General features: G+C 63.0%; 43 protein-coding genes (2 of these 43 running past the window's edge). 18 read left to right on the top strand and 25 right to left on the bottom strand.

Translation table 11 applies throughout. The features are described from left to right. The 5 genes in view from OJ996_RS02960 to OJ996_RS02940 are tightly spaced (at most 21 nt apart) and all read right to left on the bottom strand, a layout consistent with a single transcriptional unit that may run on beyond the window. Positions 1-909: the 5' portion of a hypothetical protein gene (locus OJ996_RS02960; protein WP_264510976.1), read on the bottom strand. 2,505 nt of this gene lie to the left of the window's left edge; 909 of the gene's 3,414 nt are visible here — the first part of the coding sequence; the start codon lies at positions 907-909; the stop codon falls past the left edge of the window. A gap of 21 nt (positions 910-930) precedes the next feature. Continuing rightward, positions 931-3,342, bottom strand: a complete 2,412-nt coding sequence (locus OJ996_RS02955) for a hypothetical protein (protein WP_264510974.1) — start codon at positions 3,340-3,342, stop codon at positions 931-933. Beyond that, on the bottom strand, positions 3,339-6,167 hold the full coding sequence (locus tag OJ996_RS02950) for a PA14 domain-containing protein (protein ID WP_264510972.1): 2,829 nt from the start codon (positions 6,165-6,167) through the stop codon (positions 3,339-3,341). The genes OJ996_RS02955 and OJ996_RS02950 overlap by 4 nt, the downstream gene beginning before the upstream one ends. Further along, positions 6,168-7,100 carry a DUF58 domain-containing protein gene (locus tag OJ996_RS02945; protein WP_264510970.1) on the bottom strand — a complete coding sequence of 311 codons (933 nt, stop codon included), beginning with the start codon at positions 7,098-7,100 and terminating at the stop codon, positions 6,168-6,170. A gap of 15 nt (positions 7,101-7,115) precedes the next feature. Beyond that, a complete protein-coding gene (locus OJ996_RS02940) occupies positions 7,116-8,162 on the bottom strand; it encodes an AAA family ATPase (RefSeq protein WP_425605538.1) in 1,047 nt (348 codons plus the stop codon). A 76-nt stretch (positions 8,163-8,238) separates the two neighbouring features. On the opposite strand from OJ996_RS02940, the gene OJ996_RS02935 reads away from it, so the two are divergent. Continuing rightward, positions 8,239-9,036, top strand: coding sequence for an MlaE family ABC transporter permease (locus tag OJ996_RS02935; RefSeq protein ID WP_264510966.1), 798 nt, complete (start codon positions 8,239-8,241; stop codon positions 9,034-9,036). A gap of 159 nt (positions 9,037-9,195) precedes the next feature. Next, complete coding sequence (locus OJ996_RS02930; protein WP_264510964.1) at positions 9,196-9,471, top strand: hypothetical protein; 276 nt, start codon at positions 9,196-9,198, stop codon at positions 9,469-9,471. A gap of 220 nt (positions 9,472-9,691) precedes the next feature. Here the strand turns inward: OJ996_RS02930 and OJ996_RS02925 are convergent, their stop codons facing one another. Beyond that, positions 9,692-10,303: an HNH endonuclease gene (locus OJ996_RS02925; RefSeq protein WP_498049450.1), complete on the bottom strand. Its 612-nt coding sequence runs from the start codon at positions 10,301-10,303 to the stop codon at positions 9,692-9,694. Positions 10,304-10,503: 200 nt separating this feature from the next. Between OJ996_RS02925 and OJ996_RS02915 the strand changes: the two genes are divergently transcribed. Then, positions 10,504-11,178 carry a 3-keto-disaccharide hydrolase gene (locus tag OJ996_RS02915; protein ID WP_264510958.1) on the top strand — a complete coding sequence of 225 codons (675 nt, stop codon included), beginning with the start codon at positions 10,504-10,506 and terminating at the stop codon, positions 11,176-11,178. Here the strand turns inward: OJ996_RS02915 and OJ996_RS02910 are convergent. Further along, complete coding sequence (locus tag OJ996_RS02910) at positions 11,165-13,063, bottom strand: HAD-IA family hydrolase (protein ID WP_264510956.1); 1,899 nt, start codon at positions 13,061-13,063, stop codon at positions 11,165-11,167. The genes OJ996_RS02915 and OJ996_RS02910 overlap by 14 nt on opposite strands. 177 nt (positions 13,064-13,240) lie before the next feature. On the opposite strand from OJ996_RS02910, the gene OJ996_RS02905 reads away from it, so the two are divergent. Next, complete coding sequence (locus tag OJ996_RS02905; RefSeq protein ID WP_264510954.1) at positions 13,241-15,742, top strand: LamG domain-containing protein; 2,502 nt, start codon at positions 13,241-13,243, stop codon at positions 15,740-15,742. Between the two features lie 147 nt (positions 15,743-15,889). Next, on the top strand, positions 15,890-18,622 hold the full coding sequence (locus OJ996_RS02900) for a purple acid phosphatase family protein (RefSeq protein ID WP_264510952.1): 2,733 nt from the start codon (positions 15,890-15,892) through the stop codon (positions 18,620-18,622). A gap of 44 nt (positions 18,623-18,666) precedes the next feature. Here the strand turns inward: OJ996_RS02900 and OJ996_RS02895 are convergent, their stop codons facing one another. The 3 genes from OJ996_RS02895 to OJ996_RS02885 form a co-directional block, all read right to left on the bottom strand. Further along, positions 18,667-20,211, bottom strand: a complete 1,545-nt coding sequence (locus OJ996_RS02895) for a hypothetical protein (protein WP_264510950.1) — start codon at positions 20,209-20,211, stop codon at positions 18,667-18,669. A gap of 54 nt (positions 20,212-20,265) precedes the next feature. Continuing rightward, a complete protein-coding gene (locus OJ996_RS02890) occupies positions 20,266-22,746 on the bottom strand; it encodes an Amuc_1098 family type IV pilus outer membrane protein (RefSeq protein WP_264510948.1) in 2,481 nt (826 codons plus the stop codon). Between the two features lie 62 nt (positions 22,747-22,808). Further along, complete coding sequence (locus OJ996_RS02885) at positions 22,809-23,747, bottom strand: bifunctional riboflavin kinase/FAD synthetase (protein ID WP_264510946.1); 939 nt, start codon at positions 23,745-23,747, stop codon at positions 22,809-22,811. Between the two features lie 112 nt (positions 23,748-23,859). Here OJ996_RS02885 and OJ996_RS02880 point away from each other — a divergent pair, with 112 nt between their 5' ends. Next, on the top strand, positions 23,860-25,197 hold the full coding sequence (locus tag OJ996_RS02880) for a tetratricopeptide repeat protein (RefSeq protein ID WP_264510944.1): 1,338 nt from the start codon (positions 23,860-23,862) through the stop codon (positions 25,195-25,197). 75 nt (positions 25,198-25,272) lie between these two features. Here the strand turns inward: OJ996_RS02880 and OJ996_RS02875 are convergent, their stop codons facing one another. The 4 genes from OJ996_RS02875 to OJ996_RS02860 all read right to left on the bottom strand — a co-directional run bounded on the left by OJ996_RS02875 (position 25,273) and on the right by OJ996_RS02860 (position 29,617). Then, positions 25,273-26,094, bottom strand: coding sequence for a DUF4198 domain-containing protein (locus OJ996_RS02875; RefSeq protein ID WP_264510942.1), 822 nt, complete (start codon positions 26,092-26,094; stop codon positions 25,273-25,275). 10 nt (positions 26,095-26,104) lie between these two features. Beyond that, complete coding sequence (locus OJ996_RS02870; RefSeq protein WP_264510940.1) at positions 26,105-26,620, bottom strand: DUF2271 domain-containing protein; 516 nt, start codon at positions 26,618-26,620, stop codon at positions 26,105-26,107. Between the two features lie 11 nt (positions 26,621-26,631). Then, positions 26,632-27,297, bottom strand: coding sequence for a PepSY-associated TM helix domain-containing protein (locus OJ996_RS02865; RefSeq protein ID WP_264510938.1), 666 nt, complete (start codon positions 27,295-27,297; stop codon positions 26,632-26,634). Between the two features lie 79 nt (positions 27,298-27,376). Next, a complete protein-coding gene (locus OJ996_RS02860; protein ID WP_264510937.1) occupies positions 27,377-29,617 on the bottom strand; it encodes a TonB-dependent receptor in 2,241 nt (746 codons plus the stop codon). Positions 29,618-29,823: 206 nt separating this feature from the next. On the opposite strand from OJ996_RS02860, the gene OJ996_RS02855 reads away from it, so the two are divergent. Beyond that, positions 29,824-30,516, top strand: coding sequence for a Fe2+-dependent dioxygenase (locus OJ996_RS02855; RefSeq protein WP_264510935.1), 693 nt, complete (start codon positions 29,824-29,826; stop codon positions 30,514-30,516). A gap of 9 nt (positions 30,517-30,525) precedes the next feature. Here the strand turns inward: OJ996_RS02855 and OJ996_RS02850 are convergent, their stop codons facing one another. Further along, on the bottom strand, positions 30,526-31,611 hold the full coding sequence (locus OJ996_RS02850) for an alpha-hydroxy acid oxidase (RefSeq protein WP_264510933.1): 1,086 nt from the start codon (positions 31,609-31,611) through the stop codon (positions 30,526-30,528). A gap of 138 nt (positions 31,612-31,749) precedes the next feature. On the opposite strand from OJ996_RS02850, the gene OJ996_RS02845 reads away from it, so the two are divergent. The 4 genes from OJ996_RS02845 (at position 31,750) to OJ996_RS02830 (ending at position 40,532) form a co-directional block, all read left to right on the top strand. Continuing rightward, on the top strand, positions 31,750-34,035 hold the full coding sequence (locus OJ996_RS02845; protein WP_264510931.1) for a DUF1592 domain-containing protein: 2,286 nt from the start codon (positions 31,750-31,752) through the stop codon (positions 34,033-34,035). Positions 34,036-34,053: 18 nt separating this feature from the next. Further along, positions 34,054-35,361 carry a DUF1552 domain-containing protein gene (locus tag OJ996_RS02840; RefSeq protein ID WP_264510929.1) on the top strand — a complete coding sequence of 436 codons (1,308 nt, stop codon included), beginning with the start codon at positions 34,054-34,056 and terminating at the stop codon, positions 35,359-35,361. 335 nt (positions 35,362-35,696) lie between these two features. After that, on the top strand, positions 35,697-38,891 hold the full coding sequence (locus OJ996_RS02835) for an efflux RND transporter permease subunit (protein ID WP_264510927.1): 3,195 nt from the start codon (positions 35,697-35,699) through the stop codon (positions 38,889-38,891). 90 nt (positions 38,892-38,981) lie between these two features. After that, positions 38,982-40,532, top strand: coding sequence for an NAD(P)/FAD-dependent oxidoreductase (locus OJ996_RS02830; RefSeq protein WP_264510926.1), 1,551 nt, complete (start codon positions 38,982-38,984; stop codon positions 40,530-40,532). Here OJ996_RS02830 and OJ996_RS02825 read toward each other — a convergent pair. The 3 genes from OJ996_RS02825 to OJ996_RS02815 are packed head-to-tail and all read right to left on the bottom strand — an operon-like array spanning position 40,527 to position 43,597. Then, positions 40,527-40,886 carry a DUF5615 family PIN-like protein gene (locus OJ996_RS02825; RefSeq protein WP_264510924.1) on the bottom strand — a complete coding sequence of 120 codons (360 nt, stop codon included), beginning with the start codon at positions 40,884-40,886 and terminating at the stop codon, positions 40,527-40,529. The genes OJ996_RS02830 and OJ996_RS02825 overlap by 6 nt on opposite strands. Beyond that, positions 40,879-41,151 (bottom strand): DUF433 domain-containing protein, encoded by a 273-nt coding sequence (locus OJ996_RS02820; RefSeq protein ID WP_264510922.1) that lies wholly within the window; start codon positions 41,149-41,151, stop codon positions 40,879-40,881. The genes OJ996_RS02825 and OJ996_RS02820 overlap by 8 nt, the downstream gene beginning before the upstream one ends. Before the next feature lie 10 nt (positions 41,152-41,161). Then, a complete protein-coding gene (locus OJ996_RS02815; RefSeq protein ID WP_264510920.1) occupies positions 41,162-43,597 on the bottom strand; it encodes an MMPL family transporter in 2,436 nt (811 codons plus the stop codon). 71 nt (positions 43,598-43,668) lie between these two features. On the opposite strand from OJ996_RS02815, the gene OJ996_RS02810 reads away from it, so the two are divergent. The 5 genes from OJ996_RS02810 (at position 43,669) to OJ996_RS02790 (ending at position 48,319) form a co-directional block, all read left to right on the top strand. Further along, positions 43,669-44,298 (top strand): LolA family protein, encoded by a 630-nt coding sequence (locus OJ996_RS02810; protein WP_264510918.1) that lies wholly within the window; start codon positions 43,669-43,671, stop codon positions 44,296-44,298. 108 nt (positions 44,299-44,406) lie between these two features. Next, a complete protein-coding gene (locus tag OJ996_RS02805; RefSeq protein ID WP_264510916.1) occupies positions 44,407-45,468 on the top strand; it encodes a type IV pilus twitching motility protein PilT in 1,062 nt (353 codons plus the stop codon). Between the two features lie 20 nt (positions 45,469-45,488). After that, positions 45,489-46,586 carry a type IV pilus twitching motility protein PilT gene (locus OJ996_RS02800; RefSeq protein WP_264510914.1) on the top strand — a complete coding sequence of 366 codons (1,098 nt, stop codon included), beginning with the start codon at positions 45,489-45,491 and terminating at the stop codon, positions 46,584-46,586. Continuing rightward, positions 46,586-47,266: a hypothetical protein gene (locus OJ996_RS02795; protein ID WP_264510912.1), complete on the top strand. Its 681-nt coding sequence runs from the start codon at positions 46,586-46,588 to the stop codon at positions 47,264-47,266. The genes OJ996_RS02800 and OJ996_RS02795 overlap by 1 nt, the downstream gene beginning before the upstream one ends. Positions 47,267-47,422: 156 nt before the next feature. Further along, a complete protein-coding gene (locus OJ996_RS02790; RefSeq protein WP_264510910.1) occupies positions 47,423-48,319 on the top strand; it encodes a DUF7452 domain-containing protein in 897 nt (298 codons plus the stop codon). A gap of 73 nt (positions 48,320-48,392) precedes the next feature. Here the strand turns inward: OJ996_RS02790 and OJ996_RS02785 are convergent, their stop codons facing one another. Continuing rightward, positions 48,393-49,313, bottom strand: a complete 921-nt coding sequence (locus OJ996_RS02785) for a Gfo/Idh/MocA family protein (RefSeq protein ID WP_264510908.1) — start codon at positions 49,311-49,313, stop codon at positions 48,393-48,395. A 106-nt stretch (positions 49,314-49,419) separates the two neighbouring features. Here OJ996_RS02785 and OJ996_RS02780 point away from each other — a divergent pair, with 106 nt between their 5' ends. Next, complete coding sequence (locus OJ996_RS02780; RefSeq protein WP_264510906.1) at positions 49,420-50,112, top strand: carboxylesterase family protein; 693 nt, start codon at positions 49,420-49,422, stop codon at positions 50,110-50,112. A gap of 129 nt (positions 50,113-50,241) precedes the next feature. After that, the gene (locus OJ996_RS02775; protein WP_264510904.1) at positions 50,242-52,461 is read left to right on the top strand and encodes a hypothetical protein; all 2,220 of its coding nucleotides are present in this window, start codon (positions 50,242-50,244) and stop codon (positions 52,459-52,461) included. A 68-nt stretch (positions 52,462-52,529) separates the two neighbouring features. Here OJ996_RS02775 and OJ996_RS02770 read toward each other — a convergent pair whose 3' ends face one another. From OJ996_RS02770 to thrS, 6 genes are all read right to left on the bottom strand, one after another. Beyond that, positions 52,530-53,210, bottom strand: coding sequence for a response regulator transcription factor (locus OJ996_RS02770; protein ID WP_264510903.1), 681 nt, complete (start codon positions 53,208-53,210; stop codon positions 52,530-52,532). Beyond that, entirely contained in the window at positions 53,207-54,754 is a 1,548-nt protein-coding gene (locus tag OJ996_RS02765; RefSeq protein ID WP_264510901.1) for a sensor histidine kinase, read from the bottom strand. Before OJ996_RS02765 ends, OJ996_RS02770 begins: the two co-directional genes overlap by 4 nt. Before the next feature lie 29 nt (positions 54,755-54,783). Then, positions 54,784-55,629, bottom strand: a complete 846-nt coding sequence (locus OJ996_RS02760) for a hypothetical protein (RefSeq protein ID WP_264510899.1) — start codon at positions 55,627-55,629, stop codon at positions 54,784-54,786. A 70-nt stretch (positions 55,630-55,699) separates the two neighbouring features. After that, a complete protein-coding gene (locus tag OJ996_RS02755; protein ID WP_264510897.1) occupies positions 55,700-56,398 on the bottom strand; it encodes an HAD family hydrolase in 699 nt (232 codons plus the stop codon). Beyond that, positions 56,395-57,063, bottom strand: a complete 669-nt coding sequence (gene infC / locus OJ996_RS02750) for a translation initiation factor IF-3 (protein WP_264510895.1) — start codon at positions 57,061-57,063, stop codon at positions 56,395-56,397. Before infC ends, OJ996_RS02755 begins: the two co-directional genes overlap by 4 nt. Before the next feature lie 467 nt (positions 57,064-57,530). After that, a protein-coding gene (gene thrS / locus OJ996_RS02745; protein WP_264510894.1) for a threonine--tRNA ligase crosses the window boundary here: on the bottom strand, positions 57,531-57,671 show its end. Its footprint extends 1,734 nt past the window's final position; the window shows 141 of its 1,875 coding nt (coding positions 1,735-1,875); the start codon falls outside the window, past its right edge — the gene reads right to left on this strand; the stop codon is at positions 57,531-57,533.

Genomic DNA, 57,671 nt, shown 5'->3' with positions numbered 1-57,671 from the left:
AGGGAGATCTTCCGGCAAGAGAGCGGAATATTCCGGGAAGCCGAGGCGGACACGCGGCTCCAGCATCATCGGGGAGGGCCAGACGGTCACGGTGAAGCGATCGCTCTCGCCGCGACCAGCGCGCGCACGATAGCGGAAGCCCTCGCGGACCGGGTCCATGCGATAACTCCAGCGTTCGCCGGAGGGCTGCATCGGTTGGGCTATCTCCGAGCCGTTCTGCATCTCCATCACGAGGTCGAGGCTCTTCGCCTGGCCTTCGTAGCTGACATCGATCTGCAGGGCATCGCCTTCGAGCATCTCGATATCGCCGGGATCAACCTTGAACTTCACGGCTGCGGCATTGCCTAGGGTGCTGAAGGGAGCGACGGCGCGGACCATCAGGCGGGCGGCTTCCTTCGGCCAGAGGACGAAGAGCATGAGCAGCATGATGCCGAGCACGGCGGCCGGCCTCACCCAGCGGCGACCGGCACCCACGAGCTTGAGCTCGGCGCGGGGATCGACCTTGCCGACATCATCGCCAGCGGCGCGGGCGAGTTCGGCCATCAGGCCTGCGGAGGCATTGGCATCGCCGCCGGAAAGTTCGAGCACCGTGCTCATGCGTTCTTCGATCTCGGGGTGGCGGCCTTCGATCCAGCGAGCGACCTGCACCAAGCCGATCTTCCGCATGAGGGGGCGGGCAGCGACCGCAACGGCCGAGAGGACCGCGACCAGCCAAAGGCCGAAGAGCACCCAGCGGGCGGGCATGGGGAGGGGGGAGAGGAAATGATCCGCCGCCATGATTGCCAGCAGACCGCCGATCGTGATGGTGGCGACGAGGAGTGCGGCGCGCTGCAATTGGGCGCGGCGGATGCTTGCCCGAACCATGGCGAGCCGCTTCTCGATATCCTGCCTGGCTTGCTCTGTGCTCATGAGATTCTTGCTGACTGAGATTTACGGGAGGCCGCCACCCCTTCTGATAACCCACTCGGAGGCGAGAAGGCAGGCAAAAAGGGCGAGGACGAGACCGCTATCCCAGAGGGAGGTTTCGCGCACTTCCTTACGGGCGTTGGTTTCCTTGATGAAGAGCGGGGCGAGGTCGCCCACGTTCTCGGGCTTCACCACGCGACCACCGGAGAGGTCCGCGACGGTGGTGAGAAGCGGCATGTTCAGGGTGGTTTCCGCAAGCTCGATGGGGCCGCGCGAGCCCACGACGCGGAAGCCGGCGCTCACGGCATTGCCGCCATCCTCGGCGATCAGGCGGTCGGCCTCCTGGCCGCGCAAGCGGACTTCGTAGCGGCCCGAGTGAGGAAGCGCGGGGAGGTCGACTTCGTGCAAGCCGTTCGAGCCCTCGACCGTTGTCATCGGCGTGCTGGAGATCATCTGGCCATCCCGGAAGAGTTCGGCTTTCAGGTCGCTGTCGGCGACGGGGCTGAGGTTCGCATCGCGGAGGCGGGCGGTAACCTTGATCCGGTCGTCCGCCGTGTAGGTGAGTTGATCGGTGCCGAGGCGGACGCGGGAAGCACCGGCGCGGAGCGTGGGCCCTGCGCCCCAGCGGACGAGGTTGCCCCAGAAGCGGTGGTGATAGAGATCGCCCGCGCCCTCGCGAAGACGCCAGGTGCGGTCGGTGAGAAGAAGCGCGACCTTGCCCTTGCCGGTCTGGCGGGTGACGAGGAGGGCCGAGGCGGCCTCGCGTTCGCGGCGCTTGGTCAGGGCGTCGAGGGCGGCATTCAGGTCCTCGCCACCGCCGACGCTGTCTCCGGAGTCCGGACCGGCGGCGGTGAGCAACACCTCCGCGCCGTCTTTTAACGAGCGCACGGGTTGACGCCAGGGGATCTCGGGGAAGCCAGCCCAGATGATGTCGTTCGCGGTCTCGCCGGTGGCCTGTTGGGTTACCGGGTGATTGCGACCTTCCGCGGTGAGGGCGAAGCGGAAAGGTTCTTCCTTCGCGGTGTAGAAATTACGATTCGCCTCGTAGGTCTCGACGGGGACGAGCTCGCGCCCCGCCTGGGCGGTGATGCAGTGGGGCATGGCGCGGGGTCCGGCGATCATCACTAGCAAGGCAGCGCGATCCCTCACGCAGCCGGAGATGATCTGCCACTGCGAATCGCTGATCGAAGAGGGATCGACATCGCCGAGGATGATCACGTCGAACTTCCGCCACTCCTCCTCGGTCGCCGGGAGGCGGGTGGCCTGGGCATCGCCGAAGGGACGGGTGGCGGAGGCAGGAATCAACTCGTCTTCCTGATCCGCGATGCGGTCCGGATGCACGAGCACATACTGCATGTGCACCGACTTGTCGCGGCCGTAGAAGAGATTCCGGAGGTAGCGGAACTCCCAGCGCGGGGTGCTATCGACGATGAGCACGTTGGTACGGGCATCGGTGATGGAGGTCTCGAACTCCCAGGCATTATTTTCCGGAAAGCGCTCGCCATCGAGACCCGCGATTTCGATGCGGTATCCCCCTACCCCGCCTTCTTCCGGGATGGTGGTGAAGCGGACATCCTCGCGGTGGTGATCCTGAGGGATCGGGATCCCGCGTTCCTCGACGATGTCCTCGCCGCGCATGAGGCGGACCTTGGCCTCCTTGCCCTTGTAGCCGTCGAACTTCAAGGCGGCGGTGACGCGCATGCGATCGCCGAGATGGATCGCCTCCGGAGCATTCACCTGCAGGACCGAGGCATCGCGCGGAGGCTCAGCACTGCCCGTGGCGACCAAGCCGACCGGAGCATCCAGGATGCCGAAGCGGCGGGCCACATCCTCGACGCGGCCGGGACGGTTGTGACGACCGTCGCTCACCATGATCACGCCAGCCAAGTCATCCGGCGGCACCTGTTCAAGGACGGTGGAGAGCGCGGAAGCGATGTCGGTGGCATCGCCCCAGCCTTCCGCCTTGTCCTCGCCCTCGAGCTTCATGCTGCGGGCGGCACGGACGGTGCGGATCTTCATGCCCTCGCCGAGCTTTTCGAGAATGCCCGACTGTTGCAGGGCCTGCTCGCCGATGGCGAGGCGGGTGGCGGAAGCGCCGTCATCCTGCAGATGCATCGAGGCGGAATCATCGAGCACCACCACCACCTCGCGGTTGCGCTCGCGCTCGACCTCGCGGATCCAGGTCGGCTCGACGAGGATCCAGATCAAGACCGCAAGCGCGGCCAGACGGAGAGAGATCATCCAGCGGGCGCGGCGCGGCGTGACTGCCTGCGACTCGTAGCGATAGAGAAAGAGGATCAGCTCAACCACGAATGCGCCGAGGAGCGCAACGGACCAAACCGGCCATTCCGGTGAGAGCCTTACGACCTTCCCCAAGGCATGAAGAAGCCCCCAGAGAATGAGGAAGAGGACCGGGAGACGGAGGAAAGTTTTCATTTGAGCCCCCTTCCCCATACGGCTTCATCGCCAAAACTTACGCGCACATCCTCGGCCATGCGGCGGGAGCGAGATACCCAGCGTGCAAACACACTCTCCAAGAGGAAGAGGATGAAGGCCGCGATGGCCAAGAGCTTCCAGATCTCACGACCGAAGCCCTTCCCCTGCAGGACACCGAGGATGTCTTCCACCGAAGCTGGCAAGAGCAGGTCGGCGTGTTTACGGATCAAACTCAGGTCGTCCTGATTGCGTGGCTCGAAATGGCTTTCGGCGGAATCGCGGAGAACCGCGACAGGCAGCTTGCTTCCTTCCGGGAAGCCCAAGGCATCATTCAGATCCTCATCCGCACTGACCTGATAGACACCGGGAACGGAGGGTCCACCGATGGCCAATTCACGGCCGCGGCGGGATGGCTTGAGGCGGGCCTCCCGGACAAGTCCCTGCGGATCGAGGACACGCATCGGCTCGCCTGCTTCCTCGCGCTCCGGGCGGAAGACGAAGCCCGGGATGATCTGTTTCTCACCGCCCGGAGGATTCCAGAAAAGGCGGATCTTCGCCTCGCCGCCATCCTCGCGGTATTTGGCATGGAAGGGCACGGCGGCATTTCCTTCCAAAGTCATACGTCCGAGTTCCTCGGTGCCGTAGTCCGCTTTCAGCGGGGCGTGGTCGCCGAGGCGGATCTCGATCTCGTCATCCACATCGGCAGAGAAGACATACTCTCCGCTCATGGGAGGCACGAGCTGGCCGCGCCACTCGACCGAGAAGCGATCGTTGGGCAGGCGGGCCATGGGCTTGTCATTGCCCCAACGGAAGTCGATGCCGGGATCGACCCTCACCACGGTCGGGCTGCCGCGCCATTCCTGATTCCGGTAGTAAGAGGCGGTGAGACCGCCGCTGGCGCCATGGATGGCCACGGAAGGACTCCATGACGGATCGACATTCAGCTCGACCCCGGTGCCTGCGGTCCAGGTGACCAATTCATGAAGCAAGGGAACAAAGGCGCGGAGGGCGGGGAGATTCCCCGAGCGGGCATCGAAGGCGCAGGTGGCGAGCATGGTACGACCATTGCCGTAGTTCTTCGCCGCGAGGAAGGGATCGCCATTCAGATAGGCGGCAGCCTGCACCCCGCCTGCAGCCTCGCCGGTCTTGCGCCACTGCTTGACCTTGGCGGACGACAGATCGGAGTTTTTCTCATCCTTGAAGAGAGCAACCGATTCATGAAGGAAGGTCGCGGGCGAGGGCGAGATGCCCGCGGGATCCACGGCGACATGGCCGATCGGGAGAGGAAGCAATGGACCGTCGGCGGCTTTCCAATTATTGAAGAAGGCGGCCTCCGAACGCGGGCCCGCGATGACGAGCAGGCCGGTGCCATCCGCGACCTGACCCGCAAGCAAGCTGGCCAGCCGCTCCGGGAGGCGAGGAACATCCGCGAGCACCACGACGGCGCGGCCGTCCAGATCCTCATCGGTCAGCTCCGGGGCGGGAACCACTTCGGGATCCATGAGATAGGAATCACCGGCACCTTTTCCCTTCCGGAGATCCGGAGACGGAGCAAGTGCAAGGGCGGAATAACCGGAGGCGCGCTCAAAAAAGGAACCGGCGGGATTTCCATCCACCAGAAGAATCGGGAGCTTGCCGCGGACATTCACCACGCGCTCCGCCTTGTCGTCGGCGGCAAGGTCATCGCGAGCCTCCATCCGGGCTGCCACGATGCGCGGTCCTTCCTTCGCGAAGCGGTGACGAAACTCCACGGTTTCCTTCTGACCGGCGACGAGCAGACCGACAGGCTTCTCACCGACCTTGTTGCCATCAATCTCGATGACGACCGGGCCGGGGGTGACCGGTGCGGTGCCGGTATTCTCCACCGTGGCCTTCAGAGTCACCTCGCGATCGGTGCCGACGACCGAGCGGGAAGTCTCCAGCGAGGCCAGCGCGACATTGCGCAGACCGGCGGGTGAGCCGAAATCACGGAGGACGAGCTTCGGCTTCGCAGGCATGGCCTGCCATGCCTCGCCGAGGCCATCCCATGCGTTCGGACTATCAAAGCGCCAGCCGCCGCGCTGGGCATCGGTGAAGACGATGATCTCCTTCGAGGCATTCGAGCCCTCGGCCAGACCGAGAGTGGCCATGCCGAGCGCCTCATGGGCCCGGAAGGTCCCGCCGACGGGACGGAGGGAATCAAGCACCCCGAGCACATCGGCGCGGTGGGTGAGCGGGGCGGCCGTCTTCGCCTCCGGTGCCGGACCACCGAGCACGACGAGGAAGGCGGTGCCGCGCGGAGCTTCCTTCACGAGCTGCTTGGCCTCCTCTACCGCCTTCGAGAAGACCGTGCGGCCATCAAGCGAAAGCTCCATCGAAGCCGAGGCATCGATCACCAGAGCCACATCACGGCGACCACTGGCCTCGAAACGTTTGAGATTGAGAGAACGCTCCAGGAAGACCAGGCCCGCGGCGAGGAGGAGCAAGGCGACCGCGACGAACTTCAGAATCCAGCGGATCTTCCCCGCGAGAACGAACGACGCGCCGAGCAGGGCCACGCCGACCAAGGCGGCCGGCAGCACGAAGAGCCAAGGCACCGAGGAATCCGGCGGGACAAAGGGGCGGGCCAAGGCCAACGCGATCAGCGCCAGCAAGAGGCAGCGCGCGGCCATCAGCAGGAGATCTTCCCACTCCATCTTGCGCCGACGCATGGCGACGGTATCGAAGAGGAAGCGCATGGCGCCCCACTCGATCGGCTTCGCGGCCTGACGACGGACCAGATGGATGATGATCGGGATGCCCACTCCCGCCAATCCCGCGAGCAACCATGGATTGAGGAAGAGCATCTACTTCCGGCCTCCCAGGTAGCGCAGCAGGGTATCCCGCAGCGGGGTTTTCGTGTTCACCGCCACGTAGTCCGCACGCAGCTTGCCGCAGGCAGCATCGATGCGCTTCACGAAGTCGCGCACCTTCTCCAGATAGGCGGCGCGGACGGCCTGCGGATCGATGCGGAGCATCTTCTCGATACCCTCCAGATCCTTGAAGCGCTGGAAGCTCTTGAAGGGAAAGGTGAGTTCCTCCTCCGCCATGAGATGGAAGATCACCAACTCATGCTGGCGGAAATCGAAGTGGTGGAGAGCCTCGATGATCTTGGCCGGATCATCGAAGAGATCACTGATGAGGATGACGAGGCCGCGTTTCGGGATGCGCTCGGCGACGCCGTGGAGGACCTTGCCCACGTCGGTGTCCGCACCGGCTTCGGTGGCGTGCAGCTCTTCAAGAATGCGCCGGACTTGGCTCGGGCGGCTGCCGGAGCGGACGAAGCCCCGGACTTCCTTGTCGAAAGTCACCAGCCCGGCGGCATCGCCCTGCTTCACGAAGAGATAGGAGAGGGCCGCAGCGAGATGCTTGGCATACTCCAGCTTCGAGAGAGGAACATCCCCCACCGTGGCGGCGGAATCACCGGTGTAGCTCATGGAGCCGGAGACATCGATGGCCAGGGTGGCGCGGAGGTTCGTCTCCTCGATGTACTGGCGAATGACGTTGCGATCGCTCTTCGCGATCACGCGCCAGTCGAGATCCTTGGGATCATCCCCCGGGACGTATTCGCGGTGCTCGGCGAACTCGACCGAGAAGCCCTTGTCCGGCGAGCTGTGGCGCCCGGTGAGCGTGCCCTGCATGCGGCGGCGCGCGTACCACTCCAGGCGCTTCATCACGCCCATGGTCTCCGCGGGCAGGAGACGCATGCACTCGGGAAGCTTGAGGGAATCCGAAGACATCAGAAAGGCTTCCCGTTAGACGACCAGTTCCTCACGCGGGGCGAGAGTCTTGATGAGGCGTTTGATGACATCGTCACTGGTCACGCCCGCGGCCTCGGCATTGAAGGTGGTGATGACGCGGTGTCGCAGCACCGGGGTGGCCACGGCGGCGACATCGCCGGTGGTGGCATGGAAGCGCCCTCGCAGAACCGCATGGGCCTTGGCCGCGGAGATCAAGCTGATGCCGGCACGCGGACCGGCACCCCAGCCGACCATCTCCTTCACGAAGTCCGGGGCAGAGGAATCCTTGGGACGGGTGCCACGGGCCAGCTTCGCCGCGAAGTCGATGACGTGATCGCCGACCGGAACACGCTTCACCACCTGCTGGAGATGGATGATCTCCTCCGCATTCATCAGCGGGGTGATGGTGGTATCGGAAGGACTGGTGACGCGGCGGATGATCTCGCGTTCTTCCTCCTCGGTGGGGTAGTCCACGAGGATATTGAAAAGGAAGCGGTCAAGCTGGGCTTCCGGTAGCGGGTAGGTGCCCTCCTGCTCGATGGGATTCTGGGTGGCCAGCACGAAGAAGGGCTCGGGGAGACGCAAGGTGTGCTCGCCCACCGTCACGTGATGTTCCTGCATGGCCTCCAGCAGGGCTGCCTGGGTCTTGGGCGGGGTGCGGTTGATCTCATCCGCGAGCACGAGGTTCGAGAAGATGGGCCCGTGCACGAAGCGGAAGCCGCGGCGGCCGGTCTCCGGGTCCACCTCCAACACATCGGTGCCGGTGATATCCGCAGGCATGAGGTCGGGCGTGAACTGGATGCGCTTGAAGCCGAGATGGAGCGCGCGGGAGAGCGTGGAGACGAGCAGGGTTTTAGCCAAGCCTGGCACACCGACGAGCAGCGCGTGGCCACGGCAGAAGATGGCCATGAGGGCCTGTTCGACGACGGCGTCCTGGCCGACGATCACGCGCCCCAGCTCATCCTTCATCCGCCCATAGGTGGCATGAAGCTTCTCCACTGCCGCTTTGTCGTCGTTGCTCATGATCCCGGCTCTACGCAGGGGGTGTACGGCAAATTGCATTCGATTGAAACTCGTTTCGACTTTTTGCGGCAGCCGCCGCTAGCCAAGCGCTGAGGCAATCCCTAGGCTCCGCCGCGTGGGACTTTTCCGGCTGCTCGGAGGCATGGTCACCGGCTTCCTCGAATACCTCGGGGAGGTCGCGATGCTGATTGCCGAGATCGCGGTTTCGCTGGTGCGCGGGAAGATCCGCTGGTGGATGGTGATGCAGCAGATCGCGGAGATCGGCTACCGCTCGCAACCGGTGGTGATGATCACCGGAGCCTTCACTGGAGCGGTGCTGGCGGCGCAATCCCTCTTCCAATTCAGCACGCTGGGGATGGAGACCGGAGCGGGGGCTCTGGTGAGCGTGGCGATGCTGCGGGAGTTGGGGCCGACGATCACGGCGCTGATGCTGGCGGGCCGGGTGGGCGCGGCGATGGCGGCGGAGATCGGCACGATGCGGGTGACGGAGCAGGTGGATGCGCTGCGCTCGATGGGCGTGCACCCGGTCGATTACCTGGTGAGCCCGCGCTTGATCGCGATGCTCTTCGCAATGCCGCTGCTGATCGGGGAATCTGCCGCGCTGGGGATCCTAGCCTCGGTGGCGGTGGGCACGGGCCCCTTCAATGTGAACGCCGCCTACTGGATGAACCAGATGGGCAAGTATACCGACCTGAGCGATGTGGGGATCTCCCTGATCAAGGGTTTGGTCTTCGGCATCCTGATCGTGTGCATCTCCTGCCACCAGGGGATGAGCGCGAGCGGCGGGGCGGTGGGCGTGGGGCGGAGCACGACGCGAGCGATGGTCTACTCCGCGCTGGCGATCCTGATCTTCAATTTCTTCCTGACCCTGCTGCTAAACGTGATCTTCCCGGCAGGGCTGAGCGCGAAGTAGCGTGAGCCAGCTTGGCATCGATAATCCCGATGCATTCATCGGGAATTGCGATTCGTCCCATTGAGGGTGAAACCGCAAAACTCCAGCATGCCTCACTGGAGAAAAGCCCTTTTAGCTTGGGTCGCCGCAATCCTACCGGTTCCTTGCCTTTCGTCCTGCATGACCGCGGCCATCTTCACGCTTCCGGAGCCGAAGACGCGGGCGGAGGAGATCCAGAATGATCTGGCCACCGCCGCCCTGCCGGTGGCGGTGACTTACGATCTGGTCACGCTGCCGGCTTGGCTGGCGGTCGGCCTAGCGGGCCGGGGTATCGCGGATCTGGGGTGCGAGCTTGGGCCCAATGCCGTTAAGGACCGGGGAGCCTCCGGTGCTTCCGGACCTGTCTCCGGGGTGACGCCTACATCGGCGAAGCCTCCATCTAGGAAGTCCAAGTAGAGACGACACCGGAGCTGCTTCATCCGGTGGGCAAAGCGTGCGAGCGGTATGGGATGAACGTGGACGCTGGGTCATCGGCTCCGTGTCGTCCCTGCCGGGACTCGGTTGCCGCCCCCCGGGATACCGGTGGCTCACGCCACCGGCTAATCTATGTCGCCCCTACCGGGGCTTAAGAGCATATGGATTGCTCTCCGAGAACGTGCCCTTAACGGCATCAAGCCTAGGCCGACAGTCTCACCCCCGCCGGATCCGGATCAATGAAGTGGGTCCAACTCTCGTCCGAGTGCGCGTTTTCCCGGAGCCCGAACATAGGGCGCCAGCGCGGGGCGGCGGGCTTGCGCAGCGGATGCATGTTCGCCTCGTGCGGAAGCTTGTTCGCCTTGCGCGTATTGCAGCGGATGCAGGAGGTGACAATGTTTTCCCACGTGGTGCGCCCGCCTTTGTCGCGCGGCATCACGTGATCGAGATTGAGTTCCGCCTCGGTGAAGATTTTGGCACAGTACTGGCAGGTGTGCTTGTCGCGCAGGAAGACATTCCGGCGGGTGAAGCGAACCTCCATGCGGGGCAGCTTTTCGTAGAGGCCGAGGACGATGATCTTCGGCACACGCAGCGCGAGGCGCACGGTATGGATCATTTCCGCCATGATTTCTCGCGACGAATGCTCTACCCACGAACCAAGGTCGTGAGTTCTGAAACGATCCTCGCCTTCAGTCTGCACCACCTGGGCGTGCCCCAAGAACAAAAGCTTGAGCGCGCGTCTGACGGAGCAGGTATGCACCGGTTGCCAAAACCGGTTGAGGACGAGGACTGGATGGTCAAGATGCCCTACCATACCTTTTCCCAGTAATTGCCGCGGAAGCTAGCAGGTACGCCGCATGCCGCAAGGAAAAGGTAGGTGGCGAAGAACTTACGGGCATTCACGCAATCCGGGAATCCGTATGAGGCCGGATGAAAGTTACCAGTGAAGCCGCGCGTCTGGGATTTCAGGCTTGCGCGGTGGCGTCGGCATGAAAAAAGTTGTCTGACAAATTTATGAAGTTCAAAACCCTGATTTGCACCCTGCTTTTCGCGACTCCCCTCGCCCATGCGGTCGAGGCGGGTTTCACCGAACTTTTCAACGGCAAGGACCTGAGCGGTTGGAAGCGGGTGAACGGCAACGGCGAATATAAGATCGAGGATGGCGCGATCGTCGGCTTCGGCGAGAACGTGAAGTCGAACACCTTCCTGCGGACGGAGAAGACGTACAAAGATTTCGACTTCCGCTTCGAAATGAAGTTCGACGACCTGAGCGGCAACTCCGGGATGATGTTCCGCGGGCTGCAGAAGGAGGGCAATGACGGCCGGGTGTACGGCTACCAGTGCGAACACGACAACGGCAAGGGCCGGGCCTGGACGGCGGGCCTCTACGATGAAGCGCGCCGCGGCTGGCTGGAGCCGAAGAAGGGCGACAAGGACACCGAGGAGGACAAGAAGGCGCAGGCCGACTTTACCAAGCAGGGGCAGGATCTGACGAAGTGGGACGACTGGAACGAGGTGCGCATCGTCTGCAAGGGCAAGCACATCCAGATCTGGCTGAACGGCAAGGAACGCGTGGACTACACCGACGAGGCAAAGGAGTTCACCCCGGAAGGGTTTTTCGCTCTGCAGGTGCACTCGGGCAAGTCCTGCAAGGTGCGCTGGCGGAACATCCGGATCAAAGAACTCTGAGATCCATCGTACTTCCCAAGAGTTTTTTCCAATCACCCTCGCCGAGACCGGCGAGGGTTTTTACTTTCCGCACCCGGGATTCGGGAGCGTCTGGCAATCCGGTAACCCATACGACATCCATGCCGGCGGCGAGGGCGGCGGCCTTGCCATGGCGGCTGTCCTCGATGGCGATGCAGGTGGCGGGCTCGACGCCGAGGCGCTGGCAAGCGAGTAGATAGACGTCGGGGGCGGGCTTGCCGGCTTTCACTTCGTCGCCGCCCGCCTTGATCGGGAAGTAGCTACCGAGGCCGGCGGCTTCGAGACTGAGCTCGATATCCTCGCGGTCGCTGGAGCTGGCGAGACCGATGCGGACGCCTTGCTCGACGAGCATTTCGAGAAGCTCCTTCACGCCGGGGAGGACTTCGAGACGCTCGGCAGCGAGGATGGACTTCCATTCGCGGCGCCATTCCCTGGAGAAGCGGGCAGCATCGAAGCTGCCGGTGGCTTTGGCCGCGAGGTAGGTCTCGATGCTGAGGTTTGAACGGCCCATGAGTTCGCGGAAGTACTCCTCGCGGTCGAGGGTGCCGCCCTGTTTCGCGAAGGCGGCGCGGAAGGCTTCGCAGTAGAGCGGCTCGGTATCGAAGAGGGTGCCGTCCATGTCAAAGATGACGGTCTTGGTCCCGGTGCGCGGTGAGGAAAGCGTGAGCTTCTCGCGATAGTCGCTGGGGCGCTGGCCGGTCTCGGTGAGAAAGAAGCGGCTGAGCTCATGGGCGGAGCCGAACTTCATGCGGCGGGCGATCTCGGCGAGGCTGAGCGAGGAATCCGCGAGCAGACGCTGGAGATGGCGGAGGCGCACGCGCTGGATCTCTTGCTTGGGGCCGTGGCCGAGGAGGCTAGAGAAGCGCGACTTGATGGTGGTCATCGAGAGCGTGCTGAGTTCGGCGAGCTCGGAGACTTGAAGGGCATCGTGCGGGGCGCGGAGGCGGATCAGGCGCACGAGTTCGCGGATGTCAGGATCGGCGATGGCGAGCGTGTCGCTGGACTCGCGCAGAATCGTGTCCTGCAGCGGGATCTCGGTGCGGCCTGAAGTGACGGACTCCCCCTTCATCTGCCGCCAGAGCAGCTCGGCGGCGATGCGACCGACCTCGCGGCCGGGATAGGGAATGCTGCTGAGCGCGGGGAAGGTGGAGAAGCAGTAGGCGGGGTCGTCTCCGAAGCCGATGACGGCGAGTTCGGCCGGGACGAGGAGGCCGAGGCGATCCGCCGCGCGCAAGGCAACGGCGCCGAGCGAATCATCCGCGACGAAGAGGCCGCAGGGCTTGGGCAGGAGATCGAGGAAGGCCATCACCTCCGTCTCCACCTCGCGCCATGTCTGCTCCTTCCAAAGCGGGCGGCCCTTCAGGTAATGCACCGAGGGTTCCAAGGCATACTCCGCGAGCCGGGCGCGATAGCCGGCCAAGCGCTCGCGGGCGTAGCGGCGCAGGCCGGGGGCAAACTCCGCTTCGCGGTAGAAGGTCTCGCCGCGGGCGAGGAAGGCGAAGTGCGGCACGGAGCACTCGATCAAGTGCTCCGCAGCCATGCGACCGATCATCGCATTGTCCGGAATGACGCGGGGGAAACCGAGGTCGGGACCTTCCGTGCTGGTGAGCACGACGGCTTGCCCGCGTTGGCGGTAGGCGGCGAGTTCTTCCTCGCTGGCGCGGAAAAGGATCAGCCCGTCGCCATGCCAGCCACGGTCGATCTCAACCGCTTCCATCTCGCCATAAGAGCGGTTCCCGGTGACGAGGCGCCACATTTCATGGCCGCGCATGAAGTCCACCACCCCGGCCGTGACCAAGGGGCCAAAGGAGGACCATACCGGATGGCGGATGGCGACGCTGCGGCGTACGATGGCGGGCTCGGTCACGTGTTCTCCGCATGGAATGACAAGCCGCGGCGGCGGTGGCAAGCAGGCATCCCCTGCCCGAGGGTGGCGAATCTTACAAATTGTTCACTCGCATCTTTGGGGGACAGGCTAAACGAAGTGATGGCTTGACCCGTAAGAAAGAGATACCCCGTATCGTTTTGTTTCAACTCAAGCCCTATGAATCCAAGCCCTGCCCTCCTGGCCGGCCTCCTCGGCTGCGCCCCCCTCTGCGTCTACGCGCAGAGCTACTCCTCCGCCGTTCTCGCGGACGGTCCGCTCGCTTTTCATGGTCTCGGTGAAGCCGTGCCCACCGATGTGGCGATCAACCAAGGCACTGCGGGTGCCGCACTGAACGGCGTGCACCGCTTCGTGCAGCACCATGTGACAGGAGCCATCAGTGCGGGCGGCAACCCGGCCTCCTTCTTCCAAGGCAGCACGGTGAGCAACACGCTGTCCTCGATCACCACGGTCCCGAACAACGCGGCGCTGAACCCGGCGGCGAACCAACCCTTCACGATCGAAGCATGGCTGCGCCCGACGGTGGAAGAGAACATTGCGGTGGGCCAAGCACCGCTCTCCAACCGCAAGACCGACGGCAACCGCCAAGGCTGGGTCTTCTTCCAGCGCGCTTCGACCAACGACACGAGCCGCCAGCAAGGCTGGAACTTCCGGATGTATAGCGGATCGGGAAGCGGTGTTTCCATCGATGTGACGGGAGGCACCTATACCACGGGCGATTGGTCGCACGTGGTGCTGGTGTGGAACGGCAGCACGGCCACGCTGTATGTCGATGGCAACGGGACCACCTCCTCCGCGGGGACCTACATGCCGAACAACTCCACCCCGATGGGATTCGGAGCCTACTCCGACCCGGTCGGCGGAAACCCCTTCACCGGCGATATCGACGAAGTCGCCTACTATCCGTCCGCGCTCACCGCAACGCAGGTACAGGAACACTATCAAGCTGGCTTGGATGCGATCCCGGCGGAGTCGTATGACTCCCTGGTACGGGGTGACGGTGCGATTATGCAGCACCGGATGGACGAATACGATGCGGGCCGGGCGGTAGCTCTGAACCAAGGGACGATCGCGCCGCGCGGTCATGGCATTCACTTCCCGGGGGTGACCCATTCGGTGCCGGGCGCGCTGGCAGCGGGCGGCGATACCGCGATGCGCTACGACAGCATCGATAAGACCTCGAACGACGGCGGTTATCCGACCGTGCTGCCTGCCAAGGCGGAATACAACACCGCGAACTTCACCTGGGAAGGTTGGGTCAAGCCGAGCGCGGAGGGACGCGCCAACGCGCAATGCTTGTTGAAGAACCACAACCCGGGAGGAACCCGGACCGGCTGGGTGCTCTGGCAGCGCGGCTCATCCACGGCGCCCGCCGGTCATCCCGGTGGCTACGGCTGGAACCTGCGTCTCTACACGGGAGTCGGCAACAATGCGACGATCAACCTCACCACCGCAGCCGGTTCCGGCGCAGTACCGGGATCTTATACCATCGGCCAATGGCAGCACCTCGCGGTGACCTTCAACTCGGCCACCCAGACGGCGTCCTTCTACATCAACGGCGTCCTCGCCGGCAGCCAAGTGACCAGCTTGGGCGCTTACGCCCCCAATCCACCCGAGACCGACATCGTGCCGTCCATCGGCGGATTCTCGAACGGCACCGAGAACCCCTTCGACGGTGATATCGACGAGGTGGCTTTCTACGACAAGGTGCTGTCCGCTTCCCTGATCAGCGCCCACCATGCCAACGGGATCAACGCGTCCCCGGCGACTCCCTATGCCACGTTGATCGCCTCGGATGCGCCGGTAGGCTACTTCCGGATGAACGAGGCGGCCAAGGCACCCTCCGCCAACCTCGGCACACTGGGCTCTGCGGCAGCGGGCACGTTGGTAAACTCCCCCGCGCAGACCCCGGGCCCGAGTGCACCGGCTTACAAGGGCTTCGAGGCGAACAACAGTGCGAGCGCGTTCCGCGGCGCCAATACCTACGTGGAACTGGGCAACCCGAGCGGACTGAACTTCGCGGGTCCGATCACCTTGGAAGCGTGGGTGCAGCCGGGATTTCAGATTAACCCGTCTAACGTGATCATCGGTCACGGAGGCAATGACACCTTCTCCGGCGAGATATTCCTACGAATCGAGAGCGGCAACTACGAGGTGGGTGGCACCGGCGGGAAGGCGACTGCGACCGTGCCGGCAGAGGACCTCGGCACGGGTGCCTGGGTCCATCTCGCGGGCACATGGAATGCGGGGACCTGGACACTGTATCGCAATGGTAGCGTCCTAGCGACCGGAGCCGATGCGACGGGCCCGACGACGGTGGCAAATGCCAACTGGGCGATCGGTGCACGTGGGCGCTGGAAGAACGGCCCTGGCTTCCCCAACTCGGACGCCATTGCCCAACGGAACTTCACCGGCGGCATCACCGACGCCGCGATCTACAACAAGGCGCTGAGCGAAGCGCAGGTGCGGAATCACTTCCTCGCCAGCATCGGTCCCGTGCCCCTGACGATCACCAAGCCCGGCGGGGTGATCACCCTGGAGTGGTCGAACGGGGTTCTGCAGCAGTCCGATAACCTCGGCGGCTGGCAGGATGTCCCGGCGGCGGTATCCCCTTACCTGCCGGCAGACGGCCCACGACACTTCTACCGCCTGCGCTTCTAAAGCGCTTCGCAGCGAGAATCCCGAACTCCAAGAGCCCGCCACTCCGGCGGGCTCTTTTTCGTTTAAAAGGGCGGCGATATTCCTGCCCTTCCTGTCGAAAATGCCCGTTACGCGGGAGAGGGTCCACTCCCCAGCATGAGAGCCTCCATGAAGCGTTCCGACTTCCTACGACTCTCGGCCTTCGGTGGCATCGGCCTGGCCGCGCGCGGCATCGCCCTGCCCGAAGGCTACACCGGCATTCCCGCCGGGATCCGCCCCTATCTCCAGACCCCACGCCCGGACTCCATGTGGGTGTCGTGGTTCTCCGACAATGCGCCGGAAGGCCAGATCGAATGGGGCACATCCGCAGGCAACCTGAGCAATACGATCACCGCCCAGCTCGACGTGCTGGGCAGCGGCTACCACTACCACGCCGGGCGGATCACCGGACTCAGCCCTTCGAGCTACTACTACTATCGTGTCCGCAACGGCAGCACGGTTTCGGCCACCTTCCGCTTCCGTACGCCTCCGCCCGCGGGAACGAAGACGGGCAAACTGCGGGTGCTGGTGATGGGCGACAACCAGATCATTGCCGAGAATCGCTATGAAAAGCTCATCGCCTGCGCGAAGGCGAAGATCGAAGCCGACTATGGCCTGCCGATCGAGGAGGTCATCGACTTCATCCTGATGCCGGGCGACCAAGTGGACGTCGGCACGCTGGACCACTACCGCAACCTTCACTTCAAGCAGTGCGGGCTGATCTCGCCGAACATCCCGATCATGACCACGGTCGGGAACCACGAGACCTACTACGACAGCAGTCTCTCGCTCTACAGCCGGATCTTCCGCTACGACGACATCAGCTACGCGAACCTGCCGGGACCGGAGGGCGAGAAGTACTATGCCTACCAGCTCGCGAACGTCGCGTTCATTCATTCCAGCAGCGAGCATACCGGCAATACCCAGAAGCAATGGCTGCGCTCGTTGGTGGATGCGCTGAAGACCGATGCGAGCACGGACCTGTGTGTAAGCGTGGTGCACCGCCCCTATCAGGCCGAGCAGTACGTGGGAGACATCTCGGGATGGTTCCGCAGCGAGATCATGCCGATGCTGGCGGAAACGCCGAAGCATGTGCTGAACATCGGCGCGCATCACCACCTTTACGCCCGCGGCCAGACCCGCGAGTGGCCGATCTATCACATCATCTCCGGCGGCACGGCCTGGGATCAGTACTGGGGGCAGTCTTCCGAGATCGACTTCGACGACGTGCAGAAGACCATCGCCCACTGGGCCTGGCAGCTGCTCGACTTCGACCTCGCGGCGCAGACCATGCAGGCCACCTGCTATGCGGAAGCGAACGTGAAGCTCCCCGCCGCCACGCGCTGGAACTACAACAGCCGGGTCATCGACAGCTTTCACCGCAAGCTCGGCCTGCCCGCACCCCAGAAGCCCTCGCTCACGAACACGTTCACGGGTCCCGTAACGCTGCCGCTCGAGCTTGTCAGTTCGCCCTATCAGACGGCCAGCGGCGAGGCGATCAACAGCACCTGGTTCCAGGTCGCCGCGGACAACGGCTTCACCAACCTGAAGATCGACCGCATCCGCGATGTGGAGAATCTCTACGGCGATACCGGGGCACCGCTCTATGAGCCTGTGAACATCCACGCCGGGATCGACATTCTGCGATACAACGCCGCGGCGGGCCTTTTCAACGGCAGCTATCACGCACGCGTGCGCCATCGTGACGCCAATGCGATGTGGTCGCCATGGTCGGATGCGGTGAGCTTCACCGTGGAAGGCAGCACCGGCGGGCCTACGGCAATCAAGCTGGCCAAGACGGTCTATCCCGTGAACGAGGACATCCTAGTCACCTACGAGAACGGACCCGGCCTGCCGAAGGACTGGATCGGCATCTATCGGAAAGGCCAGACCCCGGGCAGCGGCACGGGCACGAGCACCTCCACCACGTGGAGCTATGTGGATGCCGCGAATCCGGTGAACGGGACGCGGAACCTGAACTACAACCTGCCGGTGGGCGAATGGTTCGCCGCCTTCTTCACCAACGACGGCTACACCGAGGTTGCTCCCCGCGTGTCTTTCTATGTCGGGAACAAGGTGACGCTCACACCATCCGAGCAAGCCTACGACGAAGGGGAGACAGTCTCCGTCGACTTCGCGAATGCTCCTGCCGGGGCGAAGGATTGGATTGGCGTTTACCGGGTCGACCAGAATCCCGGGGCGGCCACTCCTTCCGTGCAGTGGGGCTATGCCACCACGGCCGCGGGGACAAGGACCTTCGCCAACCTGCCGAAGGGTTATTACTATGCCACCTTCTGCTTGAACGACGGCTACCAGGAAATCGCCGACCGGGTGCGATTCTCCGTAGGTACGCAGATCACCACGGTGAGCATGGCATCCGCCACGGTGCCGGCGGGCGAGGACTTCAGCGTGAACTTCAGCAACGGTCCGGGTATTCCGAAAGATTGGATCGGCCTCTTCAAGCAAGGCGATGTGCCCGGGGTGGATATTCTAACAGCCTACCTCTACTTCGCCGGGGCGAGTTCCGGCAGCGTGACTTTCCAACTCCCGGATCTTCCGCCCGGCGATTACTTCGTGGCGATGTTCACGAACGACTCCTACACCGAGGTCTCGAACCGCTTCCTCTTCAGCGTGCTCCCGGCCGAGAAGATCGAGCTCGAAAGCTGCGAGATGGAGAGCGACCAGATGCGCTTCCGTTGGAAGTCCGTGCCCGGGCGCGCCTACAAGATCCAGCGCAGCACGGGCCTGAGCTCATGGACCGACATCCGCACGGTGGTCGCCAGCGGAAGCAGCCATGAGGAGTTGGTATCGATCGACCGCTTCACCGATACGCGCTGCTACTTCCGCGTGACGGACGACTGACAAGAACTCGAGCGGGGGGATGCCAAGCGGTATCCCCTCCCTCCTTACTTCGCGACGGGAGTGGTGAGCTCCTTGAAGGCGTCTTCCAAGGCGTCGTTGCCGCCCTTCGCAGGGGAAACCGCCGCGGCGGAGGAGCCGAGCAGGGTTTCCAGATTGTCCTGGGGATTACGGGAGTTCCCGCTGATCTTGACACTGGCCCAGAGCCAGCCACCCGCCTTCCGGGAGAACACGGAGCGGAGCTCAGAACTTGCATTCCCCATGCCCGAGGCAGGAAGGCCTACCTCCAAGGTGCCATCCAAGCTTCCATCGGGCTTCGCGAAAACCTTGCCCGTGAGTGCCAGACGACCGCGGGCCTCCAGCTTGAGATCTTCAAGGCCGGACCCTTGGCCGGTCTTCACCACGGTGCCCTTCGCCTCCACTTCAAAGCGCGGGCTCTGATACCACGGCTCCTGAAGGTGGGTAGCGAGCACCTCGAACATGGGCAGAGCGGAGGCCGAAGTATCGGTGGTGGAAAGGGCTTGGAAGGGAACGCGCAGAAATAACTCCGGATCATCCCCGAGCCGGAGTGAAAGCTTGCCGCCCTCCGCATTCTCCGGGGTCTCCACCGTCATCGTGAGCCAGGAGCCGAACGATGGCCCGAGCAAAGCACTCACGGGCATTTGGAACAATCTCACGCCAAGTTCATTGGCACCGCCATCGAGATCGAAAGGTTTGGCACCCGGATTGTCGATCCGGAGCTCGCCCTTGTCTCCAATCACAGGAGCAAGGCGCAGGCCGCCGACCCGCATCGTATCCTTCTCGAACTGGAGCGAGGCGAAGTTCAGGCCGAACTCACCCCAGCCAGCGATCTGGAGAGAGCCGCCCTCGATTTGGAAATTCGCCGATTCGGCATTCGGCAGCATGAGCAAGGATGCCTCTCCATCGCGCGTGAACAGGGCCGGCTTCGAAGGATCACCCGCCAGCACCGAGAACTTGCTGCTACGGTAGCGGAACTGGAAGGGCGATTCAGCTCCCGCGGGGCGGGACGCCACCGCCGCACCACCCTTCACGGGCTTCTTCAGCACGAGTGTGCCGTGGGCCGCATGCAGCTCGTTACCTTTCCACTTGCCCGCGAAGAGCGGGCCTGTCTGCAGATCGCCGGTGATGGGCCCAAACTTCAGGTTTCCGAGCATGGAACCCTCCGGCCACGTCAACTCGAGTGTGGAAGCCGCGGCGGTCACCGGGGTCAAGCGGAGTTCCGTCACCTTCGGCTCCGCCCCAGTCCAGATACCGATGCGCTCGACGACCGAGTCCTTGTAAGAGCCGCTGTTGAGATAGAGGAAAGATGCCAGGAAGGCGGCACCGGTAACTGCGACCAAGCCCACCGCGGCCACGACCTGAACGACCCGGAACTGCTTCTTGCGGCGCTCCTTGTCCTTCTTGGGCTGATGGCTGCGGCGCTTGCGCTTCCGCATCTTGTAAACCTGGGTCCCGTCTTCCCGGGTGACCAGCTGCGCTTCTCCGTCAGAACTTCCCTCGCCTCGCGACCGCAAGCGGTCCATCATGTCGTCGATGGAATAGTTCTCCGGTTCCGAGTCGGGTGATGGCATTGGCGGGTGGCAAAAAAAGGTGGAGCGCGAAGCTCCACCCCAATCAAGCGGAGGTCAATTACCGCGTGGAGTTTCCCCCGAGGGATCCAGCACCTTCACGGTGACGAGGAACACGATCGCCGTGCGGACCGGCGCGTAACCTTCATTCTGGAACATGCGACCGATGACCGGGATGTCCCCGAAGAACTTGGTCTTATCTTCGAAGGCCTGGACGCGGGACTCCATCATGCCGCCGATAACGAGGGTATGACCATCCTGGATGGTGAGGTTCGTCTCGGTTTTCATCACCGAGAAGACCGGCATCAGGATCTCATTGCTGGTCAGCACGACCGTGGAAGCCGGCGTAATGCCGAGGTTCCCTGCAATACCGCCGGGAGCAGCGCTCGTGATCGGCGTGCCGTAGTTGATGAAGCCGTCAAAGTCGGTGAGGCTCGGCTTCAGGGCAATATCCACATAGTGGCGATCGCCGCTAACAGTGGGAAGCACGTCCAGCACCACGCCCACGTCCCTCTTGGTGAAGGAGGTCGGAGTCGCCGGAGTGATCGGCACCAAGGGAGCAGGTTCGGTGAAGATATCGCCGGTATCCAGATCGATGATATCATCCCCACCGCCGACGGTATTCGGCAATTCCGGGGGCTCGTATTCCTCGGGGTAGATGAACTCGCGGATGATCTCGATGGTCGACTGCTGACCACTGCGCGTCACCGTGGAAGGGCTGACCACGAAATCCACGCCCTTCTTCTGATCCAGACCGCGCATGAGCATGGTCAGGTTCGTGTTGTTGAGAATACCATTCGCCCAGAGAACACCCGGAGCGCGCGCAGCTCCCGGCGCGAAGCCGAGCTGCTGCTGAAGGATGCGCGCGTCGATCGCGTCGCCGGTGATGGCCTCGGTGCCACTGCGGTTACCCGCGGTGAGAGCATTGCGGAAATACTCGCCGGGCGGCAGGGCGACATCCGCCAGATTCGCCGGGTTCTGGGTACCACCGCTCAAGTGGCCGACGGGGATCCCGGGAGTCAACCCGTCACCACCGAGGCGGAAGTCGGACAGCAGCCAGTCGAAGCCCAGCTCCTTGAGCGTGCGCTCCTGGGTTTTGATCATCCGCACCTGAACCGTCACCATGGTCGGCTGGGTGTTCTGCGCCTGATCCACCGCCTGTTCCACAAGGCTATGGTTATCGATCGTGTTGATCACGCGCAGGGTGCTGTTACCCGGGTTGAAGACGGCGGTCGAACCTTCAGGAAAGGTCACGCCGAGGCCCTTCAGCACGGTGATCGCATCCATCTTCCTGGTGAGCAGGCCCTCGCCGGGCTTGTCTTCCGCGAAGGGATCGAGCTCGCCCTCCCCCCCGGCAGCGGCTCCACCGCTGCTGAGGAAATCCGGCGGCACGCGGTAGGTGCGGGTGACCATTTCGGCCGACTTGGCACCCAAGGCGTGAACCACCACGGCGAACTGCTGCGGCGCATAAGTGGTGCGGGTGATCTCGCCGATGTAAGAGAGAACCTGCGACATCGGCACGTTCCGCAGGGAGATGTTGATGGGTGTGGCCATCACGCCCTTGGCCGCCTCGGAATCCGCGGCACCCAGATCGAGCACGAAGTTGACGCCCTTCCGCGCCGGATCGGTTTCAAAGGTGTCCAGCTTGATCGATTGCGCACGGAGGTAGTCCAGCGCCTCCTGGATATTGGTGCCCTCGAAATCCACCGAGGGCAGGATCAAACGGTCGAGCTTGTTCGAGATCAGCATGCGCTCGTCCGCCACGCCGTTGTCGGCGGGACCGATGGCATCCGGAATGGAAATGGTGGGACGGACCTGAAGCTCCCAAGCCTTGTCCACATCAGCCAACATCTCCGAGCGGAAGTGATCGTGCGCGGCCCGGTAGTAGTCGGTGCGGATATTGGTGACCTGCTCCATGCCGCGGCGAGCGGCCTTGTTGGTCGGGTCGATGCGGAGGACATCCTCGAAGGTGAGGCCGGCCTTGCGGAATTCGCCGAGATTCTTGTAGCCCTCGGCCTTGTAGAGAAGCATGCGGACCTGCTCCACATCCTTGCCATGCTCGAGCGTGGCGGCCGGATTGGTGCGGATCGGGTCATTGAGCTCGTCCTCCACCTGCGCGGCGGAGGTGTCCCCGGGAGCGACCGAGGAATCGAGCACCTTGGCGACGGTTTCCTTCGCCCCCTCGACATCGCCGAAGCGGCGCTCCTGGCGGGCAAGCTCCACGGAGGCTTGGACGAGGCGCTCGGTGGCGGCGTCCCGCAGGGTGGCCGTGGCCGGGGCATCCGGGAGCAACTCGCGGGCACCGGTGTAGGCGGCGACCGCATCTTTCCAGCGACCCGCCTCGTAAGACTCGTCGCCTTTCTTGAGTAGTTCCTGAGCTTCCTGCGCGTTGTTCGCGCGGCGCTGCAATTCGGCTTCCGCAAGTGCCGAGCGGGTCTGGGCTGCAAGCGGTTGCGCGAGCAGGAGACAGGTCAGCGGCGCGATGGCCAAAAGGCGGGCGCGAGATGTGATGGCGTGGTAACGATCGGAGATCGGCATCGGGGTTTCCGCGATCTATAGAGGGCAGTTTTCCGCAGGGTAAGCGGAAAATCCGGGAAAATTCATGCCATGCCCGGCTCCGCGCCACGGAGTATATACATTGCCTGCTCGGCGTCGGAGCGGATCTGGGCCTTCAACTCATCAAGGGATGCGAACTTTTGCTCGGGGCGCAGAAAGCTCACGAATTCGACCTCCAGGGTAGCGCCATAGAGATCCCCGGCGAAATCGAAGAGGTGCACCTCCAGCAGGCGCTGCTCGCCATCGACCGTGGGCCTCACCCCGAGGTTTGCCACCCCCTGCAGAACCTTGGGGCCGGTGCTGGCCCGGACCACCCAGACGCCGTCCGGGGGAAACTGTTCCTCGCCCCGCTCCACATTGGCGGTGGGGAAGCCAAGCTGGCGGCCGAGCTTCCGGCCCTCCACGACTTTCCCCTCCACGGTGTAGGGGCGCCCGAGCATGCGGGCGGCCGCCGCCATGCTGCCATCCCGGACGGCTTGCCGGATGCGGGTGCTGCTAATGCGCTCCCCTTCCATCATGACAGGAGGGAGCGCCTGGAGATCGAAGCCCAACTCCGTTGTCATGGCCTTCAGCATGGCCACGTCGCCTTGGCGGCCCTTGCCGAAACGCCAGTCCTCCCCCACCGCAATCGTCTTGACGCCAGCGGCGGCGATTTCCCGGACGAACTCCCCTGCGTCCTGAGAGGCGCGATCGAGATCGAAATGCAACGCGAGGAGGAAATCCACGCCCATGCGGTCGAGGATCTCCGCCTTGTGGTCGAGAGAGGCGAGCAGGCGGCGCGGGGCCTTTTCCGGGGCGAGCACGCGGATCGGATAGGGATCGAAGGTCAGGACGCCACAGGTGCCGCCCTCCCGCTCGCGGGCGGCGAGGGCCTTGGCGATGACTTCCTGATGGCCCAGATGAACGCCGTCGAACACCCCGAGCGCCAGATGATGCGGTCCGCGGACGAGCGCGAGGTCTTCGATGGCGGTGAAACGGAGCACGCGGGGAGGAAAATCGCTAATCCGCGATCTTCCAATCTCCAATCCGTGGAGGATTGCCCCAATTCCCGCTGGACCTGCGACCTTCTCCCGCGAAGCTTCCGCCTCGCACCACATGGCCGAAGTCTTCCGCTCCACCGCACAAACCGCCGGTTTGCCCGAAACCCTCGCCACCGTCCTCAAATGGCGGGATGCCTCCGTGCCTTTCAGCGAGGAGGATTTCGCGACGGCGACCGAGGAGTTGAACAATGTCATCGAAGTTCTCGATAGCCACGACGATGCATCCGGCCGCTCGATCCGGGTGCTGGCGCGCATGGTGCTGGGCAACATTCACCGCGACCATGGCCTGCTGGACCATGCGATCCCCTTCTACGATGCCGCGCTGGCCAATCCGGCGGACATCAATGACGGGACTTCGCGCGGCAAAAACGAGTTGGCGAACCTTCACACCAACCGCGGGATCTGCCGCCTGACGGCCGGTGACCCTGAGCACTTCCCGGCCGCACTGGAAGACTTCGATGCGGCGATCGCCCTGCGCAAGGAACTGCCGCTGGAAGAAGATCCGGGTTACCGCTGGGGTCTCTCCGCCGGGCTGATGAATCGCGGCGACGTGCTTCATCGCTTGGGCGAGCGTGATGCCGAAGCCGTGGCCGCCTACGACGAGGCGATCGAGCATCTCAAGCAGCTTCCCTATGCGGAGAACCCCGGCATGCTGCAGCGCTATGCGCTGGCGTGGGCCAACCGCGGCTTGGTGGTGGAAGACCCCGCCGAGGCACGCCGCTGCTTCGACGAGTGCATCAAGCTGCTCTCGAACCCGCAGAATCCGCAGCAGCTTCTCACGCTTTGCAATGCGATGCTGAACCGCGGCCGTCACTCGCTGCAGACCGCGGATGACACCGAGGCCACTGCTGCCGACGCGCGCCAGGTGCTGGAACTGATCGCCCAGCACGAGCGCAGCCACCCCGCCCCGGCGGAGATGGCGCTGCAGGCACGCCACCTTCTCGCCCATGCCCTGGTGGCGTGGCTCGATAGCAACCGCAAGGGCCCGGGTATCGCGGAGGACTGGATCGGCGATGCGACCGACACGGTCGAAGAAGCCTTGGCCGTCGAGCGCTTCTGGGAGCAACAAGGCGTGACCGCGCTGCGCCCTCTGGCCAGCGATCTCTTCCAGCTGGGCCTGCACGTTTACCGTGTGTGCCAGCCACATTTCTTCGCCGACTTCCTGATCGAGTCGATGGACCCGGAGATGTCTCCCGGAGCGCCCTTCGAGGACTCCCGATTCCAAGCAGCCGCGGCGCGAGCGCTGCAGCAAGCGGTGAATGAAGTGGCGCAACGAGCCGCTTCTTCGACCTTGGATCCGGAGTATACCGAGAAGCAGCAGAAGATCCTCAAGACGCTGAAGATCGCCGACCATCGTCTGGCGGAGCTGCAGAAGGCGATGCAGATGGCTTGATCTGCTGCAGGCAAAAAAAGCGCGGAGGCCGTTTCCAGCCTCCGCGCCTTCGGTCATGATTGGCTCCCGGGAAACTTACTCCGGCAGCACCTCGAAGGTGGCGGTGTAGGAAGCACGGCGCGAGAAGGGCACGCCTTCGATCTCGCCGCCTTCCCCTTCCACGGTGGCATTCAGCCAGTAGCGGCCGGCTTCCGGCCAGCTCACTTCGAAGCTGCCGTCGGCGCTGGTGGTGATCTTGGTTTCGCCCGCTTCGTTGCGGTAGCGGTCGTCGCCCTTCACCACCGTCACTTCGACATTGGCGGCAGGCTTGCCATTGAGGTGCAGGGTAAACTTGGACTTCTCGCCAGCGAAGAGATCGGTGGGGTGATTCTCACCGATAACGAGCTCCAGGCCCTTGCCCGTCGGCTTGAGCGCGCCGGTGCTGGGGGCGCCGGAGGTCACGACGGTTTCGGTGCGCGAGTTGTTCTCGAAGACCTTCAGCTCCGGCTTGCCCTTGAGGCCGGCGGCGGCGAAGTCCTTGGCCGGGCCGCGCCAGCGTTTGGTTTCCTCGCCTTCCTTCCACTGTGCCGCGAGCATGTCGCGCACGGTGGCGATGCGGTAGCTGCCGGGCTTGGTGAGCTCGATGTCGAAGGTGGTGCGGACCTTGCCTTCCTTACCGTTCTGAATCTCCACTGCCTCGCCATCGGGTCCGGTCACGGTCATCGCCTGCAGCGGGGCGGCGACGTGGTTGGCGAAGAAGAGATTGTTAGAGATGGCGGCATCGATGGTCACCCACTGGTTCTCCCCGGAGAGGACGGAAGCGGAAGGGATGATCCAGAAGCGGTGTGCGGCGGCGGGTTGCGCGGCGAGGACGAGCAGCGTGGCGAGCCCGAGGGCATTCTTGGCGATGTTCTTCATGATGATGATCTCAGTTCGAAGTTTCGGCTTTGATGGAGAATTGGATCTTGCCCAGCTCGGTCTTGCCCTGGGTGGAGGCTTCGGCTGCTGCCTTGCCATCCCATTTGAAGGGCAGCTTCAGCATCTCGCGGCCGCCCACTTCACGGGAGGCTTCCACGACGAGGCGGTATTCGCCCTCGGCCAGCGCCGGGAGATTGGTCGTCTTCGAGGGAATGGTGATCGTATGCGTTCCGACGGGGCGAGTCGGGCCGCTGACGCCATCGACGGGCAGCTTGAGTTCGCGACCGGTCTTGCGCCACCACTGGCGGATATCCTTGAGCCAAGTCTCGCCCTCCTTGTCCTTCATCTCGACATCGTACCAGACGGCGAGATTGGCGGCGACTGAGCCATCGGGTTTCTCCACCCAAGCGGCGACATAGGGGCGATGATACTCTGCCACTTCAAGGCGCGGGATCTCGATGGTGAGCGAGATATCGCCCGCCAAAGCGGTGGCGGCGAACAAAGGAGCGATCAGGAATTTCCTCATGATAAAAATGGCTAGTGAACGAAGAACACGATGAGCACCACGGGCAGGAGCACGCCGGCGGCAACAATCGGCCAAGTGCTCGGGCGGCGCTTCGCGTGAACCCACAGGAGCATCAACCCCGTGATGCAGAAAATGACGCTCGCGACTGAAAAAATATCGATGAACCAGGACCAAGCGGGGCCCGTGTTGCGGCCCTTGTGGAGGTCATTGAGGTAAGAGATCGCACCGCGCTTGGTCACTTCATGAACGACCTCGCCGCTCTCGCGATCGATGCTCATCCACGCATCGCCACCGGGGCGCGGGAGGCTCACATAGATCTCGAACTCCGACCATTCGGCAAGTTTGCCGGCGATGGGCGTGCGGAGCTCGGAGCGCAGCCACTTCGCCAACTCGGCGGGAAGCTCTTCTTTCCTTTCTTCTTCGCCTTCCTGCGCCGCGATCAGGCCGCGGAGATTGTCTGGTAAGATGAGCTTCTTCTCCGTCACCTCCGGCTTCGCCGGGATCTGCCCCGCGTGATTCAGGGTGATGCCGGTGACCGCGAAGAGCAGCATCGCCGCCAGACAGATCGCGCTGCTGACCCAGTGCCAGAGATAGAATTGCTTGGTCCAAAATGCCTTCCGCTTCTTGGCGGCGGCACTTGGCGAAAGCGTCGGTTCCGGCTTCTCGGCGACTTGCATGCGTGATCCTTGGAAAGTCGGAACGGGAAGCGCTGCGCAGCGCTTCCCGTTCCATTGCTACAACCGATATGCGGGCTAGTTAGAATGTCATCGAGGCGCTCAACACGGCGGAGCGTCCCCAACCCGGGACGAAGTGGCCACCTCCGACACGGTCGATGTAGTCCTCGTCGGTGAGGTTGTTGAGGTTAAGCTGGAAGGAAAGGTTCTCAGTCGCCTGATAGCCCGCCACCGCATTGAAGATGGTGAAGCTCGGAGCCGTCTGGCGGGTTCCCTTGTTGTTGTTGTTGAAGCGGCTGTCCACGAACTGGGCGCCACCACCGATATTGAAGCCCTTCGGCAGCTTGTAGTCGGTCCAGAGGCTGAAGGAGTGCTCCGGGGTGTTGCTCACCTCGCTGCCGACTTCAGCGGTCACCGCGGAAGCCTTCACCTCGCTGGAGAGGTAGGTGTAGCCCCCCGTGATGCTCCAGTTCTCCGTGATCTGGCCGGTAGCACCGAGTTCGAAGCCTTCCACCACCTGCTCGCCGGTGAGGGTCACAACGCTGGGGTCAGCCGGATCGGTGGTGCGGGCGTTGGTCTTCTCGGTGCGGAAGATGGCACTCGAAACGAGAAGCTTGTCGTCGAAGAATTCCCACTTCGCGCCGAGCTCGATCGTTTCGTTCTCTTCCGGATCCGTGTTGAAGAGGCTTCGCGTGGTGTTGCCACCCGTCGGAGCGGCGATGTAGGTGAGGTTCTCCGTCGAAGGGTTGAAGGAGGTGCCGTAGGACAGGTAGATGCTGCCCTCTTCCACCGGCTTGTAGGTGATCGCCGCCTGATAGCTCAGCATCGAGTCATCGCGCTGCAGTTGATCGACGACGCCAGCGACCGTGCGGGAGGTGTAATCGGTATCGTAGTAATCCCAACGGAGACCGCCGTTGATCTCCCACTGCTTGGTGAGGGTGACGGTATCGAAGAGATACAGGCCCACGATGTCCGAAGTCGTCTCGGTGAAGGAGCCATTCCGGATCGCCAGGCTCGGATTGCCGAAGGGATTCGGAAACCACAGGTCGGTCTGCGGGGCGGTGGCCGGCGTGCCATCGAGATTGTAGGCCGTACGGCCGTGGTTGATCGAGTCTTCGCGACCGAGCTCAAGACCGGCGACAACCTGGTGCTCCGCGGAGCCGGTGTTGAAGTCATAGCGCAGGTCCGTCTGGCTATAGAAGGACTCATCGGTCTGGTCGCGGGACTGGAACTGCTGGTTGAGAGTCGTGCCGGCATTGACGTTCACGAAACGCGGCGCCGTGGTCACGGAGTCACGGACGTTGTGGCCGTAGCGCAGCGTGCTGCGGAGACGGAGATCCTCGCTGAAGTCGTGCTCGAAGGTCCCGGTGATGATGTCTGTGATGGTCTTCTCGTAGTCGCGGTTCAGGTTGCCGTAGTAGCTGTCGAAGCCGACCCCGTAAGGGATGCCCGGGGGCAGCATCGGATTCGTGCTGGTGCGCGCAACCCATGGGATGCCGTAATCAGGCACGTTGTCCTGATCGAGGTGCATGTAGTTCAGCGTGAAGCGCGTGTCCGTGCCCAAGCCGAAGGCGATCGAAGGAGCAATGCCCCAGCGTTCGTTTTCGACGTAATCGCGGCCGGGGAGCTGCTGGGTGTGGTAGACGCCATTGAGACGCACGGCCACGCCGTTGAGATTCGGGATCCCCTGATTCAGATCGAAGGTGCCGCGAAGATACTCGTCGGTGCCGCCGCCAAGATTGAAGTTGTAAGCATCCTCAAGGCGCGGGGTCTTGGTGACGATGTTGATCGAGCCACCGGTGGACCCGCGACCAGTGGTCGTCGAGCTTGGGCCCTTGGTCACTTCGACTTGCTCGAAGTTGAAGGGGTCACGGCTGTAACCGCCGCCGGCGGTGTCGCGCATGCCATCGACAAAGATATCCGAGCGGGCCGAGAAGCCGCGGATGGAAAGGTTGTCACCGGCGGGGCCGCCGCCACCTTCTCCGGCCTGCATCGAGATGCCCGGCACGTTGCGCAGCACGTCGCGCAGGTTACTGGCGTTCTGCGATTTCATCACCTCCGCGGGGATGACCGTCACGGTCTTCGCCACGTCGCGCAGCGGCTGGGTCACCTTAGGGGACTGCAGATTCTCCGGCTTGTAGAGGGTGCGGTCGGCATTCGCCTTCACGACGATCTCGGCGAGCTCCTCGTTGTTCTGGGCCTCTTCCTTCTTTTTCTCGGCAGGGGCGGTGGTCTGGGCGGCGAGCTGGCCGACGGCAAGAAGAGTGCCAGTGACGGCAAGACCTTCAGCGCGGAGCCGGAGCGATTCGTGGGCGGATTTCATGAGGCTGGAGTGGCTGCAAATGCTGCGAATGGACTCACGCAGCGAGGAGTTGTTGCGACTGCGTCTCATTAGCCCCGTGAAGTCAAAGAGAAAATTTTGCCCTCCAACAGAAAATGCAAGCGAGCGCTAGCCAAGGCCCGGGAAAGCGCCGGAGCGGGCGAAATCGCTTGACCCCGTGGGGCCTGAAGTGGGCAGAGAAGCGCGCCATGATCGTGTGCATCCCCGACGTCCTGACTCCGGAACAAACGCGCCAGTTCCGCAACATGCTGGAAGATGCGGACTGGGAGGACGGCAAGGCGACGGCGGGGCATCTGGCCTCCAAAGCCAAGGACAACATGCAGATCCCCGCGACGCATCCGGTGGCCCGGCAGGTCGGCGAAGGGATCATGCGGGCTCTGACGGTGAATCCCACCTTCATGTCGGCGGCGGTGCCGTTGCACTTCCTGCCGCCGATGTTCAACCGCTACTCGGGCGGCCAGACCTACGGGCAGCACATCGATGCGGCCATCCGCCAGATCCCCGGCACCGGTCACCGCCTCCGCACCGATCTCTCCTGCACTCTTTTCTTCACCCCGCCGGAAGACTACGACGGCGGCGAGCTGATCATCGAGGACACCTACGGCAGCAAGTCCGTGAAGCTCCCGGCGGGCCACATGGTGCTCTACCCGGCAACCAGCCTGCACCGGGTGACCCCGGTGACACGCGGCAGCCGACTGTCCTCCTTCTTCTGGGTGCAGAGCATGATCCGCTCGGACGAGCAGCGCTCGATCCTCTACGACCTGGACCTGGCGATCCAGCGGATCTCCGGAGCCCTGCCGGAGCATCCGGCAGCAAACCAATCGGCGATCCAACTCACCGGCGTGTATCACAATCTCCTGCGCCAGTGGGCGGAGATGTGAGGGCCCGGCCTACTTTGCGAAGATCACCGAAGGATCGAGTTCGTCGAGCGTGGCACGACCCGTTAGAGCCATCGCGATCTCGAGTTCGGTGCGCAGGATCTTGAGGACATGCGCGACACCGGTGGCACCGGCTGCCGCAAGACCGTGGAGGATCGGCCGCCCGACCATCACCGCGCTGGCCCCCAAGGCCAAGGCCTTGAGCACATCGGTGCCCCGGCGGATGCCGCCATCGAGGAGAATGGGAAGACGGTCTCCGATGGCAGCCGCGACCGAGGGCAACACTTCAATCGCGGCGGGCACGGTGTCCAGCGTGCGCCCGCCATGATTGGAGACGATGATTCCATCCACGCCTCGGGCTTCCGCTTGCAAGGCATCCGCCGGATCGAGCACGCCTTTCAGGACGAGCGGCAGCTTTGTTAGAGAGCGCAGCCAAGCCAAATCTTCCCAAGTCGGAGCCTTCGCCAGCAGGTGGCTGCCAAAGATCCTGTCGGCAGGAGGCACCGGTTCCATGCCGCGGAGATTCACGGGCTCCAGGCCGGGCGGCACGCGGAAGGCGGCGCGCTGCTCGCGGTTGCGGAGGCCGTGAAGCGGCGCATCTGCAGTAATGACCAAGGCAGCGCAACCGGCAGCTTCGACGCGTTTCACGAGTTCGGCAGTGAAGGCACGGTCCGGCTGGATGTAGAGCTGGAACCAAGGCGGCACCGCAGCACCGCGCGCGATATCCTCGATGGCCATGCCCGCCTGGGTGCTGACCGTCATGCAAGCATCCATTGCGGAGGCGCCCAACATGGTAACCACTTCCCCGCCGGGATAGAACATGCCGTGAAAGGCGGTAGGCGCGATGAAGACAGGGTGGGCGTAATGGCGACCGAAGAGCGTGAGCCCGGTGCTGGCTTGGGAAAGGACCCTGAAGATGCGCGGGAGCAGTTGGATCCGCTCGAAGCCGGCGCGGTTCTCGCGGAGAGTGACTTCATCCGCCGCGGCACCGGAGAGGTAGGCCCAGATCGAATCCTCCACGCGGTCACGCGCCAAGACTTCGTAGTCGTCGAGGGAGACGATGGAGGCAGGGATGCTTTCAAGCGGCGGGAGCGGCATGTGGAGGGAGGCTAGCAGGCGGCGCAAGCGGGCAGGGGCGAGCACCAGGCAGGGCCTGCCGCGAGCTGCATACAACTTGTAAAGTTGCGCTACTTTCCTGTGAGTTTGGCGCGAAAACCGCCGTAAAACGGGCTGTCCATGGGGAAAACCGCCAACTCTCTGCTCCTGACCGCCGCCTTTTCCCCCGCTTGGGGCCAAGGGGATCTCTCCGTGCGCTGGGACAAGGAGGTGCTGCCGCTGGTGGAAACGTACTGCTACGACTGCCACGGCGACGGTATCAAGAAGGGCGAGCTGGCGATCGACAAGTTCGACAACATCGCCGAGATGCAAGCGAACCGGGATGTGTGGAAGCGCATCCAGGATCACCTGAAGCACCAACTGATGCCGCCGCTGGACGAGGACCAGCCGAGCGCAGAGGAGCGGAAGAAGATTCTCGATTGGATCGATGCCGCGGTGTTCCCGGTCGACCCGAAGAACCCCGATCCCGGCCGTGTCACGCTGCGGCGGCTCAACCGGGTGGAATACCAGAACACCCTGCGGGACCTGCTGGGGGTCAGCGTGAACGTGATGGACCTGATCCCGCCGGATGACTCGGGCTACGGCTTCGACAATATCGGTGACGTGCTGACCCTCTCCCCTGCCCATCTCGAGCGCTATCTGGAGGCTGCGCGGGTGGCCTTGGACAAGGCGGTGTATCCCGGCCAAATGCCGCCACCGGAAGCCGCCTTTGCCGGTCGCGAAATGAAAGGCAACGGACACCGCTCCGAGGAAGGTCACTATCTCTTCATGGCGGGCGAGGCGAAGGTCAGCTTCAAGCCTCAGCGGGCGGGAACCTACCGCGTGACGGTGACAGCCGGCGGCACGCTGGGTGGGGATGGCCCGCCGAAGATGGAATTCCACGAGAACGGCGAGACGATCTGCGAGTGGGATGTGGATGCCCGCTTGGAGCAGCCGAAGGAGTTCACCCACGAATTCAAGATCAACGACGAGAAGCCGGTGGAAATGGGCGTGGTCTTCACCAACGACTTCTACCAGGAAGACCACCCCGATCCGAAAAAGCGCGACCGCAACCTGATGGTGAACGCGCTGAAGATCACCGGCCCGCTCGATGGCCCTCCGCCTGAGAAGCCGCAGAGCCACAAACGAATCTACGGCAAGCGCGAGGCCGGGGAGAACGACGAGGCCTATGCGCTGCGCGTGCTGAACGGCTTCGCCCGCAAGGCCTTCCGCCGACCCTCGCAGGAGGGCGAAACAAAGCGTTACCTGCAACTGGTGGCACTAGCCAAGAAACAGGGCGAGGGCGTGGAAGAAGGCATCCGGCTGGCGCTGGAAGCGATGCTGGTCTCCCCTGCCTTCCTCTTCCGCGAGGAGCCTCAACCGGAGCCGGACAACTCGAAGAAGATTCACCTGATCGACGAGCATTCCCTGGCGACACGGCTCTCCTATTTTTTCTGGAGCACGATGCCGGACCAGAAGCTGATGGAGCTGGCGAGCCGCGGGGAACTGCGGAAGAACCTGGATAGCGAGATCGACCGGATGATCGGGGATGATCGTTCGCGGCAGTTCATTTCAAACTTCACCGGACAATGGCTGCGCCTGCGCGACATGCCTTCCACGCGCCCGGCGGAGAAGTTCTTCCCGAAGTTCACCGGCAAGGTGCGCGACTCGATGCGGCGCGAGACCGAGATGTTCTTCGGCCACATCATCCGGGAAGGGCTGCCGATGGAGTCACTGCTGGATGCGGACTTCACCTTCCTGAACGAGACGCTGGCGAACTACTACGGCATCCCGGATGTGAAGGGAGACAAATTCCAGAAGGTCACGCTGAAGGACAGCCACCGGCGCGGGATTCTGGGCCAAGGTTCCTTCCACCTGCTGACTTCCTATCCGCTACGGACTTCCCCGGTGCTACGCGGGAAGTATGTGCTGGAAAACCTGCTCGATACCGCCCCTCCCCCGCCGCCGCCGAACGTGCCGCAGCTTGAACCGCCGGGTCACAAGGGGAACCAGCAGAGCCTGCGCGAGCAATTGGAGAAGCATCGCGAGGATCCTTCCTGCGCCTCCTGCCACGCGCTGATGGACCCGATCGGCTTCGGACTGGAGAATTTCGACGCCGCCGGTGCTTGGCGCGATCAGGAGAACGGCAAGCAGATCGACACCGCGGGGGAGCTGATGAGCGGGCGTAAGATTCTGGGCGTGGATGACCTGCGGAAAGCGCTGGTGGAAGATCACCGGCCGGAATTCTACCGCTCCGTGGCCACCAAGATGCTCACCTATGCCCTCGGGCGCGGCTTGGAATGGTATGATAGGCCGGCCCTCGACCGGATCGTATCCGATACGGAGAAGGCCGGAGGCAACTCCCGCGCGATGCTGCGCGCGGTGATCGATTCCGTTCCTTTCCAATACCGCCGCGGAGATTCCTGAAAGCCTGACACCATCGCCATGACCCCACGCCGCACCTTCCTGAAGAGCATCGCCGCCACGCTGGCGGTGCCGGCATTCCCTTCCCTGCAAGCCGCCACCCGCGCGGCACGGGCGGCTGGAGCGCCGACACGCATGGCCTTCATCTATATCCCGAACGGGGTGAATCTGGACCTGTGGCGGCCGCAAGGTTCGGGCAAGGACTACACGATCTCCAAGACCTTGGAGCCGCTGGCGGAACTCCGGGAACACTTCTCGGTGCTGCGCGGGCTGGATCACGACAAGGCCTTCGCCAACGGGGACGGTGCAGGCGACCACGCGCGGGCAAATGCGACCTTCCTGACCGGCGTGCAGGCTCGCAAGACGGCGGGAGCGGATGTGGAGCTGGGCGAGTCCGTGGACCAGATCGCCGCCCGCCATGTAGGCCAGCAGACACGGCTGTCCTCGCTGGAGCTTTCCACCGATCCCGCCCGCAGTTCCGGCAACTGCGACTCCGGCTACTCCTGCGCGTATCAATTCAATCTCTCCTGGATCAACGAGACCACCCCCGCCCCGGCGGAGCGGGATCCGCGACTGGTCTTCGAGAAGATGTTCGGCTCCGGCAACGAAACGGAGGACTCCCGCCGCCGCGCCTACCGGAAGAGCATCCTCGACTTCGTGATGGCGGATGCAAAGCGGCTCCAGACCCGCCTCGGCTCAACCGATCGCGGGAAGATGGACGAGTATCTGACGGCGGTGCGCGACGTGGAGCAGCGGATCGAGAAGGCCGAAAAATTCCGCAAGGAAGTGCCGGAAGACAAGCGCCCGAACGGCGTGCCGGAGGGCTACGGCGAGCACATGCGGATGATGTTCGACCTGATGCATCTTGCGTTCCAGACCGACACCACGCGCGTTTCGAGCTTCCTGCTGGCGCACGATGGCTCGAACCGAGTGTTCCCGGAGATCGGCGTGCTGTCCGCCCACCACGAGCTTTCCCACCACCGCGGCAACGAGCAGACGCTGGAGAACATCGGCAAGATCGACCGCTTCTACGTGGAGCAACTCGCCTACTTCCTGAAGAAGATGCGCGACACCCCCGATGGCGAGGGCTCGTTGCTCGATCACTCGATGATCGTCTACGGCGGCGGCATCGCGGACGGCAACCGCCACAACCATGATGACCTGCCGGTGATCCTGGCGGGCAAGGGCAACGGCACGCTGAAGCCGGGCCGCCTGATCGACGCGCCCAAGGGCACGCCGATGACGAATCTCTACCTCTCGCTCCTCGATCGAATGGGGGTGAAGGCGGACCGAATTGGAGATTCCACGGGCATCTTCGGCAACGTTTAGCCGGGGAAGGCCCGGCTTCAACAGATGCGCGGGCGCCTGGCCCACAAGAAGCCATCTGACATATCGCTTGATCAAACAGACCTGTCGTCGACTCCACGGTCCGGCGGGGACAGAGCCCATCCCATCGCATCTCATATGGCTCTTACCTGCTCGGACTCAGGCGGAGCCGTGCTGAAGATCGATAACGGCGGGAGGATCGAGGACGCCCTCAGCCGGACCGCGCGGAGCGACGGTCCCTGCCTTAACCAAGGGAAGAGCAAATCCGGAATTTCGTCCCGGAATCGGCCTCCTAGGGCTCGACGCCATCGTCCTCCCTCCCTAAAACGCCCGCCCCGATGATCCGCTGGTTCGCGACCAATTCCATCGCCTCGAATCTGATGATGGGCCTCATCATCGCGATCGGGGTCTGGTGCTATGTCGAGAAGGTCCAGCCGGAGGTGCAGCCGACCATGCACTTCGACCAGGTGCGGATCGACGTGAACTACCGCGGCGGCAGCCCGGAAGACGTGGAGAAGGCAGTGGTGATCCCGATCGAGAGGGCGGTCGAGAATCTCCCGGGGATCGAGACAATTGAATCCCGGGCCAACGTGGGCCGCGGCAACGTGGTGCTCCGCACGACCAAGGGCACCAAGCCCGAGGAACTACTGGAGGATGTGAAGCCGCTGATCGATGGCATCACCACCTTCCCGCAGGAGACCGAGCCACCGCGCTACGAGATCCCCCACAGCTCGAAGTGGTTCGATGTGATCAAAATCGCCGTCTACGGCGAGATGGATGAGAAGGATCTACTCAGCGCCGCGCGCCGCATCCGCGACGACCTGACCGGCCTGCCCGGGATTTCGCAAGCGACGATCCAGGGGGCCTCGCCCTTTGAAGTGGGCATCGAGGCGGACCCGGAGCGGCTCCGCGACTTCGGGATGACCTTCTCCGACCTGACGAATGCGATCCGCCGCAGTTCGCTCGACCTGCCCGCGGGTCAGGTCCAGACGGATGAAGGCTCGCTGGTCATCCGCTCGAAGAACCAAGCCTACACCCGCGATGACTTCGAGAACATCGTGGTGCGCAATGCCAACGGTGCGGAAGTAAAGATGCGCGATCTGGCGCAGATCAGCGACGACTTCGAAGAGAACCGCAAGCTGATCCGCTACAACGGCAAGCCGGCCCTGCTGATCGAGGTGCTACGCTTGCCGCACGAGGACGCGCTGAAGATCGCGGACCGGGTGAAGAAGTATGCGGAAGATTCGCAGGCATCTTTCCCGCAGGGCATTCACCTCGGCATCTGGGATGACAGCTCGATCGAGCTACGCGGACGCATCGGCAGCCTGATCGAGAGCCTCGCACAAGGCAGTGTACTGGTGCTGATCATTCTCGGGCTTTTCCTGAGGCCATCGATCGCGATCTGGGTGGTGCTCGGCATTCCCATCTCCTTCGCGGGGGCCTTCATCGTGATGGCTGCGATGGGCATGACCCTGAACCCGATGAGCATCTTCGGGTTCATTATCGCGGTGGGCATCGTGGTAGACGATGCGATCGTCACGTCCGAAAACGTCTTCACCAAGCTGAAGGAAGGGAAGAGTGGTCTGGAAGCGGCCATCGAGGGGGCTAAGGAAGTGACCATCCCGGTGACCTTCGGCGCCATCACAATCAGTGTCGCTTTCCTGCCGTTGATGTTCTTCGATGGCTTTTACGGCACCTTCGCCCGGCAGATCCCGCCGGTGGTGATCGCCACCATCGCCTTCTCGCTGATCGAAACGAAGCTGGCCCTGCCCTGCCACCTGAAGAACACCACGCTGGAGCCGCGCTTCTTTCTGCGTTTCGACCGCTTCCAGCAGTCGGTATCGAACGGCTTGGAAATGCTGATCGACCGCATCTACAAGCCCTTGATCCTGGTGGCCACGCGGAACCGCTACACCACCCTGGCGATCTTCGCCGCGGTGGCGATGGTGAGCGTGGCGATCCTGACAAGCGGTCGCTTGGGCTTCGTGAACATGCCCTCGATTGATCGCAACCGGATCACCGCGGCACTGACCATGCCGCGCGATACCCCGATGCGGGTAACCGACGAGAGGATCCTGCACATCAAGGCTGCGGCCGAGCAGCTGAAGAAAGAGTTCATCGACCCCGGCACCGGCGAGTCAATCATCCAAGACGTCCTGACCAGCACCGGCGGCTGGGCGGGCGACAACCGTGTGGATGCGCGCCAAGGATTCGTCGTCGCCGAGATCCTTGATCCCGGCGAGCGCTCGGTCCCCGGGCCACGCAACAAGGAGATCGCCAAGCGCTGGCAAGAACTCGTGGGTGACATGAAGGACGCCCAGCAGTTCTGGATCTCCGGCGACCAGGGTGGCGGTTTCGGCGGCGGCGACAACGAGCTCGAAGCCTTGGAAGTAGAGCTCCGCGGACCCGCGACGGCGGAAAAAGAAGAGATCACCGACCAGATCTCCGCTCTGCTGGAATCTTACCCCGGCATTCAGGATTCCTGGACCGATGACTCGCGCTCCAAAGAGGAGCTGCACGTGACGATCCGTCCCGAGGGTGAGGCCCTGGGGATCACGCAGCGGGATCTGGCCAATCAGGTCCGTGCCGCGTTCTTCGGCGAGGAAGCGCAGCGAATCCAGCGCGGGCGGGATGATGTGCGCGTGATGGTGCGGCTGCCCTTGGAGAAGCGCCGGTCGCTGCACACACTGGAGGAGATGCGGGTGCTGACCCCGGATGGAGGTGCAGCGCCCTTCCGCTCCGTGGCCGATGCCCGCTTCGAGAAGGCGCAGTCCGACATCCGCCGCCGGGATGGTGCACAGGTCAGCACCATCGCCGCAAAGCCGGTGGATGAAACGGTGGAGATCACCTCGATTGCCGACTCGATCGAGCCTCGCATCAATGCGCTCCTGCAAGGTCACCCGGAGCTGACCTGGCGATTCAAGGGCTACATCGAGGAGCATCGGGAGACGGGCCTGCGCTTCTGGATCCTCGGCGTCTCCCTGCTGGTCGCGCTCTACATCCTGCTGGCGATCCCCTTCCGCTCGATCCTGCAGCCGGTCTTCGTGATGATCGCGATCCCTTACGCGGTGCTCGGGGCGCTCTTCGGGCACATGATCATGGACATCGTGCCGTCCTACCTTTCAATCTTCGGCCTGCTGGCACTGGCGGGGGTGGCAATCAACGACTCGCTGGTGATGGTGGATTTCATCAACCAGCGCCGCCGGATGGGAGTGCCGCTCTTCGATGCCGTAGTGCAGTCCGGCATCCGCCGTTTCCGGCCGATCTTCCTGACCTCGACTACCACTTTCGTGGGCCTGATCCCGACGATCTTTGACAAATCGCCGGAAGCGCAGTTCCTGAATCCCATGGCGGTATCGATCGGCTTCGGCATGCTCTTCGGCACTTTCATCACGTTGCTGCTGGTGCCCTCCGCCTATCTGGCGGTGGAGGATGCGGTGGCATGGGTGAAGAAGGGCATCGATTGGTATAAAAAGCCTTTCATCCGCGAGGATGCCCCGACGGTGGAAGAGCCCACCGAGGATCCGGCATAACTCGCCGGGAGGTTTTTCACCATTTGCCAAGTCCAACGATCCGTCTAAGCTCGGAGCCACCCGATGGTAAGTCACGCCCCAGATTCCTCCATGCCCGCCACCGACTATGACGTTGTCATCTTCGGCGGCGCTTTCTCCGGCTCGGCGCTGGCGCTGCTGCTGAAGCGGGCACGACCGCAGACGCGGGTGCTGATTGTGGAGAAATCGGAAGCCTTTGACCGCAAGGTCGGCGAATCGACCTCGGAGGTGGCCGGATGTTTCCTCACTCGGGTGCTCGGCCTGTCCCACTACCTCGCCTGCGAGCATTTCCAGAAGCACGGGCTGCGGATGTGGTTTACCACGCCGGACAACGATTGCCCGAACTGCTGCTCGGAGATCGGGCCGAACTCGCAGGCCCGTTTTCCCACCTTCCAGCTCGATCGCTCCTTGCTCGACGAGCACATGCTGGAGATGGCGGGCAAGGAGGGCTGCGAGATCCTTCGCCCGGCTTCGATCAAATCCTTCGAGCTGAAGGGTGCGGGTAAGAATTCGGTCACGCTAAAGCACGCGGGCGAGACCCGCACGATCACCGCCGGCTGGGTGGCGGATTGCTCCGGCAAGGCGGCACTTGTCGCCCGCCAGCAAGGCACCTGGCGCAAGCTCGACGATCATCCGGTGCACTCGATGTGGGTGCGCTACAGCAACGTGATGACGCTCGACTCGCATGAGGCGCGGGTGAAGGCACCGAGCTTGAAAGACGGCCCCAGCGTGGCGCGTGCCAGCGCCACCAATCACCTGATGGGCCGCGGCTGGTGGTCGTGGATCATCCCCCTTTCCAATGGTGATTTCTCCGCCGGGGTGACTTGGGACGAACGGATTTTCACGCCGCCTTCCGAAGGCCCGATTGGCGAGCGGGTGAAGCAGCACCTGCTGAACCATCCGATCGGCAAGCTGATGTTCGCCGATGCCGTGGCGATCGAAAACGACGCCCGCATCTACAAGCACCTGCCCTACTATTCCACCGAAGTGTGCGGCGATGGCTGGGTGCTCGCGGGAGATGCCGCGGGCTTCATGGATCCGCTTTATTCGCAGGGTCTCGACTACTGCGCGCACGCGACCTACTGCGCGCACAACATCATTGGGAAGGCCTTGAACGGCGAATGCGTGAAGATGGCACTGGCCCATCACAACGTGATCTACCCGCAGTCCTACCAGCGATGGTTCCACGGCCTCTACAAGAACAAGTATCAGTATCTCGGCGATGCCGACCTGATGCACGCGGCCTTCCTCATGGACATCGCCGCCTACTTCATCGGCCCTGTCCGCGCGGTCTATGCGGATACCCACCGCGAGTATTCCACCATGCCCTACAACGGCCCCGGCGGAGCAATCTTCGCGAAGCTGATGCGCTTCTACAACCGCCGCCTGGAGACCATCGCGCGGAAGAGACTCACGGCAGGAACTTACGGGAAGAACAACCTCAAGCACCGCCACTTGGTTCGCATGCCCTTCGAGCCGAACATGAAGGCCGTGCGCCATCTCTTCGGCGGCATGCGTGTCTGGCTGAAGCTGGAGGCGGAGACCATGTTCGTTCGTCCTGCGGAGGAACTGCCCCAGCCCGCGATGAGCACGCCAAAGGCGCGGATGGCGGAGGTGTCATAAGCTCTGATCGAGCGGGGGAAACGCAAGCCAAGTAGTGTCTCGCAATTGGAAGGCACGGTCGCGAAAAGCCTCTTCAGGTATTCGCTCAAGAATCGCCTTGAGCCGGGAAATGATTCCGGCCCGATTCGGCTGCCTTAGGGCGACTACTATAATTCCAGCATGCCGAGGGAAGAGGATGGGGATCGTATGGAAGAAATCTCGGTCGGTAGTCAGCAGGATGGCCCCCAAGCTTTGAGCTTTCTCGAATACTTTCTGATCTTCCATTCCCTCGTCCGGAGTTCCCCGGAAGTCGACGACGTCGTGCCCCAATTCCACCAAGATCCCAATGGCAGCTTTCGGGAAGTTCTCATCCAAGAGAAACCTCATGCACGGCATCGTATCCCGAGGTTTGGTAGTCGGATAGACGTCCTGCGAACTCAAGGGCGGCTGCGAGATCTCCTGCGGTGATCGAAGGATAGTCTTCCAAAACCAACTCTTGGGAGTCTCCTCCACTCAACGCTCCCAGCAAGGTCGAGACGAGCACGCGAGTCCCGCGAATCACGGGCTTCCCGTGACAAATCCGGGGATCAATCTGGATCCTCTCATTCACGACGATACTTTGACACCAAAAAGCCTGCATTCAAGCCCGATCAGCCCTCGCCCAGATCGCCCTTCGCGGCGCGAGCATGCCAGCCCGGCAGCAGGAAGATCGAGACAGCCATGCTGAGGAGAATGCCGATCACGGCGACTTGACCGAGGCTTACCAAGGCGTCGCTGGACGAAAAGCAGAGCGAGCCGAAGCCGATGACGTTTGAGGCGCCGCAGAAGAGCAGGGCCTTGCCGGTGCCGTTCCAGAGCTCTTTAAAGCACATGCCGGTGCGCTTGAGCGAGAGCGTGACATGGATCGCATAGTCGATGCCCGTCCCTAACAAGAGCGGCGTGGCCATCAGGTTGATGAAGTTCCACTTCAGCCCCAGAACCCGCATCACCGCGAGCATGACCACGGTGCTGACCACCATGGCGAGCAGGGCGAAGGCGACGTCCCGGAAACGGCGGAAGATGAAGGCCATCATCCCGACCAGAAGCACGCCCATCGGCAGCAGCATCTTGGCGGTATCATCCTTCACCAGGCCCGAGATGGCGGGCTTGAAGAGGCTCCAACCGCTGAGCCAGATACCATCGCCATTCAACGCGCGGAGTCGTGGGTAGCCTTCGGTGTCCGGCCCCACTTCATCCGCCGGAATTACCGAACCAAGCACCAATCCCCCACCCTTCTCATCGCGCTGGATGAAGAGCCGCATGATCTCGCGCGCGGCCGGAGAATCGGGATAGAAAGAACCGGCCTGCCCCACGGCCTTGCCGAGCAGTTCGAAAACCTGTCGCCCCAAGGCCGTGCCCTCTTCGGTGAATCCGGCCTCATCCGCCTCCGCCAGCAAACGCGGGCCGTCCTTCGAGAGCGCTTGCAGCGCCCCGGCATTTTCCCGCTGCCAGTCCGGATCCGGCCACCAGCCGAGGGGAATCGCGCCTTCTAACAGAATACCCTCCGCCTTGCCCTTCTCGAGGCGCGACTCCGCTTCGTGGATCCGGGCCAGCATCTCCTCGTCCCGTTCCGCCTCGATGATCACCCGCAGCAAGCGCGAATCCCGATCCGGGAACTTCTCCCGCATCCGTTCGAAGGACTGCATCGCCACGCTATTGCGGGGGCGCATGATGTTCGAATCGTAAATCAGCCCCGGCAGGCCGAGAGCCATCAGCACGACCACGGCGGTCGCCACCAGTGCACCGGTGAAAATCCACGACTTCCTGCGCCGGGGCAGCCACTTCGCCTCGTCATCGGCAGGAGCCCGGTTCACCCCGAACTTGGCCACCCATGGCAGGTAGAACACGATCATCAGCACACCGGCGGCTACCAAACCGTAGGCCACGATGCTGCCGAGCTGGGCCATGCCGGGCAGGCCGCCCAGATTCAAAGCCAAGAAGACCACCCCGGTGGTGGCAGCACCGCAGAGCACCGGCTTGCCGCTGGCGTGCAGCAGTTCCTTCCGGTTGTGCCCGGCCACCTTGGCCTCCTGACAGATCACCAGCCCGTAGTCCGTCGCCAAGCCAATCAGAATCTCCGCCGAGCTCAGCGCCATGATACTAAGCTCCCCGTAGATCCAGCCCGCCACACCGAGCGCGACCGCGAACACCAGGCAAAGCGTCACGATCAGCCCGCCCAGCAGCATCAGGCGCCGCTGCATCCACCAGAAAAGCAGGCCGATCAAAGTCAGGGTCAGGCCGATTGAGCCGCTGAGATCCTCCTCCATGGCCATACCGATCTCCGAGGAGAAGACCGGCTCGCCCGTCATCCGCACCGTGAAACCCTGCCCCTCCCCTGTTTCCCACACCGCCGACTCCGCCCGGATCTTCTTCACCCATTCCCCCGCCTGGCGGTAGCCGTGCACCTCTTGCGGAGCATCCACGAAGATGAGGTGGGCGGTGCCATCCGCACTGGCGAAAGCCGCGCTGCCCTCCCCCGAGGATGCCAACACCTGCGCCACCGCGGGATGCGAAAGGAAGCCGAAGGGATCGTGCGCTTGCATTGCCAGATCCTGGCCCTCGATCGAAGTCGCGATGCTCTCCAGCACCTCCTCTATCTGCGCCTGCGAGTTCTGCGCGGAGAGCCGCTCCGCCAAGGCCTTCGCCTCCGCGGGGTCGCCGTTCAGCCAAAGATAGGCCAGCAACTGCGCCAGCCCCTGCGGATCCTCCTGCCAGCGCGGCTGCCAGCGGGCCTTCTTCACCGCACCCGATGCCTCGAGCGCCTTGGACAGCGACTGTGCGGCCTCGGAAGGCGATCCGCCGTGATTGCTCTCCACCAGCAGGATTGCCTCGTCCTCCCGGGCAAAGGCCCGATGTTGCGCCTTCAGCCCCTTCACCTCCGGCAGGTCGCCCGGCAGCATGGAAAGGATGTCCGTATCGAAGCGCAGCCGCGAAAGCCCGCATGCCGCCACGGCCACCGCCGCGAGCAGCATTCCGTAGAGCCACCATTTCCGCATGCGCGGAGGGAAGAGACTGGCGGCGGGATTGGAAAGGCGAACATCGAGCATCTGGCACCGGATCCCGAATATTCGGTGAAAAGGCGCTTGGAAGGCCCCGCTTCCGCGCTTCCTATTCCCCCATGCGAGCACTGCTGGTCCTCTTTTCCCTGATCTCGATTGCCCGGGCCGAGCTGGACATCAAGCCGCTGGAGGCATGGATCGCCCGGCAGAAGGATCTGAAGAGCCTGGAGGCGGACTTCGTGCAAGAGCGCAAGCTCCCCTCGCTGAAAAAGCCCATTTCCACACCCGGACGCCTGCGCATGGAGCGCCCCGGCAAGCTGCTCTGGGAGCTCGGCCAACCGGTCAAGACCATGGCCGTCTCCGATGGCAGCACGATGACCTTGGTCGATGTCGCCAAGAAGCGCGGCAAGCGGATCGACGCCGATTCCTCGGAAGCGCGCCAGTTCACGATGCTCTCGAATCAGGCCTTCCAAGACCTGGCCGGCTTCCAGGATGCCTTCGAATTAGTCGAATCCCGGGTCACCGAGGGCATCTACCAGCTGACCGTGCGCCCCAAGGACAAGCAGATGCGCAAGCATGTGAGCTGGATGTTCCTGGACATCGACATGAAGTCTCAGGAGCTCCGGGCGCTGGATCTGGAGATGGAGGACAAGTCGCGGATCCGGACCGTGTTCTCAAAAGCGAAGATCAATCCGAAGATCGATCCGGCCGTTTTCACCCCGGATTTGAGCGGTTACCGCATGCTTTAAGGACTCCCCGCGGCTTCTTTGCGGATTCCATGAAGCTCCGGTGAAAAGGGGGCGGGGACGGTATTTCCCCTTCCCCGGAACCGGGCTTTTCCTGTTAGCATCCCCCACGTGAATCCCGATATCCGCTCCCTGCTGGAGCATGCTTTCAACGCCGGAGCCAGCGACGTTTTCATGATCGAGGGCGAGCGCCCGCGGGTTCGGAGCGACGGGGAGATCATCATCGCCCACGGCGGACCCATCGACCGCGAGGACATCGCCGATATCTGGCGGACCTGCGGCTACGATCCGGAGACCACCACCGATGGAGACTCCAGCATCGCTGTGGAGGGAATCGGCCGCCTGCGAACCAACCTCTATCGCTCGCTGGGACGCTTAGCCGTGGCGCTCCGCCCGATCAAGAAAGTCATCCCGGAGTTCGACGAGCTCGGCCTGCCGGGGAACATGCTCGCCTCCTGGATGCAGCGGCGGTCCGGTCTGATCATCGTCTGCGGTCCCACCGGCTCGGGCAAGTCCACGACCATCGCCTCCAGCCTGCAGTGGGTGAACCGGAATCAGGCGCGGCACATCGTCACCATCGAGGACCCGATCGAATACCTTTTCGAGAACGACCGGGCACTCTTCTCCCAACGCGAGGTGCGGCGGGATACCGAGAACTTCAACGTGGCCCTGCGCGCCGCGCTGCGCCAAAACCCGGACATCATCCTCTTCGGCGAAATCCGCGATGCGGAATCCGCCTTCACCGCCCTGCGTGCCGCAGAAACGGGTCACCTGGTGATCTCCACCCTCCACGGCTCGGGCGTGGCAGGCGTGCCGACCGCCATGGAACGCCTGAACCGCATCCTCAGCGATTCCGGCAGCGCGGGTGCCGCCAGCCTTCTCTCCCACCAGCTTGTCGGGGTCATTGCCCAGCAGCTCCTGCCCCGCATCGATGGCGGCGTGGTGGCCGTGCTCGAGTACTTCGAGAACGTGGGTGCAACCCGCAAGTGGATCGAGGAGGGCCGTTACGACGAGATCAAGGACTACCTCAACAAGGCCGATGAGTCCGTCGGCTGCTCCTTCCTGCGCTATCTGATCGCCGCCACCAACCAAGGCATCATCGATCCAGTCATCGCCCGCTCCGCGACGGACCGGCCGCAGGATTTTGATCGCGCCATGCGCGGCATTTCATAGTTATACCTTATACCACCATCGTGAGCCAGATCCGCGAAATCACCGATTACCTCCGCCAGACCGTCGAATTGGGGGGCTCGGACCTCCACCTCTCCGCTTGGGCGCCGCCGGCTGCCCGCGTGGGCGGCAATCTGGTTCCACTGGAGGACTTCATCCTCGATCCGGAGGCCACCCGCCGACTGATTCTCGATACCCTCTCGGAGGCCCAGCGCGCCTCGCTCGAGCAGAGCTGGGAACTCGACTACGCCCTGCAGGTCGAGGGCATCGGTCGCTTCCGTGGCAATGTCCACATCGCCCGCGGCAGCCATGAGGCCGCCTTCCGCTACATCCCGCAGCACGTCCCGGATTTGGGCGAGCTGGGCCACCACGCCGTGGTGCACGATATCTGCCAGCTTCGCCGCGGCTTGGTACTCGTAACCGGCATCACCGGCTCGGGCAAGTCGACCACGCTTGCCGCGATGATCAAACGGATCTCGGAGAACCGCTCCGGGGTGATCGTGACGATCGAAGACCCGATCGAATTCGTCTTCAGCCACTCGAGCTGCCTGATCAAGCAGCGCGAGGTGGGAGCGGATACCAAGGCCTTCCCGACCGCCCTGCGCCAAGCGCTGCGCCAGGACCCGGACGTGATCGTGGTGTCCGAAATGCGGGATCTTGAGACCATCCGCATTGCCCTTACGGCGGCGGAGACCGGTCACCTCGTGCTCGCCACGCTCCACACCGTGGATGCGCCGCAGTCGATCGACCGTCTGGTGGACGTTTTCCCTCCCGACCAGCAGCCTCAGATCATCACCCAGCTCTCCGGCGTGCTGGAGGCGATTGTTTCCCAGCGCCTGCTGCAGCGGGCCGATGGTCATGGCCGCATTCTGGCGTCCGAAGTGCTACGCGCCAGCCACGGCATCCGCGCCTGCATCCGCGAGCGCAAGCTGGAACAGATCGTCGGCTTGATGGAAATCGGCTTCAAGGACGGCTCGCGCACGATCGACCAGACCATCGCGATGCTCCTCGAAAGCGGTTACATCACCCGCGAAGAAGCTCTCTTCAATTGCCGCGAAAAGCGGAACTTCCCCGAACCTCCCGCGGAAGAGCCTAAGAAACAGAAATCAATCTGGACCTGATGGATCCCCGCGTTGTTACCACACTCAAGCTGGCCCTCTTCGCGATGGTCGGCCTCTTCCTGTTCTCGTTTACCTCGAAACACTACCGGCGCTACACCAAGAAGGAAGCGCTCGCCACGGAGATGCGGACACTCGTGTCCGACCCTTCATTCTACCGCTGTCCCACCACCGAGAACGCGCACACCGTGCTCCTGCGCGGGATCACCGTGATCGACCGCGCCAAGTCGCTCGGCCTGGAGCCCTCCGCCTTCTTCGACAAGGTATTCCGCCGCGACAAGAAGAGCGAGAAGCCGATCAACGACGAGTTCGAGGAGTATCCCACACGCGAGAAGCTCGCCCGCGATACCATGCTCCGCGCCTATCAACACGCGGAGCAAATGGGCCTGCTCACACGCGTGGAATATCGCGACTATTTGGACAAGGGTACGGTGCCGGACGTGATCCCGCAGCCGAAGGTCTCGAACATCATCGATCCCGCCTTATCCCCCGGAATGGAGAAGATCGTTCCCAACCTCGAGCTGCGCCTCCCCTCGAAGGTTGAAGCCCCCCCCTCCGACCTGGAAATCGCCGCGGCGAAGAGCTTGGCCTCCGACTTGTATAGCGCCCGGGTGATCGAGCACGATGCGGAAGCGCGGATCGCGGAATATTACGACAAGGTTAAGCAAAAGCCGCAACCCTGAGGAAAGGGCTCGGTCAGTTGTTAGACGCGGATCACCTTATCTTCGGGGAAGCCCGGTTCGATACTTATCGAACTAGGCCTTCCCCCTAACTAAGAGATTGACCGTTCTAAACAAACAGAACACCGTGGAATTGCGTTTGAAACCTAACGTACTCCCATGAAAACAAAGTCGCTCATCCAAGCCGCTCTCCGCGGCGGAATCGCAAGCCTCGCGATCACCCTGCTGGCACTTGGCTCCCCGGCACAGGCCGCTTCTCCCAAGGCCCTTCAATTTACTTCCAGCGTGGTGAATACCGCCGGAAGCACGATGACGCTGGACCACCCCCTGCTAAACGGGAAGCCGAAGCTCAACCTTATCCTTACCCAGCGCTTGGGCCCGGGTGTTGTTTATAACAACCACCCCGTCGGGGTCCAATACGATCCCGCCAACGGCCGATGGCAGATCAGGAACGAAGACGTTGCCGCGATCCCCGCGGGAGCTTGCTTCAATGTTCTGATCCCCGCCTCCAGCAAGCGGGTGGGAACCACGGTCGATTCCGTCTGGGATAATGTCACCACTTTCACTTATCAGTTCAACAAGCCGAATGCGCTGCTGCTTGCCACGCATATCGTAAATCCGGTTCTCAATTTCCCGGGCAATCTTCTCCCGAGGAACATCGGAACCTATTACACCGGCACCGGCTCCACCTATCCGCTGTATTACAACAAATGGAGCGTCTACACTGAAGATGGCGGCGACCTGCCGGTGGTGGGTTTTAATATTGCCGACGTTTCAAAAACGAAGATCGGAGGGGTGGCTAATTCTTTCGTCTTCACCACGACCGCCGGAAACACCTCGGCCAACCAAGGGATCATCAACAACTCCGTGACGAACGATAAACCCAACGCAGTTGTTTTCGTCACCCACGTGTACGGCTTCGGAAGCAGCACTTATCAAGATACCCCTCTCGGAGTCTGGTATTCGGGTGGCACTTGGCGGATCTTCACGCAAGATACCTCGGCCATGCCCGCAAACCGCGCTTTCGTGGTAAGCTCCTATCCTCTGACTCCCTGAAGTCAGGACTGATAGCAAATATCAATTCCAAGGGCGAGCGGTATCCCGCTCGCCCTTTTCTTTGCCGGCCGGCTTAAGCTTGGGAGTGGATGATCCGGGTGATCTCCAAGGCCAACTCCAGTGCCGCCGTTCCTTGCTGGCCCGTGACCGCCGGATCGTGACCGTGAGCCACGCTGGCAATGAAGGCGGCCAACTCGAGCTTCAGGGGCTCGTCCTTCTCCACCTCCACCTCACCGCGCTGGATCGACATCCCCTCGCGCCAATGGATCTGGCCAGCCTGCTCTTGGTAATCGAGGGAGAGATAGCAGTCCGATTGGAAGACGCGGATCTTGCGCATCTTCTCCGGACTGATGCGGCTGGCCGTCACATTCGCCACGCAGCCATTCCGGAAGCGCAACCGGGCGTTCGCGATATCCTCGGAAGGCATGAGCACCGGCACCCCGACCGCATCGATGCTTTCCACCGGCGAACGTACCAAGTGCAGGATGATCTCCAGATCGTGGATCATCAGGTCCAGCACCACGCCGATGTCGATGCTGCGGTTCGGGAAGGGCGAAAGGCGGTGCGCCTCTATGAACTTCGGATGAGTCAGGCGCTGCTCAAGCTGCCGCAGCACCGGATTGAAGCGTTCGATATGACCCACCTGCAGGATCTTGCCCTCGCGCTTTGCCGTCTCCACCAGGATCCGGGCATCCTCCACGGAGGGCGCGATCGGCTTCTCCATCAGGACGTCCGAGCCCAGCTCCATCAGCCGGCAGCCAACCTCGCGATGAGCCACGGTGGGCACCGCTACGCTGATCGCCTCCGCCAGCGACGCCAGCTCCTCCAGTGAGGCCACCGGCACGGTGCCGAACTCCTCCGCCACCGCCTTGGCCCGCTCGAAATCCGCGTCGTAGACCCCGCACAGCTGCGCCCCGGGGATCAGGCTGTAAACGCGGGCATGGTTGCGCCCCATCGACCCTGCTCCCGCCACCCCTGCTCGAATCGTCTCCATGCCCGCTAGCTAGAGCCCCGGAGCCTCTCGGGCAAGTTCTTCACGGGGCATCGCGCGTGCCCAAGTTCCCGCTTGGCTTTTCTCCGCCGCCGCGTGGAGTAGGCGGATGCGACTTCTCGCCCTGCTCCTCATTCCCTTCACCGCCCTCGCCGCCCCCACCGAGTCCCGCGAATCGCTGGAATGGAACAAGGGTGAAAAACTCTCCTATCTCCAATACCTCCCGGAAGGTTATGAGGCGGCAGCAAAGGGCAGCCTGCCGCTCGTCATCTTCCTCCATGGGGCTGGAGAGCGCGGCGACAATCTCGATCAGATCAAGAAGCACGGCCCGCCGATGGTCGCGATGAACGGCCATGGGTTCCCCTTCATCCTCGCCGCGCCCCAGTGCCCGCAGGGCCGCTGGTGGAATCCGGACGAGATCATCGCCTTGACCAAGCACCTCGCCAAAACCCTGAAGGTCGATACCAAGCGCATCCACCTCACCGGCATCAGCATGGGCGGCTTCGGCACCTGGGCCTGCCTCGCCAAGGAGCCCGAGCTCTACGCCAGCGGGGTACCGATCTGCGGCGGCGGCGATCCCAGCAAGGGGGAGATTCTCAAGAAAATCCCGATCTGGACCTTCCATGGCGACAAGGACCAAGCCGTGCCAGTGACGAAGACCCAAGAAATGGAAAAGGCGATTCTGGACGCCGGTGGCAAGAAGCTGCTGGTGACTTATTATCCGGAGGAGGCCCACGAGTCTTGGATTCCCGCTTACAAGGATCCCGCGCTTTTTGCATGGATGATGCTTCAGCACCGATAAATCCGGGGCCGGGTGGCGCTTGTATGAAGAATTTCCACCCGGGGAGAAACGAATTGCCGTCTCCGGAGTTATGACACAGGATTCGGCAGGTTTCCGCGCGAAACCTGTCTTTGCGCACTCCTCCAGATCATGAAGCCAAAACGTAGAACTCCTGCACCGGTTTCTTCCGGCCCACGCCCGCTGAGCGCCTCCGCGCGCTTCGTCCGCCGTGCGCAGGCAAATGCGACCGGTTCCGTGGCGGCCTTCGCCTTCATGGCCGTGGTCGCGGGCGGCGTCTGGTGGAAGATGGAGAGCAAGAAGACCCGTGTGATCATGGTGCGGAATGCGGAGACCGGCCAGATGGAGGCCGTCACCGTGCCCGCCGATCGCCCGGAGGCCGAGGCCAAAAAGATTTTCGATTTCGAGGCCGCCACGGCCAAGCAAGCGGAGGCTGCCAAAACGCAGGCGGCCGCGGAAGCAGCCGCTGAACCGGGGCAGATGACCGGCACCACCAAGGGCCCGGATCCGGAGAATCCCGCGATCGCCGCGCTCAAGGAGGCCGAACCGCTTCTCCTCACAGGGATCGATGCTGGTCGCGACACCGCGCTCAAGCGCGACGCGGAGATGCTGAGCATGACGATGATGTCGAATGCTTACGACGCTTACCGCGGGCTGCTTGAGCGCTCGCTCTCGGCCGCCATGCCGGAGCTGGCCGGCACGGAAGGTCGCAATCGCTTCGATCCGCTGTGGGCGGAAGCCCCCTTCTACAAGGCCTTCCTCCGCTGGCAGATGCTCGACCGCTTCTCGCAGGCGGACATCGCAGCGATCTCGCACGATTCCTATGCCCGGGAGATGTTCAAGTGGTTGATGGAGAACCCCTCCGCGATGGAGGAATTGCTCCTCACCATCCGTCCCGAGGACGACTCCGCGAAGGTGCTCGTCTTCCTGAAGGACGCATGGACCGCGAACTCCGACAAGTTCCCGAAATTCTTCAACCTGGCCGTGGCCTGCGCCGTTGTCTTCGATCGTGACGTTGCCATCGCCGAACCGCTCGGGGGGGAATCCACCGTCAATCCGCTCAGCCGCTACCTCTGGTACATCGAGAAGGATGAGAAGGGGAAGCTGACCGCGCCCGTCCACCGCAGCAGCGCCCGCGACCTGACCTGGGTGGTCTGTGCCCCGGTCGCCACCTCGGAACTCGAGTGGGCCATCGACAAGCTCTCCGGCAGCCGGAAAAACTGGGGCAACAACTACGGCCTCATCGAGTATCTCATGGAGCGCGCGGTGAAGGGCCTGAATCCTTACGAGGAATACAGCTTCGCCGAGATCAAGAAAGAGGGCGGCATCTGTGGTGACCAATCCTACTTCTGCGTGAATACCGCGCGCGCCCACGGCATCCCGGCCCTCATCCTCGCGGGTGAAACCGATCTGGGCGGCCACGCTTGGGCGGCGGTGAAGACCCAGCCCGATGAATGGGACACCAACGTGGGTCGCATCGGCGGGGTGTCAAAGGGTGAGGGCGGCAACGCCCAGCTCGGCGGCTCGATCAGCGAACAGGAAATCTGGCTCTGGAACGACCGCGCCCACCAGAGCCCGGTAATCACGATGTCGGTCTACCGCCACCTCTGGCTGGCCGATCTCTACGCCGCGCTCGGCAAGATCAACGATACCCTCGCCACCGCAAAGCTCGCCAACGAATTGGGCCGCTCCTTCCCGGAAACCTGGAATCGCCTCTATGAGGTGATGGAGGAGCAGCAACAGCAGGACGACTACTCCACCTTCGCCGATCCGAAGATCGTGGCGGTCTGGCGTGAGTTCGCCGCCGACATGCGCCGCGAGTTCCGTGAGAACCCGCGCATGGCCGCACTCGCCGCACGCGCGGAGGACGAGCACGTCTATCCCTATGCTGACGGCAATGAAGTGGCCCGTGCCATGAAGCGCGAGCGCCGCCGCGTCGAGCGCGATGCCGGCGAGCAAAAGGATCTCATCGCCACCAACCTCAAGCGTCAGGGAGATCTCATCAAGAAGCGTGGCGAACCCACCGCCGCCCGCGACATCGGCCGCCTCTACGATACCGCTCTCCGTGAATACGGCGGCAGCATCACCGGCTTCAAGATGATGGCGGAGGATTACTACAACTTCTCCAAGGGCGACACCGAGGTTTCTCGCAAAGCTGTCCGCGATATCGAACTCGCCTTCAAGCGTGTGGTCGAAACCGGCAGCAAGGATTGGTTCCGCGCCAATACCGAGTCGACCATTTATCAGATGATCGTCGGCTACTACCGCGAGGTGGGAGACGAGGGCCGCGCGAAATTGCTGGAGAAGCGTTACCAGCGTCTGCTCAGGCTCGCCGAGCGCGGCGCGCTCTAAGAGGGCTGACTCGCAGCAAACGATTTCAAAGGGGAGGGATCTTGGATCTCTCCCCTTTTTCGTGGCCTTCAGACCTCGGAGTAGCGGTAGCCCGTACCGCGCACGGTGGCGATGACGGCGGGCTTCGCTGGATCCGCCTCGATCTTCTTGCGAAGCATCAGCACGTGCTGATCGAGCGTTCGCGAGTCGGGGAAGTAATCCATCCCCCAGCATTCATCGAGGAAGGCGTCGCGACTCACCGGCAGCCCGGCATGGCGATGCAGCAGTTCCAGAATTGAGACCTCCCGCCGCGTCAGCTCGATCTCGTGACCTCCCCGCTCCGCCATCAGGGCATCCGGATACACGCTCAAGTCCCGCATCCGGATACAGCGCCCTTTGCCATTCGAGGGCTGTGATCGTCTCAGTGCCGCGCGGATGCGGGCCATGACCTCGGCTCGGGTGAAGGGCTTGCGAATGAAGTCGTCCGCACCCAATCCCAGCCCAGCCACCACATCGATCTCCTCGTTCTTCGCAGAGAGAAAGAGAATGGGGACCAAGGGATCCTTCGCCCGCACACGACGGCAGACCTCGAAGCCATCGATCTCCGGCATCATGATGTCGAGGCACAGGAGTTGCGGACGATGTTCCCGCCATAGCTCCAGCGCTTGCTTCCCATCCGGTGCCGCCAAGGTGTGGAAGCCCTCCTCCTCGAAGCAGGCCGTGAGCGCGTCCAAAGTCAGCGGGTCATCTTCAGCGAGCAGGATCTTCATGCGACGGATTCGTTCGAGGATACCAAGGAGAGATGCGGAGCTGCGGGTAGATCGAGTTCGAAAGCAGAACCCCGGGAAACGGGAACGAGCACGAGATCCCCGCCCATGCGGCGGGCCAGATCCCGCGCGATGGCCAAGCCCAACCCGGTGCCGCTGGAGCCTTCGCTCACACCTCGATGCACGCGCTCGAAAGCTTCGAAGATGCGCTCGCGTTGTGCCGGTGGAATGCCCGGACCTTGATCGCTCACGCGGAGGCGCAAGCGATCCTTGTCCATCTTGGTCTCAAGCCCGATCCAGCCGCCACCGCTGGCATACTTCTCCACATTTGAAATGAGATTGCCCGTGATCTGGGCCAGGGCGTCAGGGTCCAAGCGCGTATGAATCCCCGCCCCTCGCTGCCAATCCACCTTCACCTTGCGGCGGTCCAGCGATGGCAGGAACTGCTCAAGAACACCTGCGATCACCTCGTCCGGAATGGCAGGCGTGTTGCGCAGCTCGAGCGTCTTTCGCTCGCCGCGAGAGAAGGTCAGGACGTTCGAGACGAGGCGGCCGAGGCGCTGCACTTCCTCATGCACGAGTCCGAGCCGGCGTCGTGACTCGACAGGACACAGCTCCATCGACCGGCTCGCGAGATCGAGATTGAGCAGGATGTTCGTCAGAGGTGTTCCCAGTTCGTGGGACACCCGGTTCACGAAGGATACGCGTTCCTCGGCCAAGCGGATCGCATTGCGTTGCTGCGCCAGCAACAAGGCTCCTGTTAGAACGAGAACACCGGCGATTCCGCAAGCCGCTGCCAAGGTGCCAGCATCATAGCTTGCCCGCGTGCTTAAGCGGTCCCAAGCCAGAATCTGCCACTCCCCGAGCGCCGAGCGTAGCGGAATCACCAGCGCCGCAGGTCCGGTGCGCTGTCCCGCCAAAGTCGTCGCCCACTCCCTGCGTCCCGGCCCTTCCACCGCCACCATCTCACCCGCATCGCTCAGCGGTGAAAAGGGCAGCCGCCGCCAAAACTCGAAGTGCTCGTGCAGACGGGAGTCCACCTCCGCCTGATCGATCACTTCGAATACCAATTCTCCCGGCGAGACACACTTCCAGTAAACGCGGTGCCTGTTATCAGGCGCGGGAATCCAGCCGCTGCTCTCGTGACTTGATTCGAAGACCTCCCTCCGGATGACCACCGTGTTGCGCGAGGACATCCGGCCCCCCTCGCCTTCCACGACAAGCTGCGGGACGAGATATCCCTGCCCCACCGGTGGCTTCATACCCTCCGCTTCGAATCTCTTCTGCCCGCTCAAGAATACCTCGCAGCGGCGAACCCCCACCACGTTCTCGCAACGTTTCGCCAGCAGGTCCTGCCGGTCGTAGGGCGCGAAGGACGCAATCGACCCGAGATGTCCGGTATAGAGAGACTCCAAGCGCTCGAGCTCGACGCGCATCGACTCGGAGAAATCGAAAAGCCGCCCGCGGTCCGCGGGGACACGCTCCTCCACGTTGCGACGCGCCAAGCGTTCACCGCCCCAGAGCACCAGGGCGGCGACGCCGAGCATCGGAACAAGAGTGGTCCAAAGAGGCCGCATTACACCTTGATAACATTCACGGTGACGAAAGAGAACCAGACCTTTTTCGCCGCTGCCGGATCGATCTTCGACTTGGGCGGACGACTCGGTGTCCCCATCAGCATCGGGGTCTTCGGACGCAGCGTCAGCGCCATCATCACGCGCTGGTTCTCGTAAGCAGGGGTTTCAAGCTCCCCATCTCCCTTGCCCCATCTGGTGAAGTCCACTTGGGCGCTCATCTCGGTGGAGATGCGCAGGTCGATGATGTCGTTGTTCTGTCCCAAGGTCGGCTCGATCTCGACGATCGTTCCGGCTCCCCGGGTATTGAACTCGGTCGGGACCAGCGGCCCGAGAACATCTGCCGCTGCGACGACTTCCTTGGTCTGGCCGCCTCCGGCATTTTTCGCGACCGTATTGCCGAAGGTCGGGTCGACATGCCGGTCATACTTCGTCGGGTATGAGATCTCCGAGACACTTTCCACCGCCGACTTTTCTCCGGAGCGGGCACAGATCACCGAGAAGGATTCCTGAGTAGCGGTGCCCTTGCCGACACGCTCGAGGATCACCTTATAAAGCTCCTGATCGTTCGAGATCGTGCGGTGAAGCTCCGCGGCATCCGCGAGATCGACCGAGAAGGACTCGACACAAACCGAGAGATGCCGGGGCGACCAGTCCTCTTCGACAACTCCGGGAGGGGCATCGGGAGGCTGGCGAACGAAAGGATCGGCGGCGGGGGCCGTGCCGGCTCCGCCACCAGCCGCCGGTGTCGCGGCCGGAGGAGTAGGCTGGGCTGCTCCGGGCACTTGGGCATGCAGCGCGGGGCAGGCGAAGAAACCCGCGACGAGAATTGCAGTTCGGATTTTCATAACGTCGCCACCCTCGCAGGGATTGCCATCCCTCCGGGTCAAATCGATGTCAAAAGAAGGACCTGTTAGGTCACTGCAATCCGAATGCAGGCAAAATCGCCGGATCGTCCAGCCCCTGCACCACCATCTCCGCCCCACAGGCACGGAGTTGTTCCGCACTGAATTTCCCGGTCGCCACCGCCAGACAGCGGGCACCCATGGCCTTCGCGCAGGCGATGTCTTTCGGCGTGTCGCCGATGACCAGCGTCTCCTCAGGGGAGAAGTCCCTTCCCGCATGCAGCGCCGCACGCTCCAAGGCCACCGGCCCTAACAAATTGCGGTCGGCGTGGTCGCAGCCGTAGGCCCCGAAACCGAAATGCCGGTCCAGCCCGTAGTGCCGCATCTTCGCCCCCGCTCCCTCCGCGATGTTTCCGGTCAGCAGCCCGACGGTCACGCCATCTCGCCGCTCCAGGTCCTCTAGCAAAGCTGCCGCGCCGGGCAGCACTCGCCCGGCATAACCGCCATGGGCGAGATTCCATTCCAGACGCTTCAGGTAGGCGGCGAAGAATCGCTCCCCTTCGTCCGCGCCATGCGGCAGATCAAAGTGAGCGAGAATCCCCGCAAGGACTCCCAGATCGGTGTTACCGGCCAGATCCAGGGGAGGACCTTCACCGCCGTAGCACTCCTGGGCCGCTTCCTGCAGGGCCCGCATCCCGGCACCTCCGGTATCCACCAGGGTGCCGTCGATGTCGAATAGCCAAAGCTTCGCCGCCTTCACGCGGTCGATCACTCCTTCTCGGCCGTAGCTTCCTCGGAGGAAGCATCCGCCTCGGACTTCACCTCGGCGGCGTCGTCATTGGTGATGTCCTCGTCGAAGCCTTCGCCTTCCTCGTCGTCCTCGAAGTCGTCTTCTTCCATCAGTTCGCCGTGGAAGAGGTGGAACTTCCGCTTGCGCTGATGCTGCGGGAGCGGCGAAAGGGTCATGCCGACCGCACGACCGTTGAGCCGGGGCTCTTGGTCGACGTGAGCGATCTGCTTCAAATCCTCGATGATGCGCTTCATCATCACGAAGCCGAGTTCCTTGTGCGCGTTTTCACGGCCGCGGAACTGAAGGACCATGCGCACCTTGTGGCCCGTATCGAGGAAGCCCTCGGCACGGCCCATCTTGATGTTATAGTCGTGCGTTCCCGTACCCACCCGGAATTTCACTTCCTTCATGCGGGTCGAGTTCTTCGACTTCACCTTCTTCAGCTTGGACTGCTCGTACTTGTACTTGCCGTAGTCCACGATGCGGCAGACCGGCGGATCGGCGTTCGGGGCGATTTCGACCAAGTCGAGCCCGATCATCTTCGCCTTGTCCAGCGCCTCGCGGGAGCTCATCACTCCGAGCTGGTCGCCGTTGAACAGCACGACGCGCACCTTGGGCGCACGAATCCGGTCGTTCACGCGCGTCATATCGCGCTGCTGACGACCCCTGAAGTTATTCTTTGATGGCTTAGCGATGGCTTTGTCCTCCGTGGGTTCGATGCGACACAGGCGGGCACGATAAATCCGTGCCTTCGCCTGCGAAGGGGTACGTGGAACGTCGGTCCGGATCCGGGATCATACGGGACCGCAAGCGAGTGAGCGGCCAAAGCGGCCGATTCGCAGATTCTTCGAGTATCGTTCCAACAAAATCATTACGTGGCACTTAGGCCGGAAAGTCGCATGAGACGCGGTGGCTGTATCCAGCTTCGCGGGCGACTGAGCCGAGTATATACCCACACCCGAGCGCCCGGGCAAGCGGGATTTTCGGGCGGGAAACCGATCGAAGAAAGGACGACCGCACGGTTCCCCGCGCGGTCGAAATAATCATGCTGTGGATGGATGGACTGGCGTCGCCCGCACAGCGACCTGTGCGGGCCACCATTCTCCCCGTCCCCTTAAAGCCGCCGCTCCTTGATCTCCGCCTTGATCTCCGTGACGAACTCGTCAATCGGCTTGGCCCCGAGATCCTCCCGGTCGCGGTGGCGGATGGAGACCGTCCCCTCCTCCACTTCCTTCGCGCCGAGGACGAGCATATA

Origin of the sequence: Luteolibacter rhizosphaerae, from assembly GCF_025950095.1 — a bacterium.
Lineage (GTDB): Bacteria > Verrucomicrobiota > Verrucomicrobiia > Verrucomicrobiales > Akkermansiaceae > Haloferula > Haloferula rhizosphaerae.
Note: the sequence above shows the minus strand (reverse complement) of the source record. Positions and strands in the feature narration are given on the sequence as shown.

Bases quoted from the DNA above. Each gene is read 5' to 3' on its own strand.
- OJ996_RS02855 (WP_264510935.1), top strand. From the start codon at position 29,824: ATGATCGTGTGCATCCCCGACGTCCTGACTCCGGAACAAACGCGCCAG.
- OJ996_RS02775 (WP_264510904.1), top strand. From the start codon at position 50,242: ATGAAGCCAAAACGTAGAACTCCTGCACCGGTTTCTTCCGGCCCACGC.
- OJ996_RS02790 (WP_264510910.1), top strand. From the start codon at position 47,423: ATGAAAACAAAGTCGCTCATCCAAGCCGCTCTCCGCGGCGGAATCGCA.
- OJ996_RS02890 (WP_264510948.1), bottom strand. From the start codon at position 22,746: ATGCCGATCTCCGATCGTTACCACGCCATCACATCTCGCGCCCGCCTT.
- OJ996_RS02895 (WP_264510950.1), bottom strand. From the start codon at position 20,211: ATGCCATCACCCGACTCGGAACCGGAGAACTATTCCATCGACGACATG.
- OJ996_RS02875 (WP_264510942.1), bottom strand. From the start codon at position 26,094: ATGAAGAACATCGCCAAGAATGCCCTCGGGCTCGCCACGCTGCTCGTC.
- OJ996_RS02840 (WP_264510929.1), top strand. From the start codon at position 34,054: ATGACCCCACGCCGCACCTTCCTGAAGAGCATCGCCGCCACGCTGGCG.
- OJ996_RS02930 (WP_264510964.1), top strand. From the start codon at position 9,196: ATGACCGCGGCCATCTTCACGCTTCCGGAGCCGAAGACGCGGGCGGAG.
- OJ996_RS02815 (WP_264510920.1), bottom strand. From the start codon at position 43,597: ATGCTCGATGTTCGCCTTTCCAATCCCGCCGCCAGTCTCTTCCCTCCG.
- OJ996_RS02845 (WP_264510931.1), top strand. From the start codon at position 31,750: ATGGGGAAAACCGCCAACTCTCTGCTCCTGACCGCCGCCTTTTCCCCC.
- OJ996_RS02770 (WP_264510903.1), bottom strand. From the start codon at position 53,210: ATGAAGATCCTGCTCGCTGAAGATGACCCGCTGACTTTGGACGCGCTC.
- OJ996_RS02830 (WP_264510926.1), top strand. From the start codon at position 38,982: ATGCCCGCCACCGACTATGACGTTGTCATCTTCGGCGGCGCTTTCTCC.
- OJ996_RS02950 (WP_264510972.1), bottom strand. From the start codon at position 6,167: ATGCTCTTCCTCAATCCATGGTTGCTCGCGGGATTGGCGGGAGTGGGC.
- OJ996_RS02765 (WP_264510901.1), bottom strand. From the start codon at position 54,754: ATGCTCGGCGTCGCCGCCCTGGTGCTCTGGGGCGGTGAACGCTTGGCG.
- OJ996_RS02945 (WP_264510970.1), bottom strand. From the start codon at position 7,100: ATGTCTTCGGATTCCCTCAAGCTTCCCGAGTGCATGCGTCTCCTGCCC.
- OJ996_RS02900 (WP_264510952.1), top strand. From the start codon at position 15,890: ATGAAGCGTTCCGACTTCCTACGACTCTCGGCCTTCGGTGGCATCGGC.
- OJ996_RS02850 (WP_264510933.1), bottom strand. From the start codon at position 31,611: ATGCCGCTCCCGCCGCTTGAAAGCATCCCTGCCTCCATCGTCTCCCTC.
- OJ996_RS02940 (WP_425605538.1), bottom strand. From the start codon at position 8,162: ATGCAATTTGCCGTACACCCCCTGCGTAGAGCCGGGATCATGAGCAAC.
- OJ996_RS02760 (WP_264510899.1), bottom strand. From the start codon at position 55,629: ATGAAAATCCGAACTGCAATTCTCGTCGCGGGTTTCTTCGCCTGCCCC.
- OJ996_RS02905 (WP_264510954.1), top strand. From the start codon at position 13,241: ATGAATCCAAGCCCTGCCCTCCTGGCCGGCCTCCTCGGCTGCGCCCCC.
- OJ996_RS02880 (WP_264510944.1), top strand. From the start codon at position 23,860: ATGGCCGAAGTCTTCCGCTCCACCGCACAAACCGCCGGTTTGCCCGAA.
- infC (WP_264510895.1), bottom strand. From the start codon at position 57,063: ATGACGCGCGTGAACGACCGGATTCGTGCGCCCAAGGTGCGCGTCGTG.
- OJ996_RS02915 (WP_264510958.1), top strand. From the start codon at position 10,504: ATGAAGTTCAAAACCCTGATTTGCACCCTGCTTTTCGCGACTCCCCTC.
- OJ996_RS02835 (WP_264510927.1), top strand. From the start codon at position 35,697: ATGATCCGCTGGTTCGCGACCAATTCCATCGCCTCGAATCTGATGATG.
- OJ996_RS02810 (WP_264510918.1), top strand. From the start codon at position 43,669: ATGCGAGCACTGCTGGTCCTCTTTTCCCTGATCTCGATTGCCCGGGCC.
- OJ996_RS02860 (WP_264510937.1), bottom strand. From the start codon at position 29,617: ATGAAATCCGCCCACGAATCGCTCCGGCTCCGCGCTGAAGGTCTTGCC.
- OJ996_RS02955 (WP_264510974.1), bottom strand. From the start codon at position 3,342: ATGAAAACTTTCCTCCGTCTCCCGGTCCTCTTCCTCATTCTCTGGGGG.
- OJ996_RS02780 (WP_264510906.1), top strand. From the start codon at position 49,420: ATGCGACTTCTCGCCCTGCTCCTCATTCCCTTCACCGCCCTCGCCGCC.
- OJ996_RS02865 (WP_264510938.1), bottom strand. From the start codon at position 27,297: ATGCAAGTCGCCGAGAAGCCGGAACCGACGCTTTCGCCAAGTGCCGCC.
- OJ996_RS02925 (WP_498049450.1), bottom strand. From the start codon at position 10,303: ATGGTAGGGCATCTTGACCATCCAGTCCTCGTCCTCAACCGGTTTTGG.
- OJ996_RS02785 (WP_264510908.1), bottom strand. From the start codon at position 49,313: ATGGAGACGATTCGAGCAGGGGTGGCGGGAGCAGGGTCGATGGGGCGC.
- OJ996_RS02795 (WP_264510912.1), top strand. From the start codon at position 46,586: ATGGATCCCCGCGTTGTTACCACACTCAAGCTGGCCCTCTTCGCGATG.
- OJ996_RS02820 (WP_264510922.1), bottom strand. From the start codon at position 41,151: ATGCAGGCTTTTTGGTGTCAAAGTATCGTCGTGAATGAGAGGATCCAG.
- OJ996_RS02870 (WP_264510940.1), bottom strand. From the start codon at position 26,620: ATGAGGAAATTCCTGATCGCTCCTTTGTTCGCCGCCACCGCTTTGGCG.